This window comes from Clostridium ihumii AP5 (genome assembly GCF_000612845.1).
Classification (GTDB): domain Bacteria; phylum Bacillota; class Clostridia; order Clostridiales; family Clostridiaceae; genus Clostridium_J; species Clostridium_J ihumii.
The window spans coordinates 1-48,781 of record NZ_CCAT010000053.1; the positions used below are offsets into that span (position 1 = coordinate 1).

The window sequence follows — 48,781 nt, forward strand, 5'->3', positions numbered from 1 at the left end:
CAAACTCTTAAAAAGTAAATATATAAAGTTATTAGAATCTAGTAGTTCTAGGAAACGATGAAATACGAAGATTATAGTAAGTTTATAAATTTAGTAGAATCGAGTAGTACAAGGAAATGAGGAAGTGAGGAACGGAGCTTATAATGATATAAGTGAGTACCACAGTGACCGAAATTGACGAAGTAATACGAAGATTATAGTAAATTTAATCTGGTGATGATGGTTTTGAGGGTAACACTCCTTACCATACCGAACAGGCAAGTTAAGCCTCAAGACGCCGATAGTACTGCACGGGAAGCTGTGTGGGAGGGTAGGTTGTCGCCAGGTATAACCAAGGAAACTTGGAAATATTCCGCGATAGCTCAACGGTGGAGCACTCGGCTGTTAACCGATAGGTTGAAGGTTCGAATCCTTTTCGCGGAGCCATATTGAATATTAGAGAAGTAGATTATCTACTTCTTTTTTTATTTTGTAATAAAAAAAATAAATATATGAGTAAGCAAAACTATTATCAAGGCAAATTAGGATAAATAAAGAAAATTGAGAAGTTGTCAACAAATACTTTAATCAACATTGTATTTTTATTGAAGTTTATGTATTCTATAGATATAAGTAAAATGCAAAGGGGGGGAGAAGTGTGAAAAAATGGTATAACGAAGAATATGAATGGAAATTGGAAGTGAGGGGTTTTCTTCGCAGTGATCACACTGAAAGATATTTGAGAAATGGAGAGAAAGTGGGGGACAAATATAACTCTGTAAATACGACTGTCCTATAAATGAACATGGACATGAAATCTGTGTTCCAAGGCAATGATGATTTTGTTTCTAATTATGGAGGCAGTAGGAATTTGCTGAAATTCACAAAATATTAGAGATAGAAGCAAATATAGCAATGATATCGTATGTAGAGATGGTTGTGGTATGTTTATGGTCACAGCAAAGAACCTCAGAAATGAAAATTTCTTTAAAGAAAAATTTTTTGAGGAGTGATTTGTATGAAAATTGGGAGAGTTTTAAGAGTTGTTAAGGACAATAGTAGAGAGGAAATATTTAATTGTAGTAAGGAAAAAAGAACTATAATTATGAGTATATTCTATCCTGCAGAAGAACAATATTGTAGTGGAGATGGCATATTGTACAAGGATTTATTCCAACCCCATACAGAGCTTTTTATAGAAGATGTAGGCAATACAAAGGAAACTGAAGAATATATTAACAAGTTAAGGACAGATGTATTTTTAAATGTTCCTATCAAAAATGCTCTGGATAAGTATCCAGTAATTATTTATTCACCAGGTATATTTCAGGACAGGGATTTTGCGATATTTACTGCAGTAAACCTTGTAAAGGAAGGATATATTGTAATTACCCTTGGATCTTTATATGAAACTGATTATACTATTATGCCTGATGGTGATATTATTAGGGTTACAGGGAAGCTTCAAAAGGAAATGATGAGTTCAATAACAGATGAAACTTGGAGAGAGTTAAGAGATATTAGAAAAAGAGACATGCTATTTATGGTAGACCATGTTTTTAATATTAATGAAAAAGATGAATTACTTAAGGACAGGATTGATATAAACAGTATTGGAGCTATGGGATTTTCATTAGGTGCCCAGAGCACATTTGAAGCTACGGCTGATGACAAGAGAATTAAGGCAGCAGTGTTACTTGATGGAAGCTTTGATAAAAGTACTGTTTTGGAAAAAGTTGATAATGGAGAAAGATGTAGCACACCTGTTCTACTATTTAAAAGTCATGCATCTTCATATGATTTAAAGGTGAAGCAAGCTAAATGTTTTTATAAAAATATAGAAGACAAGGAAAAGGCTGAAGACTTAATTAATGAGGCTATAATTGAAAAGCGTGAGATGATAAAAGCTCAGAAAGCTCTTTATCAGTATCTTGATGGATATAAGTCTTTTGTTAAAATTCAGTACACTGACCATGCTGCTTTCTGTGATATTCCAGTAGTCTTGAATCTTAAGTATTCAGAGTGTTTTGGTGGAAAAATTTTAAGCAGAAAGGTCCATGAAATTGTAAGCATAACATCATTGAAATTCTTCAATGAATTTTTACGTCATAGAGATATGGAATATGAAAATTTTATTGAAAATAAAAATAACTATGCAGAGCTTAAAAAAATCAATGCTATAGGTGAAGTTATAAAGTAATGACTATACTGGGTGTATAATAAGAATTATAATGCCAGGAGATTAGGAATAATACTCTTGGTATTTTTTTGATTTATAGGAATTTGATATTATAAAAAAACAAATGATAAAGGTGAATTAAGTGGTTGAAAAGAAAGATTATAAAAAGTGGCTAAAATATGCAATAGAAGATTATGAAAAAGTAAAGTTTGGATTTTATTTTGAAGAAAAGTTTGAGCTATGTTGTAATGCACAACAAGCTATAGAAAAATTATTTAAAGGATATTTAATAATGAAAGGGAAAGAATATACTAGCACGCATGATATATATGCACTATGTAAATATTGTGCTAAATATGATGAAAAATTTAATAGCTTTAGACGGTATGCTTCAATTTTATCCAAATATTATGTTGATAAAAGATATCCATATACAAATTCATTAGAAAGTATAGATATAAATATAGATAATGTAATGAAATTTTTAGAAGAAGTGTTTGAGTATGTAGAACCAATACTATGGGAATAGATTTAAATATTCTGTAATAAATTGTATTTAATTTACTGAAATATATTAAATATGATAAACAATGGTGGTATAATATAGTATAAAAATTAATATCATAATAATAGTAATTAATATAAATTTTATAAAATATATATGTACAGTTAAATTAGGAAATATTATTTTTTTATAATTTAGGTTTTACACTAGTAAATATATGATTATGATAAAAATTTTATTCATTAGTTAAAAGGTGGTGTTATAATGGATAGTTATTCATTACTAAGACAAACAATTGAAAATAGTAACAACATAGTATTTTTAGGCGGAGCAGGTGTAAGTACTGAAAGTAACATTCCAGACTTCAGATCAAATGATGGATTATATACAGAAAAGAAAAAATATAAATATCCACCAGAAACTATGCTTAGTCATAGCTTTTTTAACAAATATCCAGAAGCATTTTTTGATTATTATAAAGACAATATGATATATAAGGATGCAAGACCTAATTTAGCACATAAAGCATTGGCTGAGTTAGAAAAAATGGGAAAACTTAAAGCAATAATAACTCAAAATATAGATGGATTGCATCAAGAAGCTGGTTCAGAAAATGTATTTGAACTTCATGGTTCAATTCATAGGAATTACTGCATGGAGTGTAATGAATCTTATGATTTGGACTACATAATAAATAGTGAAGATATAGTTCCAAGATGTAAAAAATGTGGTGGTATAGTAAAACCTGATGTAGTACTTTATGAAGAAGGATTAGATGAAAATACTTTAAGACAATCTGTTCAACATATAATAAACGCAGATACATTTATAGTTGGAGGAACATCACTAGTTGTATATCCAGCAGCTGGACTTTTAGAATATTTTAGAGGTCCAAATTTAATACTTATAAATAAAGATAAAACACCATATGATAACAGAGCCAATTTGGTTATAAATGATTCTATAGGAAAAGTATTAAGTGAAGCAATAAAAGGATTATAAATTAATACTTAAACTTAAAGGGCATACTATAAAAAGAGTATGTCCTTTAAGCTTAAAGTAAATCTTTCTATTATAAATTTAGATTACTATTAGAAGATATGTTGTTATATAAGGCTAAATTTAAACCTTCAAGCAAACTTCTAAATATTAGAAAGTGAATACTATCTGTTGGATGTAGTCCATCATTCATACAATTTTCTTCTAACATAATCTCATCAATTGTTTTATTAGTACAGAATAAATAATTTTGTATATAATTAAAAGAATTTATAAAATGAATATTTTCATTTTCAGCAACACAAGAAATTACATTAGTTACATGATCCATATGGTATAAACGGTTAGGATAACTTTCATTTTGAAAAGTTGATGGATTAGGTGACATTAAGATAATTTTTTTGTTTCTATCTTTTAAAAATTTAATTAGAAATGTTAAATTATCAAATAGCTGATTCATTCCATTTAATACTTTCCTATCATTACAACCAAGTAAAATGATAACTAACTCATCCTCATCAGAACACAATTTTGACAAATTTTCACGTACTTCAGTTGAAGTTATTCCGCCGCATCCATTATTAACTACTGTACATTTTGGAAATTTATCTAACATATATATTTGAAATAATGATGACCAGCTTTTTAAACTAGTTCTTCTAAAAAACGTCTTTGTACATGTATCTAAAATAACTTCTTTAGTTTTTACACTATCAGAGCTTCCAGCACCAGCAGCAATGCTATCACCTATAATTTTTATATTGCATCCATTTTGAAACATTTGTAAAAATCCAATTTCTTTATTATCCATATAAGATACTCCTCTAATTTAAATATTTCTATTGATATGAAGAACAAATTCTGGTTTAGCAATATATGAATAATATTTTACATTTCCATCAAATTCAAGATAAGCTTTGAATCGTTCTATAATTGCAGGACTTTTAATATAGTTTAGTACTTCATCTTTTTTTATCCATGCAGATTCAGAATTTTCATCAGAACCGCGCAAATTACCACTCTTGTATTTACAAATAAAATCAAACATTACTTTCGTAGGAACTACATCATAACCATTATATCCTTTGTGGCTACTGGTATTTGAAGAAACACAAAATAACTTATCAACTATAACGTCTATTCCACTTTCTTCTTTAATTTCTCTTGTAACAGCATCTATAAGATTTTCACTAATTTCGACTTGACCTCCAGGAAATACCCATCCACCATGAAATGCATTAACCATTAAAATTTCACCATTATCATTTTCCACAACTCCAGCTGCAGTTACAATATGTGTAGGAAAGTTTTTCATAGTATATATCCTCCTTATTAATAATTATTTAGAAAAATCATTAATTTCATTTTCTGAGTGCTTTAAAAACTTCTCTAAGTCTTCTTTATTCGTAAATAAATTTCCGTTATTATTTCCGCAGCAAATCCCTTTTTTTATTGGGGCAATTAGAAAACCACCTACAATTCCAGCAAGAAAGCAGGTAGTTCCTAATAGTATTTTTTCATTATTTTTCATAAAATCAACTCCCTTAAATATCTGATGTACAAATTTGCACACTGACTTAATTTATCTTTTTTATAGGAAAGAATACATATGGTTGTCCATTTTCACAAGGACACGTGTAATCTTGTATTGCACCAATTAAATTTAAATTATTTTTATTTATATAATCTAATACATAAGAAATAGTTTCCATCATATCTTTTTCAACTTTAGTATAAAGATATTCATAAGAGGGAACTGTCCATTTTACCCAGTTAGCAGGTGGAACTGCATCATCTAGAACTTCTACTCCAGCTAGATAAAGTCCTTTTGTAAAAGTTTCTTCCCATGGTTTAAAACTTCTTGAAAAATCGCTCATTAAGCCCCAAATTCCAACCAAATTTTTATTGCTATCTTTTTTTGCAAGATGTTCAACTTCTGAAAAATGACTGTTAGCATCATTCCATAATTTAGTAATAAAGTTTTCTCCATCATTAGTTGAACCTTCTTTACCAATAACCGAAAAAGACTCTTTTATACATTTTTTTATTTCCATAGATTAACCTCCATAAATATATAATTTCAAGTTCAAGGTTTAAATAACATCTTTATCAAATGATAATTCTAGAGTTATAAGTTATTCCTATATAGGGTTCCAAGTTTAAATTTAAAAAAATGTCTTTCTCAAATGATATTATTAATATTACAGTTTATTGCTGTTTTTATATTTGGAACTAAGTAAGAAGTAAAAGTGAACAGTGAACAGTTATGGTTGATATTACTCACTTTGTTCCTAATATCTAAAAATAGAAATACTTAAAAACTATGTTTTTATATTGTTTTCAATTAATTTGCTTTGCAAATTTAATAAAAAATCATTTTTAAAAATTGAAAATCCAATTTTTACATTCACTTTCAATTTTCAATTAAATTAATTAGAATTCTCAACTGAAATAAGGGTAATATTCCAATATTAGATTTCACGTATTTATTTTATGTTAAAGAAATGAAGAAACGTACAAGTGATGTTGAAGGTTTAATTTTAAAATTAGAAATAAGAAGTATCACTTGATAGATATATAATAGCATAAATAAATACAATATTAACCACAAAATTCATAATATTCAAACTTAAATTTACTTTGCAAGTGAATTAAGTTATATATAACTGTAAAAAATAGTAAAAAACAAAGATAAATTAAGCAAAGCCTTGAAAATATGCAGATGATGACCTAAGGTCATTTAAAATGAACCGTAATCCATTTATGATTTTTGATACAAAAATGTTAAAATTTAGTAGAAGGTAAAAGGGGGGAATTATTATGAAAAATTCATTTAAAAGGCTAGTATCTTGTATTATGTTAATTTTTGTGTCAGTAATTTTTATTCCAACTAATGTATTTGCAGCTACAAATTTAGAAGAAGATTGTATAACAAAGGAAGAAAAGTTACCAAATTTAAATAAGAATTATCCTATAGTAATGGTTCATGGACTTTTTGGATGGGGCAATGATGAGTTATTTGGACTAAATTATTGGGGAGGAAAATCAAATTTAAGAGAAATGTTAAATTCTGAGGGGTATACAGTATATACTCCAACAATAGGACCTATAGCTAGTAACTGGGATAGAGCATGTGAATTGTATGCATACTTAAAAGGTGGAACTGTAGACTATGGTGAAGCTCATGCTCAAAAATGTGGACATAATAGATATGGACGAACTTATCAAGGTGTATATCCTGAATTAGGAAATAATAATGAAAATAGTGAACTTCAAAAGGTTCATTTAATTGGACATAGTATGGGTGGACAAACAATTAGAGTTTTAGCACAATTGTTAGAGGATGGCAGCCAAGAAGAAATAGCTTGTACTGGTGAGAATACAAATAAATTATTTGTAGGCAATAACCACTTTATAGAAAGTATAACAACGCTTGCAACTCCACATGATGGAAGTCAACAAGATGATGTTAAAATGGATTTAGAACCTAGAATCCATCAGTTTTTTGCAGCTATGGCAACTAAAGCTGGAAGAGATGAATCAGAAAATCCTAAATTTGATTTGAAACTAGATCAATGGGGATTAAAGAGAAATCCAGGAGAATCTTATGAAAGTTATTATAAAAGAGTTTTTACAAGTAAAATTTGGGGAGAAACTAAAGATTTAAGTATATGGGACTTATCATTAGAAGGTGCAAAAGAATTAAATAGTTGGGTTAAAACTCATGATGATATATATTATTTTTCCATAGCTTGCGTAGACACACATAAAGATTTAAAAACTGATTATCAAGTACCAAATATAAATATGAATCCACTTCTTTTAAAAAGTTCAAAATTTATGGGTTCATATATTAATAATGAAGAAGGAAAAGTTATAGTTGATAACAGTTGGTGGAGAAATGATGGAATAGTAAGTGTAAGATCTGCAATAGCACCACATGAAGGATCTACTGATAATATTGTAGAATATAATGGACAAGAAATTCAAAAAGGTATTTGGAATTACTTAGGTGAAATTAATAACATTGATCATATTGAAGTTGTAGGACAACATGAACCAATATACAAAAAATATCTTCAAAACAAATTCAGAAATTGGGCAAAAATGTTATGTGGAGAAGTTAAGTAGTAAGTAAAAAGGTTGCATATTGAAAAATGCAATCTTTTTTATTTACTATTAATTTAATTTAAAGTAATATTATCATAATACATGAAGCTAATATAGGTTAAAGAAGGTGATTAGATGAAAAATTTATATTTATATAAAACAGGGATAGGTAAAATAACAATAGTAGAGGAAGACAATAAAATAATTAATGTATATTTTGATAGTGAAGATACACCAAAAGATATTAATATATGTGAAACCAATATTTTAAAAGAAGCAGGTAGACAGTTACAAGAATATTTTTCAGGAGTACGCACAAAGTTTGAGTTGCCATTAAATCCAAAGGGAACAGATTTTATGAAAGATGTTTGGAGTGCATTAGAAAAAATACCTTATGGAGAAACTAAAACATATGGTGAAATTGCAAAAATTATAGGAAGAGATAAAGCATATAGAGCAGTTGGACTTGCAAATAATAAAAATCCTATTCCAATTTTTATACCATGTCATAGAGTAATTGGAGCCAATGGCAAGTTAGTGGGATATGCAGGGGGATTAAATATAAAGAAACAACTTTTAGAATTGGAGAAGGTTACAATATAGTATGAGTGAATCTATACTTAAAAATTCAAATAGTAATAAAGATTAAGATGATGGTAATGAATAATTAATGGACTTTAAGATGTATGTGGATTAAGAAAAATATTAAAAATAAGGGGCAGGCAAGCTTATCATGTAATGCTGTAAGTCGCTATTTAATTGTTATTAGAAATTAAGCTTGGCACTGCCACTTGGAATGTTTTTAATATAATCTAGTTTTTAGGAACAACCCTAACCCATGTTTCTTCATAACACTTTCCATTAAAATCTGAATAGTACATTTCAAATTCGTAGCCCTCAACAAGTTCATAATTTGAAGTAGGCAACCAGTCCGTATAAACACGAGCTATTAAGTCTTGAATTGCTTTTGAAGTATCCTCAATATTATGAGGTTCATTTACAAATATAGCCCATGTAGATTTAGGTATATCAACTACAGTATAACCTGCTGTGTTACTTAAAGGTGTTTTCATGACACACAACATATATGGAAAAATTGTTCCATCCATTTTGCGGTATTGGCAAAGTGAATTTACAGTGCTTGGATATCCAGAAGATTTTACAAGATTTGCACATTCACCATTATTTAATTTTTCAAGCCAAAATTCAGGTATAGCCTTTAAGTTTCCACCATCTTTAGTATCAAAAATTCCCTCGATGCCATAAACTTGGAATGCTTCTTTTTCAACAATTTTATAATTCATTTCACTTACTCCTTTTATAGAAATTTGAAAGGATATGCGTGGAAATGCCTTTATACTAACTCCTTTGCTGCGCGCCGCTGTGGGAGTAATTCCGTGTAGATTTTGAAATGCTCTGGTGAATGCTTCAGGTGATTCATAACCATAGGTTAACGCTATATCTATAACCTTGATAGTGCTGTTTTGTAATTCAAATGCCGCTAGTGTCATTTTCCTTCGGCGTATATATTCAGATAAAGTAATGCCAGTAATAAATGTAAATATTCTTTGAAAGTGATACACAGAGCAACAAGCAATTTGTGCGATTTTTTCATAATCTGTTTTACCTTGCAAATTGTTTTCAATATAGTCCAATGCACGGTTCATGTCATTTAAGTATTGCATACTCACATCTCCTCTCTATAAATATTGTAACAAAATAGATATAAAAAACCCTTGCAACTATTGCAAAGAAAAATCAGTCTATTAAAAAGTATATTAGCATATAACCTTCATTATATGGATTTTAATTCCAAAAATATTTTATCATATTCTTATGAATTTTTAATTAATAAAAAATGTTATTGACAGGTGTGTATAGTGAGTATATACTGTGTATATAAGATATAAACAATAAAAAATTTAAGAAGGAAAAAATTATGAAGGGTATTGTGTTAATTGCTTTATTTTTTATAATCGTTTATTTAGAGTATAAGTGGTTTATGAAAGTAAAGAAAGAAATTGAGAAATAATTTTTTTTATCATAACTGTATATACTGAATATTAACGGTATACAAAACAAATTATAACTAAAAGGATTTGATAGTATGAATATTTTAATCAATAATTCTTGTGGCAAGCCTATATATACTCAGATAGAGGAACAGATTAGAGATTCAATATTAAAAAATGAATTATCTATAAATGAGGGGTTACCATCTATAAGAACATTAGCAAAGGAACTTAAGATAAGTGTAATAACAACCAAAAGAGCATATGAAGAGCTAGAGAGAAAGGGTTTTATATATACAGTTAAAGGTAAGGGGTCTTTTATATCAAATCAAGACACAGAAATTATAAAAAATATTATTATAAAAAATGTAAAATTATATTTAAAAGAGGGATTAAAAGAAGGTAAAAAAGTAGAGTTGGAATTATCTGAGATGAAGACAATATTAGAAGTTATTTACAATGATTAAAATTAAAATTTGAATTGTGGAGGAGTAAAATGAGTAATATTCTTGAAATAAAAGGTTTAACAAAGACATATAAAAACTTTAAGTTAGATAATGTATCTTTAAATTTGGAAAGAGGATATATTATGGGATTTATAGGTGAAAATGGAGCAGGAAAAACAACTACAATAAAACTTATTATGAATTTATTAAAAAGAGATAGTGGAGAAATAAAAGTTTTTGATAAAGATAATATTAGATTTTCTCAGGAAATAAAAGAAAAAATAGGGTTTGTATATGATGATTGTTTCTACTATGAAAAGTTATCAATAAAAGATAATGCAAAAGTAATTTCTAATTTTTATAAAGAGTGGAGTTTTGATACATTTAATTCTTATTTAAGAAAGTTTGGACTTAATGAAAAGCAGAAGGTTAAGGAACTTTCAAAAGGAATGAAAATGAAGTTTGCAATTTCTCTTGCACTTAGTCATAATGCAGAGTTTTTGATTATGGATGAGCCAACAGCAGGACTTGATCCAGTTGTTAGAGCAGAACTTTTAGATCTTTTTCAAGAAATAATTCAAGATGAAAAGATAGGGATATTAATATCTACTCATATAACTTCAGACCTTGAAAAAATAGCAGATTATATAACTTATATACGTAAAGGAAAGATAGAGTTCTCTAAACCAACTATTGAAGTATTAGAAGAATATAAAATAGTAAAGGGTGACACAAAACTTTTAAATGAAGAAAACAAAAAATTATTTATATCAATAAATGCTACAGAATTCGGATTTGAAGCTTTAACTAAGAATGAAGAAAAAATTAAAGAAGTATTTAAAGATAAAGTTATTCTAGAAAGACCAACACTAGAAGATATTATGGTTATGAAAAGTCAAGAAAATATTCAAGATTTAAGTACAAAATATGGAAGAGAAATAAGTAGTTTGTAATATGAAAGGATAGGTTTGTATGTTAAATGTAATTAAAAGAGAATTGGGACTTCAATTTTCATACTTAAAAGGTATGCAACTTGTTGGAATGTTACTAGTTGTAATGTTTGTAATGTTCGTAAATAAGGACAAAAATTTTATGTGCTATGTTATGTTAATGTTTTTAGTTGGTACATTTGGATACACAGAACTTGAAAACAGGAATAAAGTATATTTATCCATATTAAGTGGAAATTGTAGCAGAAAAAATTATATAATAGGAAAATATTTATTTATTATAATATGGTCAATAGTAGTTGGAGTAGTTCTAATTTTATTAAACAAAATGCTATTTTTAATTATGCCTAGTATGGTTGCCGATACAAATATATTTCAAATGAAAACAATGATATTATATGGAATTTTTATTTCATCAGTATATTATTTTGCATATTTTAGTTTAGGAATGAAGGCGGCAAAAATTAGTTATTATATAGTGCTAATGTTATATACATTTGGATTTATGATGTTGCTTAATGGATTTCAATATGGAATTGGGTGTGAGTATAGTAACATAATATTTAAATTGATATTTGCTACAGATATTGTAACTAACATAATAACTGTAGTGATAACTTTAGCAGTATCAGCAATTCTATGTGTATTATCTGTAATTTTTTATGAAAAGAAAGATTTATAGGAGGTAAAATCATGGTAGCATTATTAAAAAAAGATTTTATAACTAGTAGAAAATCAGTAATTATAATGAATCTAATAGCAGCATGTATATTAGGAGGAGTTTCACTATTTAAAGAATTTCCAATTGAGGTTATTTCAATGATGTATGTTATGGCAAGTATATTTATACCTCTTATGTCAAATAAAATGATGTCAACAGAAGAAGGAAAAAGAAATTATGATACCATAATAAATAGTTTTCCTGTAAGTAGAAAATCAGTTGTAATTAGTAAAAATTTATTTTATTTTTTAATGTATTTAATAACTTCAATAATATTATTATTAACAATAATAATTATAAAGAAACCTAGTACTCAAGATTTAACTTATATATTATTTATTCAATCATTAACATTTATATATTATTCATTAATAATAGGAATTCCAAATTATATGTATTATAAATTTGATTATGATGTAGCAATGAAATATGGTGTTATTGTATTTTTATCAATTATATATGTGCCAATGATAGTTATACAGATAGGTGAAAAATTACTTCCTAACTTTGGAAGTAAAATAATCTCAATTATTGAAGCGGGGAATATACAAACAATGCTTATAGCTGTATCAGCATTTTTAATTGGACTATTAATATATGTTGTATTTACTATTTTATCAATAAATGGATATTCAAAAAAAGATTTATCCTAAAACTTAGGAGGATATAGATATATATGAATTTAATAATAAACAATTCATCAGGAGAACCAATTTATGCTCAAATAGAAAAGCAAATAAAAGATAACATTCTTACAAATAAATTGGACTCAAATGAAGCACTTCCTTCAATAAGAGCATTAGCGAAGGAATTAAGAATTAGTGTAATAACAACAAAAAGAGCATATGAGGAACTGGAAAGGGAAGGATATATCTACACTATTCCAGGCAAAGGTTCTTTTGTTGCAAAGCAAGATAAAGAGTTGATGAAGGAAACTGTAATAAGGACAGTAGAAGAACATTTTACGAATGCTATAGAAGAAGGTCGTAAAATAAATCTTACATTAAATGAAATGAAAGAAATATTAGAAGTGTTATATGATGAGATTTAAAACAAATTAAGATGAGGTGTTTTATATGGAGAATATATTAGAAGTAAAAAATTTAAATAAAAAATATAAGAACTTTGAATTACAAGATATAAATTTTTCAATACCTAAAGGTTATATTATGGGTTTTATAGGGCAAAATGGAGCAGGAAAAACAACAACTATAAAACTTATAATGAATCTTGTAAAAAAAGATAGTGGAGAAATAAAGGTCTTTGGAAAAGATAACTTACAATGTGAAAAAGAAATAAAAGAGAAAATAGGATTTGTATATGATGATTGTTTCTTTTATGAACAATTATCATTAGATGATAATGCAAAGTTAATAGGAGCTGTTTATAAAAATTGGAGTTTTGACACTTTTTATAAATACTTAGATAAGTTTGGTCTTAATAAAAAACAAAAAATAAAAGAACTTTCAAAAGGAATGAAAATGAAATTTTCTCTTTCAGTAGCACTTAGTCATAATGCAGAATTTATTATAATGGATGAACCAACAGCAGGACTAGATCCAGTTGTAAGAGTTGAAGTTTTAAATATTTTAAGAAATGAAATACAAAATGAAAATGTAGGTGTGCTATTGTCTACTCATATAACTTCAGATCTTGAAAAAATAGCAGATTATATAACTTATATAAATGATGGAAAAGTGTTATTTTCTAAAAGTAAGGAAGAAATTTTTGATGAATATAAAATAGTTAAAGGTGATAAAGAACTGTTAAACAAAGATAACGAAAAATATTTTGAAGGTATAAGAAAAAATCCTTATGGATTTGAAGCATTAACTAGCAAAGTAGATGAAGTAAAAAAAATATTTGGCAATAAAGTTGTTATAGAAAAAGTAACTTTAGATCAAATAATGATATTAAAAAGGAAATAAACAAGGTGTTTTATGAAAAATGTATTAAAAAGAGAATTAATATTACAGGTGATTAATTATAAAGGGTATAATATGATTACGTTTTTAATACCACTATTATTATTACTTTTTTTAGGAAAAGGTGATTTTTTCAGTTATTTTATAGGTATGGTTGTAATGACCACAATAGCTACTATAATGTGGGAAGAAAAACAAAAATCTTATTTAATTAATTTAAGTTGCCCTATTAGTAGGAGAGAATATGTAAATGGAAAGTTTATTACACTTATAATTATGAGTTTTATAGGAATGATAGTTGGGGCTTTAGGGAATAAATTAATAACTTTAATATTACCATCAATAGTCAACAATGATATTCCTATTAGTTATGAAATGATAATAACATGCATATTAATTGTAGTAGCAGCTATATATTATACATGCTATTATTCAGGAGGAAAGAAATTATCATATATTGTATATGGAATAAATTTTTTAGCAGTAATGCAAATTATTGTACTTTCTCAAGCAGAGTTAAATACAATTAAAAAGTATATACCATGGTTATTTAAAAATGATATAGCTTTAATGATATTAGGAATAATGTTTATATTAGTATTTATATTAAATAGGATTACTGTACATTTTTATGAAAAGAAAAGCTTTTAAAATATTATAGGTATAGAAAATTAGAGAGAAGAAATTCTCTCTTTTTTTATTTTATAAGAATTCAAATTTTTTTACATCAGTGTTTTAATTTAATGTTTCAAAAATTTGTATCTAAATTTGTAGCTATATTAATAATTGATAAGACTAAAATCACAACTGCAAAGGAGCAATACGGTTTACTTTTTTATTTAAGGTTTATTTAAGATAAGGGTTATTTAAGATTAAGGTTGAGTCTTTAGAATAGTATTTGTCAGGAGGAGATGAAATGTTTAAATTAGAACTTAAAAAATTATTAAAAAATAAAAATGGAATGATAGCACTAATAACATTTGTATTTATATGTGTAGTGATGATATTTATAAAACCACCATTAGAAGGTGAATTATCATATTTAGAAGTACAAAATCCTAATTTTACTGATATTAGGTCAGAAGGAGTTAAGGCAGAACAAAATTTTCAATATAAAATAAAGTCACTTAAAGATACACTTAATGGTTCTGTAAGTGATGAAAGTACAAAAGAAATTCAAAAAATGGCAAGGGAAAAATTAAATGCTATTAAGGAAAATGAAGATTTAGAATATAAAAATGTGGATTTCTTTAAAGTATTTAACTATAGAGCAGGACATCCATTAATGATTTTAGGAATGATAATAATCATAGCAATGTTACTTTGTAATATTTATAGTGATGAAGTTATTTCATCTATGGACACTTTAATATTATCTTCAAAAAATAAGTATAAATGTCTTAATGCTAAAGGAATATTAGCATTTGTAGTACCTATAGTAAGTTATTTAAGTTATCTTGGGGCTATATTCATAACAACATTAATTCAATATGGAAAGCCTGTTAATGGAAGTTTACAATGTTTAAGAATATTAGATAATTTTATAATGATTAAAGGTGCTATGACAATAAATGAATGCATACTTTTAAAAATAGTATTTGTACTATTAGTACTTGTAAGTATAGCAATTATAGCAACATTCATATCATTTAAAACAGAAACTTCTATAAGTGCAATAAGTATATTAGGTGTTTACCTAGTATCAGGGAAAGTTTTATTAATGTTTATTAAACCAATATCAAAAGCAATTGCAAAATCTAATTTTTCATGGATACTTAGTGTTTTGCAATATGGAAACTATACTGATTTAACAATGGGAATGAATGAAATGGCAGGGATGTACCTAGGAAGTGCAAATATATTTGGACTAAGTTTAGATATAATCCAAATTATAACTATAATATTAGCATTAATAACTATATTAGTTAGTACATACATGTTCTTAAGTTTTAAAAAATTAAGTTGTAAAAAATAGATCAATTAGTTGGAGGAATTAAAATGAATACATTAGAAATAAAAAATTTAAATAAAAGTTTTGGACATAAAAAAGTAACAAATAACTTAAATGTAACATTAGAAAATGGAGTTTATGGGCTTTTGGGACCAAATGGTGCTGGAAAAACAACACTTATGAAACAGATAACAACACTATTAAAATCAGATAGTGGAGAGATTTTATACAATGGGAAAAATATATATGATTTAGATGAAAAATATAGAGATGTTATAGGATATTTACCACAGCACTTTGAAGGATATGGAAACTTTACTGCAAAACAATTCCTAAAATATATGGGAGCATTAAAAGGAATTACAGGAAAAGAATTAGATAGTAAAATTGATGAACTACTACATTTAGTAGGATTATATGATGTTAAAAATAAATCATTAAAAAAATTCTCAGGTGGTATGAAAAGAAGAGTTGGAATAGCACAGGCACTTTTAAATGATCCTAAAATATTAGTTTTGGACGAGCCTACTGCAGGACTTGATCCACAAGAAAGAACAAGATTTAGAAATCTATTAAGTGAAATATCTAGAGATAAGATAATAATTTTATCAACTCATATAATTTCAGATATAGAGTCAATTGCAAGAGAAACTATAATAATAAAAGATGGAACACTACTTATGAAAGGTAGTCATAAAGAAATTTTAGCAAATATGAATGATAAAGTATTTTTAATAAGAACAGATAATGAAGATATTGCTAGAGATATTCAAAATAAATATAAAGTAGTAAATATACAAAGAGGAATAGATGAAATAGAACTAAGAGTTATAGCTGAAAAAGAACCAGTTTATAAAAATGTAGAAAAAATAATTCCAAGATTTGAGGATGTATATATGTTCTATTTCGATTTAGAAGATACAAAGGAAGTTTAATTCACAGATGTGATATTAGAACTTAAAGTGGAGGTTAAAAATGTTTAGTTTAATAAATAGTGAATTAAGAAAAATATTATGTAAAAAAAGAGTTTTAATAATGTGGGGACTAGGATTATTACTTTCTTCAATACTTGTAGGATTTGATTCAAGTTATCCAAATTACATGTTAGAAAATTATGCGTCATTATTTGATAAAACTTATGGTATAGCACCATTTATAGGATTGATTATGATGGTGATGATATCTTCAGTATACACTACAGAATATAATTCAAATATGACAGGTCTTATAAATGCATCAAAAAATGGTAAGAAAAAAGTTGTTATAGCAAAGTCAATAGCAGGTAGCATTTCAACAAGTTTAGTAGTTTTATCCATGTACTTAGTAATGGTGTATTCAGCAATATCACACTCAGATTTTAAAGGGTTAGATATTCCACTTAAAAACCTTTGGTACTTTGGAAATAGTGGTTCAAACATAACAGTACTTCAAATGATAATAATACTTGGAATAACATTAATACTTGGATGTATATTATTTACACAAGTTACACTAGCACTTTCAGCAATAAGCAACAATGCAGTAATGCCATTTATTGTAGGCGGATTATTTATGGGATTACCTTGGATAGTTATAAACTTTTTACCACAATCAATACAAAAATTTGGAGGATTAACTCCAATATGGGGAATGTTCTCTTGTCAATTAGTTAGATACAAAAGTCCAATATTTGTAATACCAGTATTAATAGTACTATTTGTAATATCAATAACAGTATTACCTATGATAACTTATAAAAAATTTGCAAGTGAAAAAAGATAAAAAATAGCTAGCCTTAGGCTAGTTATTTTCATATTAAAAACTAAAAACGCTCAGCTACGAAGGCGGGAAAATTATTATTTGTTGTAGGCGAGGTTTTAACCTTGCAAAAACAAACAAATTTGAAAGCAGTAATATAAAATCAAACTACATTTTATGTAAAAATATAATAAAAGGTATAGTGCTTGCTACGTAGAGTGGAATTCATTCTACCTGTTCTTTGATTCACATCAAAATCTAAAACCGCAAAGATTGAAAATGTATCTATATGGGAAACATAAATTAAATAAAAAAATATTTGTTATTTTTAAGAATAACCTAAAATTGACGATATAATTATAAAATAGGAAAAACTAACTATGATATAAGAAAGGAATTATATAAATGGATGAATTATCAATTAATAATAAAAGAATACTTATAGTAGATGACGAAGTTGAAATACTAAAACTTTTATCTACAGTTTTAAGAAAAGAAGGCTTAAATCATGTTTATACAGCAGATACTGGAGCTAAGGCTCTAGAAGTTTTTAAAGAAGTAAATCCAGAACTAGTAGTTCTTGATATAATGCTTCCTGATATGGAAGGATATGAAGTATGCAAAAAAATGAGGGAAACATCAATGGTGCCAGTATTATTTTTATCAGCTAAAAACGAAGAACTTGATAGAATACTAGGATTTGCAATTGGTGCAGATGATTACATAACAAAACCATTTAGTCCTAAGGAAGTAGCATATAGAATAAAAGCACATTTAAGAAGAAGCAATTATGTAGCTAATGCACAAAATGAAAGTCATGAAATAAAATTTGGACCATTCACATTAAATGAAGATAATTTTGAATTAAGAAAAAATGGAGAATTAATAGAACTAAAAGCAAAGGAATTTAAACTTTTAAATTATTTAGCCATTAATAAAAATCAAATAGTTAGTAAAGAAAGTATATGTGATAAAGTTTGGGGAGAAGACTATATAGGATTTGATAATACTATAATGGTACATATAAGAAGACTTAGAGAAAAAATAGAAGAAAATCCATCTAAGCCAAAATTTCTTGTAACAGCTAAAGGTCTTGGCTACAAACTTGTTGTAAAGGACGAATAATATATGAATGTTAAAATTACTTCAAGATTTATAATTACTATAGTTGTAGTAAATATACTAATATTTTTTATAAATATCATTGTTGGATTTTCAACAATGATAAAAAATGAAGCATATGGTTTTAATTTTTTAAGACCAATATCTTATGAAAATAAAAAGATTGATCCAGAAAGTTTTACTAGAGAATTTGGAAAAAATATATATTTGGAAAATGGAAAACTAGAAATAAGTGAACAAGGGAAAAAAGTTCTTGATGAAAATGAACTTTGGATTCAAGTTTTAAATGAAAATGGAAATGAAGTATTAAACTATAGAAAACCGTCTGAAGTTCAAAATAAATATACACCAATAGAAATTATAAATACTTATAAATACATAGGCGGTGCAGAAGGTGTGAATTCTATTTTAGTAAGTAGTACTGAGATAAATGGGCAGCAATTGAGTTATATAATTAATTTTGATTATTATAAATTAAATAAAAGCATAATATTGTATGATGGAGATGTTTTAGTAAAAATTCTTAGAGCTATATTATCTGCTGTACTTATTATGGATAGTATTATTGCAATATTAGCTGGATATTTATTTAGCAGAAAACTTACAAAGCCAGTTAAAAATATAATTGGAGGCGTTACTACACTTTCAAAAAATGATTATAATCTTGAATTTAGAGAAAGAGGATTATATAAAGATGTATATGCAAACTTAAATAATCTTTCAAGGACTCTTAAAAATAATGAACGTGAAAGAAAAAAATTAGAAAAAATGCGTGAAGAATGGATTGCCAATATTTCGCATGATATAAAAACACCATTAGCATCCATAAGGGGTTATGCAGAACTTATGAATGGTGACTATGATTTCACTGTAGATGAAGCAAAAGAATATGGAGAAATAATTTACGATAAATCACTCTATATAACAGAACTTGTTAATGATTTAAATTTAAGCACAAGACTTAAAAATAATGCATTAAATTTAAATAAGAAAAAAGTTAACTTAGTATCATTAACTAAAGATGTAGTAATTGCAATATTAAATGATCAAAAATATAGCGATAGAGATATTGAATTTAATACTAAGGTAGAAGTCGATGAAAAAGAAGTAGATATAATCCTTATGAAACGCTGCCTAACTAATTTAATATTTAATGCTATAGCACATAATAACGAAGATGTAGAAATAAAGGTTAACTTTGAAAAGAAAAATGATAAAACTTATATAACTATTGAGGATAATGGAAGAGGTATAAATGAAGAAGATTTAAAACATATTTTCGATAGATACTATAGAGGAACCAACACTGGTGAAGCACATAAAGGCTCTGGACTTGGAACAGCCATTTCCAAGGAAATAGTTAAAAATCACGGTGGAGACATAGAAATTGAAAGTAAGCTAAATAAAGGTACAAAAATAACCATAATTTTATAAAAATAAAGCTTCTTAATATATATTGAGAAGCTTTTAGTATTTAAGGAGGATAAGTATGAACGTTCTAATTGCTGATGATGAAAAAAGCATGCTGAAAATACTTTCAACTTATTTTGAAAGAGAAGGATTTAATGTGATTATAGCTAACAATGGTGATGAAGCATTGAAAAAATTTCATTCAAATAAAATAGATTTAGCAATTTTAGATTGGATGATGCCAGAAATAAGTGGTATAGAAGTGTGTGAATATATAAAAGCTAATAGCAATATAAAAGTGTTAATTTTAACTGCAAAAAGTGAAAATGATGATGAAATTGAGGCATTAAATTGTGGAGCAGATGAATACATAAAGAAACCTTTTGATATTAGAGTGCTTTTAATAAGAGCTAAAAAACTTGTGAATTTTAATGAAGAAATAAGTTCAAATGATATAAAAATAAATTTAGAATTAGGAAAAGCTTATAAAAACAATGAAGTTTTAAAATTAACTAAAATAGAGTATGAATTGTTATTAACTTTTGTGAAAAACAGAGGTGTAATTTTATCAAGAGATAGGTTAATAGACTTAGTTTGGGGAATGGAATATGAAGGCGATTATAGAACTGTAGATACTCACATAAGAAGACTAAGAACTAAAATAGGTGAAAATCTTATAAAAACTTATAGAGGCATTGGTTACAGTATGGAGGAGGATAAAAATTAAGATTAGCAACAAATTTACAATTGGTGTATCTTCAATAGTTGTTATGGTATTTATTATTTCTATATTAACTAATATATTTTTAGTTGATAGATATTACATCTTTGAAAAAAGAAAAATATTAAATGAAGTTGCAAGTGAATTAAAAAGTAGTAATTTCAATAATATAGATAATAAATTAGAATCCATAGAGGAAAAAAACAATATAACTATTGTATATTCAAATTTTAATGAGAGCATAGAGAGTATTAATGAAAATGTAATACAATCTTTAGATAAAAAAAAGATTAAGCTAAATAAATTTTGGATAACAGAAGATACATTAGAAAGTTTAAATGAAAAAAGCATAAATAAAATTTATGATCAAGGAATAACAAAGTATAAAGTATTAGCTAAATTTATAAAAATAGACCAATATATATTTGCAATATGTATGCCATTACCACATATGAGTGAAACTATTAAAATCATAAATAAATTTAATATAATTTTAATGATGTTTTCTATAATATTTATAGTATTGCTTGTTGGAATCCTTTCAAGAAAAATTGTAAGTCCATTAGAAAATTTAAAAAAGTTATCTAGAGATATTGCATCATTAAATTTTAGAACAGAAGAAATAAAAACTAATGATGAAATAGAAGAACTTTCTATTAGTATAAATAAAATGAGTGAAAGTCTAGATGAAGCACATAAAAAAATAAAGTTTCAAAATAAAAGCTTAAAAGAATTAAACTCTGACATAGCACATGAGTTAAAAACACCATTAGCTTTAATCAAAGTATATGCAGAAGGAATTGAAGATGGATTAGATAATGGAACTTATATAAGTGAGATACAAGAACAAGTACACAACATGGACGAATTAATAGAAAAACTTTTATATTTATCAAGGATAGAAAATATAAAGTTAAATAAATCAACTTTTGATTTGAAAGAAAAAACTATAAATATATTGAAAAAATATAAGCTTCTAATTGAAGATGCAGATATAAACTTAATCTTAAACATAAATGAAAATGAAAAATATTTAATTCATGAAGATGAGGAATCTATTGATACTGTACTAAATAATTTAATTACTAATGCAATAAAATACACCAACAATAAAAAAATAGAAATATCAATTTTAAAGGATAAAAATAATATAAAATTTAAAATAAAAAATGGAATAGAAAAAAGTAGTGAAGATTTATTAGAGAACATATGGAATCCATTCTACGTTATTGAAAAATCAAGGAATAAAGAACTATCAGGCACAGGGCTAGGACTATCCATAGTGAGAAAGCTGTTAGAAAAGAACAATTTAAAATTTGGAATGGAGAATTATAATAATGAAATTTTGTTTTATATAGATTTTAACGTGTAACATTCATGTAACACTTCTAAGGTATTTTCTTTACGAGGTGATTGAAATGAAAAGAATAATTGCATTAGTATTATCTATAACCATGGTAGGTTCTATAGTTTCAGGATGTGCAAAAAAAGAAATATCAGAATATAAAATATCGGATACAAAGTTAAATTTAGATTTTGAATTTGATGTAGATCCAGAAACATTTAATCTGTCTGTTGAATCTAGTGGAGTTAAGGAGACTGTATCAGAACCATTAAATAATATGAAGTTTAGCAATTTAAAAAAGAGTAAAGATAATATATCTTGGAGTTATGATGAAAATAATATTGATGTTGATATTAAGAAAAAAGAGGAATATTTAGATGTATCTATAAAATCTAATAAAAATGATGATGAAAATAGTTTTCTTTGGCCAAGTATTAATGGGGAAAAATATATGTTACCATTAAATGAAGGAAAATATATTTCAAATGATGATGATGTTTGGAAAGAATATTTTAAAGAGCAAGAACTAAAAGTAATAGAAACTTTTTCAATGCAATTCTTTGCTGTAGATAAGAAAGAATATTCCTTATTATATGTAATAAAGAATCCATATAATAATACTATTAAATTTGATACAGAAAATAATATAAAATTTGGATTTGAACACCAATACCCATCTATAAATGGAAATAAAGAATATGGATTTAGAATATATTTAACTAAAAAGAATCCAGTAGATGTGGCAAAGACATATAGAAATTATATTGTTGAAAAAGGTGAATTTAAAACATTAGAAGAAAAATCTAGAGAAAATAAAAATATTGAAAAATTATATGGTGCACCACATGTATATTTTTGGGATAAATCTATTATATCTGAAGAAAACATAAAGTGGAGCTCATTGAAAAATAATATTCCAAACTCATTAAAAAATTGGATACAAGAGTTATTAAGAACTAAAGTTGAAGATGGTGAAGAACTTGCATTAGCATTTGATGATTTAGAAAACTTAGGATATGTAGATAAGTATACTAAAAATAGAGTTATTAAGGCATTTAGTGAAGTGTTAAAATTAAAAGAGTTTTATAATGATAAGGTATTTAATTCAATAGATAGTGAAAGTAAAAAAATCATATCTAAAGGGATAAAAAACTTAAATGAAGTTGAAATTATAGATTTAAACAAAAGATTATTAAAAAGTGAATTAGGAAGTAATGTAGATGATATAGATAAATGGGCTAATATGAACACGGTAGATGTGTTAAATGATATGAAAAATTCTGGAATAAATAATATGTGGATTGGGTTTGATGATTGGCAAAATGGATTCAATAAGCCTGAACTAGTTGAAACTGCTAATAAACTAGGATATTTAATTGGTACATATGATTCATATCATTCAATTCATAAACCTGGTGAAGAAAAATGGATAACAGCTAAATTTTCAGATACATCACTTTATGATAATGCAACTGTAACAAATAAAGATGGTAAGAAAATAGGTGGATTTCAGGGGACAGGAAGAAAATTAAATCCTACATTAGCAATGCCAAGTGTACGAGAAAGAGTATCACAAATTTTAGATACAGGATTAAAGTTCAATTCATGGTTTTTAGATACTGATGGAACTGGGGAAGTATTTGATGATTATTCTAGTGAACATATAACTACAGAAGAGCAAGATATAAAAGCAAGAATTGAAAGAATGGATTATCTTCAGAATGAAAAGAATATGGTAGTTGGAACTGAAGGCGGAAATGATTTTGCAAATAAGCATATAGCTTTTGCACATGGAATTGAAACACCATCTTTTTCATGGATGGATAGTGATATGAGTAAAAATAAAGAAAGTGAATATTATGTTGGAAGATATTATTCAAGTAATAATGGAGTTCCAGAGATGTTTTCAAAGGAAATTCCATTAAAAGATAAATATAAAAAACTATTTTTAGATACAAAGTATACAATTCCACTATATAAATTAGTTTATAATGATTCAGTTATAACAACTCATTGGTGGGGATGGGGAACACTGAAAATAAAAGATGAAGTGGAAAATAGAATGCTTTATGAAATTTTATATAATGTTCCACCACTATACCACATTGATAGATATGAGTACGAAAAAAATAAAGATATCATAATAAATCATACAAAAATGTGGTCTGAATTTAGTAAAAAAGCAATTAATAAAGAAATGACAAATTATAAAGTATTATCTGATGATGGATTAATTCAAATGACTGAATACGGAAATGACTTAAAAGTAATAGCAAACTTTTCAAATAATGAAGTTGAAGCAGAAGGACAGAAAATAAGTCCTAAATCATTAATAATAATATATAAAGATAAAACAGTAAGATATACACCATAAAAAACATTTAGATTTATATCTTAAACATTACGGCTGACTTTAAATAATTTTTAAACTATTTAAAGTCAGCTTTTTCTATTATATTGGTTAAAATTAAAATAATATTTAAAATTAAATTTACCAACAAATTCGTAGGCGAGGTTTTAACCTTGCTATTACACGTTATTAGTAACTTTAGAATGCGTAATAAAAAAACAAATTAATAATATTTTATAAATCAATTTATAAAGAAATACTTATTTAAATAATTCATGTTCATTTATGAAAGAAAAAAGTTTTTCAATTGAGAAATCTAGTATTTTAGCATTTAAAAGTAAATCTAAAAATGTATTACTTAAAACACAAAGTAGAATTGATTTTATAAATTAAATGTACCAATAAATTGGTATGCCAGGTTTCAACCTTGCTATTACACGTTATTAGTAACTTTAGAATATGTAATACAAAAAAACAAATTAATTTAGAATTTTATAAGGGACTGACTTCGGATATTTATATAATTAAATTATTTAAAATGGTATTAAATTTAGATAAGTCAATTAGCCCATGAGGGGTATGTCCATCTTGTTGATTAGTATATTTTAGATTAAAACCAATAAATTTTAGCAAGGATATAGTACTAAAAAATAAAAAAGCAATTTGAATTGTAACATTGTCGTAACAAGAAAAAGATATATTTTCATAGAACAACATATCTAATAAACTTACTAAAAGAAAAGGATGAATATATATGAAAGTATTTATAAAAATAATATCTTGGAATTTAGCATTTATATTTTTTGCTATTGCATATGTAACTTTTATAGAAAGAAATTTACTTATCACAAAAACTCATACTATAACTGTTAATGAAAAAGGTGAACATGAATTAAGAGTGGTCCAATTTACTGACACCCAATTAGGAGAATATTACAATTTAAATAATCTTGAAAAAGCAGTAAAAAAAATAAATAAATTAAATGCAGATATAGTAGTTTTTACTGGTGATCTAATAGACAATGCATCAATATATGATGATTTATACAATGTGTCAGAAGTACTTAAAAAAATAGAATGCAATATTGGAAAGTACGCTATATATGGAAATCATGATTATGGTGGAGGAGCATCACTACATTATGAAAACATAATGAATGAAGCTGGATTTGAAGTATTAACAAATGAAAATAGAACGATTGAATTTAATAATCAATTCATAAATATTTTTGGAGCTGATGATGGACTAATGGGAAATCAGAATTCATATGAAACTATGTATAATATTGATAACAATGGAGTAAATCTATTATTACTGCATGAACCAGACTTAATAGATCAGTACATTGAATACCCTATTGATTTAGTTCTAAGTGGACATAGTCATGGTGGACAAATATACATACCTTTTTATGGTCCATTAAAAACAACATTATTAGCAGAAAAATACACCAAAGGGGTCTACAACATAAATAATGAAAGAGGAACTATGTTATATGTCAGCAGTGGATTAGGAAATACAAAATTACCATTTAGATTTGGAAACATACCTGAAGTATCATTATTTAAATTGAAAGTTTAATCTTAGAAGTCAACTCAAAAATCTTGTTAAAATAACATAACAATGTCATACTACTGTAACTTTAAGGTAATATAATAAAAACGTTATGATGTGAAAAATTTATAAATAATTATATTCTATAAAATTAATAAATTTAAAAATAAAATTCATGATTTTTCAATGTAGGGTAAAATTCATTATTTAACGTAGGGTGGAATTCATTCCGCCTGGACTTTGATTAATATGAAAAACTAAGTTAGCAATATTAAAATTTATTTTATAAAAATATGTAAATTAATGTAAAAATTATTTATATATAAGGATATATATCATTCAACGTAGGGTGGAATTCATTCCACCTGGACTTTGATTAATATGAAAAATTAAGATAAACAATATTGAAATTTATCTTATGAAAATAAAGAAATTAATGTAAAAGTTATTTGTATGTAAGGATATATACCATTTAACGTAGGGTGGAATTTATTCTACCTGGTCTTTGGTTCATATCAAAATTAAAGAACTTACTGATAATATAAACTTTATCAATATACAGTTATTTATTTCTAATTTTAGGATATAATTAAAAAATGAGTAATTAAAAGAATATATAAATTTTATTGAATAATATACAATTTATTTTAGGAGGATTTTATAATGAGTACAGAAAAAAATGAAAATATAAAAGAAAATACAGAAGAAATAGTTGAAGATATAAAAGTTGAAGGAACTGAAGAAGTAGCAGAGGAAGTAGTTACAGCTGATGAATTATTAGTAGAAGATGCACCATCAAATGAAGAATTAGAAGCTTTAAATGAAACTAAAGAGCTATTAGTTGGAAATGACAAAATAACTGCTGTTGATGTATTAAAAGCACAACTTATAGATGTTATAGTTGTAGCTGGTGTTTCAGCTATAGGAACAGTTTTAATAGACTTCATACTAAGACTTTTCCAATTCGTAATCTCAGATAAATTTTTATTTGGAGTAATATTGTTTATACCAGTGCTTATAATATATAATGTAATAATGACACTAAAGAAAGACAATATGACTTTAGGACAAAAAGTAGCAAAATTGAAGCTTACTAAAAATAACAAATAGGAGAGATTTATTTGAGAAAAAGAAAAGAATACGAATTTTTAATAGAAACAACAGAATTCCCAGGAAAAGGTGTAGCTTTTTACGAAGGTGAAAAAGTTACAGTAAAAAATACATTACCAGGACAAAAAGTAAAAGCAAGAGTAACTAAAAAAAGCTCTCAAAGCGGAGTTCAAGCAAAACTTATAGAAGTACTTGAAGATGTAGACTACAAAATAGAGCCACATTGTAACATTTCACATCAATGTGGTGGTTGTAGTAATGCTTACCTAGACTATAAAACACAATTAGACTTCAAAGTAGACCAAGTAAAAAGACTTTTAGACGAAGGAAACATACAAGGCTATGAATTCTTAGGAATAGAAGAAAGCCCAGAAGTTTTTGAATACAGAAACAAAATGGAATTTACTTTTGGAGACATGGAAAAAGGCGGAGAACTAACACTAGGAATGCACGTTAAAAACAGAAGCTTTAGCATAATAACTGTAGATAACTGCAAAATAGTTGATGGAGACTTTAGAAAAATTCTAACTGCAACATTAGAACACTTTAGAAAAACAGACCTTCCATACTACAAAGTAATGAAACATGAAGGATACTTAAGAAACCTGGTTGTAAGAAAAGCTATAAACACAGGTGAAATACTTGTAAACTTAGTAACAACAACTCAAGTTAATTATGACCTAACTAAATTTATAGAAGAAATAACTGCACTAAACTTAAATGGAAAAATAGCAGGAATAATACATACTCTAAATGATTCACTATCAGACGTTGTTCAAGCTGACGAAGTAAAAACATTATATGGTAGAGAATACATAATAGAAGATTTATTAGGATTAAAATTTAAAATAAATCCATTTGCATTCTTCCAAACAAACACAAAAGGTGCAGAAAAACTTTACTCAATGGTAAGAGACTTCATGGGTAACTCAGACAACAAAGTAGTATTTGACCTATACTGTGGAACAGGAACAATCGGACAAATAGTTGCACCAAAAGCTAAAAAAGTAGTTGGAATAGAATTAATAGAAGAAGCAGTTGAAGCAGCAAAAGAAAATGCAAAACTAAACAACTTAGAAAATTGCCAATTCATAGCTGGTGACGTAGCAAAAGTAATACAAAACGTAAAAGACAAACCAGACATAATAATCCTAGACCCACCAAGAGCAGGAGTACATCCAGTAGCTCTAGACTACGTAATAAAATTCAATGCAAAAGAAATAATATACGTATCATGCAACCCAAAATCACTTGTAACAGACCTACAAGTCCTAACAAAAGCAGGATACAAAATAGAAAAAATAAAACTAAAAGACATGTTCCCACACACACCACACGTGGAAACAGTATGTAGATTATATAAATAAATCAAGGGATTAAGAGATTTGGTTATTTATAAATAGTGTAATTGCCACCTATTTGCCACCTTTTTAATTTATGAGGTGGCAAATTTTCATTTTGTTATTAAAGATTCAAAGATATTGACACTGTCTTCTTTCATTTTTTTAGTGACATGTGAATAAATATCCATAGTAGTTGATAATTTTGAATGACCTAATCTAACTTGAATATCTTTTATATTTGCACCAGCTTCTAATAGCATAGTAGCATGAGTATGCCTAAGAGAATGAAAGTTAAAATTAATGTTTAACTCATAATTGACAACTCTAGATAAATATTTTAGAGAATTTGTTGTCACAGTTTCACCATTTTCTTTTGTACATACAAAATTTGAGTTTATATAATATTCATCATACTTCAATTTGTTTTCTTTTTGCCAAGCATTATGATTTTTTAATATTAATATTAAAGTGTCTCCAATAGATATAAATCTATTAGAACTTTTGGTCTTAGGTGATCCGAATTCATATACTCCATTTTTTTTGCTTAAAAGTATTTTTTCAACATGTATAGTTTTATTTTCAAAATCTATGCAATCCCATGTAAGTCCACAGACTTCTGATGCTCTCATACCAGTATGAAATGCAATTTGTAAGGGTATGTAAAAACTACTTCCTTGAGGGAATCTGTTAATTATAGTATTAAAATCATTAATTGATATAATCTTTAAGTCTTCACTTTTAGGCTTATTATCTTTAGGAAGTTTAATGTATTTCATAGGATTTTCTTTTATAAATTGATAAGGATATACAGCTGATTTTAATGCACCAGAGAGGACACCATAAAAATTATTAATGCTACATTTAGAGAAACCATCTAAATATTTATTATTTATGAATTCTTGTAAAATAGCTGGAGTTAAAGATTTTAATTTATATGAACCTAAGGAAGGCTTAATATGATTTTTAATTATATTTTTATAATATTCTTGTGTATTATATTTACAATTTATCAATACATATTCTTTGTACCAATAATCGAAATAATCAGATATAGATATATTACTTTCATCAATAACACTGCCACAACTTTCAAATTCATTTAATGCAATTCTAAGAGCTTGTTGAGCTTCTTTTTTTGTTTTAAAGCCACCTTTTTCTTTTCGTTTCCTTACACCATCAACTACACCCAAATTGAAATAGTAGCTCCAAGTAGAACCACGTTTTCTAACACTACCTTGCATAAAAATACCACTACCTTTCAAAGTATTTATAATTTATCTAATTTATAGTTTTTGCTTCTTTGTTATAATTTAAGCTTATCTATTTCACACACTTTGCTTAATTTCATCTTTATGTACTATATTTATGGTAGGTTCAAAGAATATATAATAATCTTTAATTTCTAGATATGCACCATATTTATTTTTATAGTGTTGAAGGGTTCCTTCTAAAAAGTCTCCTGTGATATCTAAAAATTCCGATGTTTCAAACTTTTCTTTAAGACCATTTTTATATGCACTTATCAAGTGTGATAGTTTTATAGCTTGATCATACCCCCAACGACGAGCGAGTAGTTCTTTTTTTCTGTTTTCTATTTTCCTTTGATCAGATATATCACCATAGGTAGTAAAATGATGTCCTAATTCTTCATACATAATACAAACCTTTTCTTTATCAGTTAAATTTTTATTTATTAATATAACATTGTCAAAGTAAAAACCACTCTTACCTTTAAAGGAATCTAATTCATAAATAGAAATTCCAAGCTCTTGGGCTTTAGTGACTATCTCTTCATATTTTGTCATATATTCTCACCCCAACACCATAAATTATTTATTATCTTTGTTTTTTAATTTATTCATGAATTTTTTAGCAATTTCTTCATCATACTTAGCAAATTCAGGATTATCTTCATCAGTATGTGCTGCAAATGTAGTTATTTCATTGTCAGATTTAATACAATTATTTGTATATTTATATATCTCAGTCAATTCAGAAACACGTTTATTGGCTTCAGATTTTCCTAAGTCATTTAATTTATTATACTTATCTAACAATGCAATTTCATTCTTAGATAGAGTAGTATCTTTTTTTATATCCCACCCCATCAAGTAATAAGGTTCAATATTTAAAGCTTCTGCTAAGATCTCCAGTTTATCTAAAGGCATATTTTTTATAGAACCTGTTTCATAACGTTGCAATGTAGATTTGCTTAGGCCTGTCTTATTGGCTAAATCTTGATATGACAACATAAGTTCAATTCTTCTATTTTTTATACGATTTATTATTGTTTCCATTTTTTGTTCTTGATTCATAATAATTATCCTCCATAAGTACTATTATAAAAGATTTTTTCATAAATGCAACGAAATTTGTAATAAATGTAATAAAAAGTTGCATTCATGGGTTGACACCTATAAAGAGGAATGGTAATATTTAATTATCCCAAATACGCAACGGAAGGGACGATGATTATGGATGTAAATAAACTAAAAGGAAAAATGGTTGAGAAAAAATATACCCAAAAAAGTATGGCAAGGGAAATTGGGATAACACAGCAATCACTTAATGCTAAGTTAAATAATCGTTCTCAATTTACACTTGATGAAATTGTAAAAATAGTGAATATATTAGAAATAGAAGATCCGATAGAAATTTTTTTTACTAGCTGCGTCCCAAAAATGCAACGAAGAAAAAATAAACTTAATAATTAAAAATAGATACAATGAACACTTTTTGATGGGTTTGGTTAAATCATAATGTAGGAATTTATAGCTTAAATATAAGGGTAGCAACCTAAAATTGTTTTTAGATGGAGGATAATTTAATGGAAAAATTAGAAAGGATAGAGAAAGAACCATTGTTATATACAGTACCTGAGGTAGCATTACTTTTAAAAGTTGATGAACCTAAGGTAAGAGAATTAATAAGAAGAAAACTTTTGATAGGCTTAAAACTAGGTAGGCTTAAAGTTACAAGAAAAGAGTTACTAAAATTTTTAGATAATTATGCAGGAAAAGATTTAAGTGATTTAAGCAATATAAAAGAGCTTAGTTAGATATGAAATATATAAGTTATGCACTAGTATAAACCTAACTCCACTAGTGGCTAAGGAGAGGTGTAAGAATGATTTTAAAATTAGTTTTGAATGGAGAAAAATTAATATGAAAGTAAACATACCAAAAGAAGTAAAAGAAAATGTATATAAAGTAACTGATGAAGTTTTAGAAGAGTTTAAAATTGTAGATATAGAAAAAATACAAACTTTGTTAAAAGAAAATTATGGAGTATGGTTTTTTAATTCAATTGCATTAGAAAAATTAATTAAGGAGTTTCTTGATAAAAAGATATTTATTTATTGTTAGGAGTATAGATATGAGTTTAAAGGTTGTACCACCAAAAGATTTAGAAAAGTTAAATAAGACAATAGAAGCTTTAAGGCAATTAATTAAAACAGATGTAAGGGAAACAGATAGAATTATTCATAAACAAGCACTGGAGGATTTGATTGAGTATAGAAAAAGTTTAAATATAAAAAAATAGATTGCTTTGCAGAGCAATCTAAGTACTACGCTATAATTTTAAAAAAATATTCTAATTAATTATAGCATAGTGCTCCTATAATTTGCAAGAGGGGGAAGAAAAATGGGAATTATAAGAGTTAACAAAAGCAAAGATAATCCTTATATACTTTTAAATAAAACAGCTTTAGAAGATGCTAATTTATCTTTTAAGGCAAAAGGAATCTTAGCTTATTTAATGTCAAAACCAGATAATTGGAAGTGTTCAATTATAGATTTAAAAAAAAATTCTAAGGATGGACGAGATTCTCTTTATGCTGGATTAAAAGAACTAAGAAAACATGGTTATTTAATTAAAAGACCTATTAAAAATGATAAGAACATAATTGAATCATGGGAAGAAGTTATATATGAAACGCCACAAGATGAAGCAAAAAAAATATTTCAATTACAAGAAAAATCAAAGCCATATACGGAAAAGCCGAATATGGGAAAATCCATTTCCGGGTTTTCCGTATCCGGGTTTCCCACTTACGGAAAATCCGGAAATATAATAAATACTAATATACTAAATAATGAACTAATAAATAATGATACTAGTAATAGTACTACTAATTGTGATTTGAAAAGTATTTTTGAAAGCAATATTTGCTTACTAACTAGAAATACTTCACAACAGTTTAATAATTACTTAGAGCAATATGAATATGCCTTTGTAAAAGCTGTTGTAAATTATTGCATCCGTTGTAAAGCAAAGAGCTTTGCTTATTTTAAAAAGACGATAGATGATTCGCTATCTAAGGGAATTACAAAAGGAAGCGATTTTATAAATAATGTTGAAAGTTATATGAAAGAAAAGTATTCAAAATGTGATGATAAGAATACTTCCAAGGGTTTTAAATCTAAACAGGTAGATAGCTTTAATAACTTTGAACAAAGGAAATATAACTTCGAGGAACTTGAGAGAGACTTACTAGGCTGGAATGACAATGAGAGCATAAGCAATTGTGTAGGAAGTGACTTTAATTGAAAAGAATTGAGTTAGAAGGGCAATTAAGCTTATTCGATTTAGATACAAATATACCCAAAGTTGCTAACAATAATTTGAATAACCCAATATTAAACTTGAAAGTAGTGGAAATAAATAAAGAAGAAATAGAACTTAATGATACAGAAGTATTAAGTAGATATAGAAACATAGAAAACTTGAATAGGATTATATCTTATTGTGGCGGTGGATATGGCATTGAAATATATAAGGAAGGGAAATACATTACTTTATATATTAACAGAGTAGGAGAAAAGGAATTTGAAATAAATAATAGGTGTCCAGTATTGCCAATGGAGAAGATAATATTTACAGCAGAAGCATTAAATTACAACAAAAACCAAGAAGAAGTATTAAAAAAATATAAAAATGTTTCTAGAAAAATTATTAAGAGAAAAGGTGATGAAAACATTATTTTAATCTTAAAAGATGGACAAGTATTAAGCATAAATAACAAAGGATGGGTACTAGAATTCAAGAGCAAAGCTGTTTACGAAGAAAACGAAATAATCTTTGAAAATTTGGGAAAAGATAAGGTTAATAGAAAAGAATTAAAAAAAGATGATAAAGTTGTTGTATTTTATGACAATTGCAAGTGCAAGGGTATAGTAAGGTCAAAACATTCGATTTATGAAGCTTATAGCATTGACTTTGAAAAACAAGGGAAAATGTGTAATACAACATTTCATATTAGCCAAGTGGAGGTGTGCTAAATGGATTGGAGCGAAGTAGCAGAAAAAACTTATAAGGCAATACAGAATAAAAATATGAAAAAGAAAAAAGAAAAGGAAAAATTAATTAATGCATATTTTAATAAGAGCATAGAAAAAACCATGAATTCATCAAGAAAAAGGAATTTAAGAAGAAGGGGTCAAGTTTAAATATAAGGTGGGGAAAAAATGAAGAATGGTAAGAGTCTAACAAGAAAGCAAAAAACATTTTTATTAAGCAAAGGATATAACTTTAAAGATTACCTTTGCATCAAGAATACAAGCACTTTTCAAGAATTTTTTAACAGGAAAACAGGAGAGATTTTAACAATAGAAATTGAAGGAGTTGATATGGATGGAAGAATTAAGAGAAAAAATGCATAAAGCAATAAATCTTTATGGATTATTAGATCCGAGAACCATATGTATTAGCATAGAATTGGACAAGCTTATATCTAAGGAGCAAAAGAAATATGAAAGAAAATTTAATTAAGAAATTAGCAGAAGACGTAGTTAAAGGATATTTTGATAATGGAAATATTATAGAACTTTTAGAAGATGCCAACATTAAATTAAAAAAAGCAGGTAGTAAAAATGAAAATAGTAGAGAGTGAAATAAAGAGTTCACTGGGATGGAGATATAGAGAATTAAAAATTAAGTTAGAAGAAAAAGTAGATCAGCTTAATTTTATAAAGGAGTGTGGAACTAAGAAAAGTAGTAAGAGCCATACCATACAGCGTTTTGAAAGAACAACAGAAAATAATTAAAACATACACAAAATGATTATAATACGTAACCAAGAAAGTGAGGTGAAAAGATAATGAATAATGTAAATTGGCTAACTGTGATAATAAGTATAGTTTCTTCAGCTGTAATTGTTCAGGTAATAACTTTTTGTAATTTAAATAGGTTTGTAAAGGAATTATCAAAAATTGATGAACAATATAAAATTAAGCTATTGGATACAGTAATTGAAACTGTATCCAATAGAGTGGAAAATAATAAATAAAATTTAATTTACACAACATACCTTTGAAAAAGAAAATCCTAAAGGTGTAGATTCTAATAATCCATTTTGTAATACGATTTTATAGTCTGCATACTGAGGCATTACTTTCCAATACTCATCATAAAAAGCTTTAGCTTCATGTATGAACTTACTATTTTTTAATTTGTCATAAGCCGAAACATCAACTAATGCTCTTGAGTAGTCTGTAGAAATAAGACCTAGTCTTTCTAAATTCTGAATAGATATGCATATATCCTCTGAAAACTTAATATTTTCAAGTTCAATAAAATGCTTCATAACTGTCATTCCTGGTGAACCTAAATAAAGACCTAAATTAGGTGTATGATTTTCTTTAGCAAATCGTACCATGCCTATGGGAAATGTTTTGATAGGTTTCTCATGCAATGCCAAGTTATTGAGTATCGTGGCATCTAAAGGACTAAGTTGTTTTATTATTTCTGCATAGGCTGGATGAGCATTATCTTTTGTATCTATATTCATAGATTTTGCTAATAAATTAGCATATAAGTTACGGAGTTCATTGCAATCCATGCAATATGAAATAGCCTGTAAAACTGGAACTCCAACATAAGGCTCTGGTGTTACAATTTTTTGTGGATCAATGTTTTTAAGTTTCTCTTTCAGAATAAGCTCTGTTTCGTTATAACTGTATTCTTTGTAAAGTATCCATTTTTGAAGAGGAACTAATGCAGCATTAATAGCTCTAGGTATCAAGGATAAAGTTTTACCACTTTCTTTTACTGTAGGTTGCAAGCCATCTTTATATGTTTCTGGTATTGCTTTTATTGTTTGTCCAGCTGCATCGAGAAATGAGTTAACACCATTGAAATCCATATATCTCACCTTCTTTCAAGAACATTTTACCATATGAGGGGTATATAGAAAACAATGATTGGTAATTTAAAAAATAAATCAGAATATGATTATTATACGAATATGAAGGAAGTGTTTAAGTTGACTAAGAGAACTTTAAAAAACTGTAGTGTAATTAAAGAAGGTATATCTTTAGGAATTGGAATACCTAAACAATATGACAGTATGTGCGAAGGATATGCAAATGAAGATGGCGACGAGCCTATAGAAAGATGTAAAATGTGTAAACTTAATACAACATATGAGATTAATTAAGAGGTGAGAATAATGAAAATACATGAATTAAAAATATTACCACAATACTTTAATGCAATTAAAGAAGAAAAAAAGAACTTTGAATTAAGAAAAGATGATAGAGATTTTCAAATTGGAGATGTTCTAATGCTTAAAGAATTTAACTTGCAAGAAAAATATGAAACCATTGAAGGGGCTGAAACTTACTTTAGTGGGAATAAGATATTAAGGCAAATAACTTATATATTTAAAGATGAAACAGAAAGTATGGGATTAATTAAAGACTACGCTATATTAGGAATTAAACCTATAGATGAAGATGTAGAGTTAGAGTGGAAATCAAACATGAATGAGTGGGGAGAGATATATTGTCCATTCTTGAACAAAGAAGTTATGACATATTATCCAGTAGGAGCACCAGCATATGATACTATAACTAACCCTTTAATAAATGAGGATGGAGAAGTTTATTATTATAAATATGACCATGATGAAGGTGGTTGGCACGAAGATACGTTCAGTATGTGTGATGCAGAAGAATATATAAATTTGAAAGAAGTTTTATTCTATTAGTTCTGTCAAATTTTGATTATATTACGAACTAATTAATAGAAATAGATCTTTGAAAATTGAATAATACGGTATTTACAAAATATGTTATAATTAATTCATAATGGTAAATTAAGGCGAAATAATAAGATAAATCTTAGTTATTTTTCATATATAACAAACTAAACATTTTCTGTACAAGAATAGTTGCGACACTATCCTTTTTTTTAAGTATACTTTTAGTTGAAAGGAGGTTATACTATGGATTGGCTTAAAAGAATGAATTGTTCATTGGACTATGTTGAGAATAATCTATTAAATGAAATTGATATGAATGTGGTGGCTCAAATGGCATGTTGTTCATCGTATAATTTTCAAAAGATGTTCTCATTTATAACTGGAATATCTCTTGTTGAATATATAAGGCGAAGAAGATTAACTTTGGCTGCTTTTGAAATTCAGAATAGTGATGTGAAGATAATAGATATTGCCTTAAAGTATGGTTATGAGTCACCAGTTTCATTTACAAGAGCATTCCAAGCATTGCATGGTATAGTTCCATCATTAGTGCGTGATGGTGGTGTTATACTTAAAGCCTATCCACGAATATCCTTTCAAATTTCGATTAAAGGAGAGAGTGAGATGGAGTACAGAATTGAAACGAAGGAGGCATTTGATATTTTTGGAATTGAGACTATTGGGTCTTCAATTGGTGATGAAAATTATCAAAGTCCAGCACAACTTTGGCAAAAATGCCACAAAGAAGGATTGTATGAAAAATTATTTAAGGATTCAGGAGAGTTGCCATCGTTTATGCCACAAGACTTATGTAAAATTCACGGTGCAGTAAACTATAGAAAAACAGAAAAAAATACATTTCCTTATATGCTTTGTTGTTTCGTAGGTAATAATAGTAAAACAACAGATTATAGCATGGAGCATATCCCATCACAAACTTATGCAGTTTTTCCATCTAAAAGGTTTAAGTGGGGTGAAGAGTTCGGAACAATTCTAACCACACTACAAAAAAGATTTTATACTGAATGGCTACCAACTTCAAATTATGAAAAGATTGATGGTGCAGAGTTTGAAATTTATGGTGGAACTAAAGAATATGGTTATATTGAACTATGGTATCCTGTAATGAAAAAGTAGATTAATGACCAAGTTTCATAAATTTGTTTTATACACATTTTTCTTATATTACGAAGATAAAATTAAATATTAAATTGCTTAAAATACCGTATTATTCAAATGAATATGCGGTATTTTTTAGTACGCAATTCAAATATAATGTGAGGTTAAAAAATGAAATTATATACATTAAAAACTATTCTTAATACTGATATGGTCAATATTTATTTAAATGGTAAAAATGAGTATTTCATTAGAACTAAAACTAATAAGACATATGAAACTCTTGATGAAAAGTCATTGGATATGTGGTATCAGTATGGTGAATATGAAATCAAAGAAATATATGTAGAAGATGATATGTTGATTATAGATATAAATCAAATATAAAGTTAATATAAAGTTAAGGAGTAAAAATATGGTTGAAGCTAAAATTTATATGAAAAGTGGAAATGTTATAGAGTTTAAATGTGAGGATATAATTATTACTCAAAATGGGTTTGGAAATATAACGGGTTATAAGATAACACATGGAGATAGCAAAGAGAGATTGCTTGATGTAAGCATAGAAAATATTGAAGGAATAACAACTAAAGAATTAGTTGTATAGTATAACAAATATAAAGTGAAGAAGGTGAGTAAATGGGAAACATACCTTGTAGATTAGAATGTGCTTATTGTGTAAGAAACTATAAACAAGGTGGAGAATGTAGTGGAAAGAAAAACAATGAAACAGGATGTTTGATATTTAAACAAAATCCTTTAGGATGCATAAGAAATAAAGACTTTATGATACCAATTCCATTATATCAAGAATTACAACCACTAGACACATGGTGCGATGATTGGACACTTAATGGAGTAGATACAAGGATAAAGATAAAAAGAATTCAAGGTGTCAAATGGAATTCTAAAAAAGGATATTTACTTTTATATTGTAACTGTGATTATTATGTAAATGAGTTTGATGAAGGTTATAAAGAGTCTAACAATAAACCAAAATTAAGAATAATTAAATAGATAGTTAAAATATATTATAAATTAAATAGAGAGGTGTAACATGGAAGATTTTGAAGAGTATATATCAAATAAAAAAGAAACTTTAGATTTAACAGAAGAAGAAAAGGAAAAATTAAAGAGAAGTGCTGAATATAATAGTTATTTATTAAATAAGAAACTTAAAAATTTTAAAGATGAAGTTATAAGTAGTATAAATAAAATTAAACAATTACTTGAAAAATAGGCTATCTTACAAATATAAAGTAAAGAAGGTTATTAAATAAATAATTAAAATTGGAGATAAAGAGGGTGAAATTATGAAATTTTTAAAGGGGATATATGGTAGTTTAAATAGATGTACTAAAGTATTAGTAGTTTTTTTAATAGCTTTAAGTTTAGTGCGTTTATTGAATGAAAGATTAACAGAAGCATGTTTAATGATAGTTATATTAGTATTAAATATAAGTATTTGCTATTATGACAATAAAATAAAATCAATCCAAGGAGAAATGTTTCAACTAAAAGCATTAACGAAAGATATAAAAAGATTAGAGGAATATAGAATATTTACAAAGGATGATTACAAAAGATATAGATTATCTGGAATGAAAGCACGGGAAATTAGCAAGGGTGCTATAGAATGTATAAATGATAGTTTTGAAAAAATAGGTAAAGGGGAAAATTTTGTTATAGGTGTTGGAAGGGATAGTCTTATGTTTTATAGTATAGAATATTTTAATAAAAATATATTAGGTTAAGAAAAACATAATGATGTAAAGTGAGAAAAGGTGTAAAAGAGGAGGCAAAGTAATATGGAGAATAAAGTAGATGTAGATGTAGAGGAGTTAATAACTAGAGCAGCAAAGGAAACAGCTATAGCAACTATAGAAGAATTTAAAAATAGTAGAATGATAAAACATGAGATTAGTTATTTTAGAAAAGTAGAATTATTACTTATGAATTATAAAAATTTATTAGCAGCAGTAAAACAAAAAGAGGAAGATATAGAGTATATAGAATGTAATGGATTGCCAAGTAAGAGTGGGTCTATAGTTGTATATCAAACTTGTGGTGGGAACATAAGTGGACAAGAAAGATATATGCAATTAATAGAAAAATATAAACTAGAAAAAATGGAAACAGAAAGAGAAATAAAAAGAATAGAGAATGCATTAGAGAAGATTAAAGATGATAAATATTTTCCTATTATTAAATATAAGTATATAAATAAAACAAAATTAACAGATGAAAGTATAGCAATAAAGCTAAATAAGGACCAAAGCACTATAACAAGAAATAGAAAGAGGTTAATCAACACAGTTAAAACAATTCTTTTCCCAGAAAGCATAAAAGATTTTGCATAATTCGTGCATAATTCGTGCCATTGTATGTAATAAAAATAAGTAGTAATATAATAGCATAGAATTATTAGAAAGCATTCAGCACTGGGGGCTGGGTGCTTTTTCTTTTATATATTTATATAAGTGAGGTGAATGAAATGTTGGGTAATGTTAATTTAAAATTCTATGTTAACCTAGGAAGTTGCAAGGAACATAATTGTTTTTGTAATTATTATAATCCACAATGTCCTAAGTATAGTACAGGAGAATGTATAGCAAAGGTAAAGACACATAATCCTTATGAAGACATTGAAGAATGCTATAAAAATGAATCTAAAACTTATATAAAAAAACATGGCAGAATAAGAAGTAAGAGAGTGTGATTTATTATATGAATGAAATGGAAGTATATAGATGGGTTATGAAGTTTATAAAGGATAATAATATTCATGGCTTTTATGTATCAACTTTATGAAAGCATAAGAGAATAGAAATTTTAATAAGAGATAGGCATGAATGTCAAGTATGCAAGGAAAGAGGAATGTATAACAAAGCAGATACAGTTCATCATATAAAGCATTTAAGGAAATATCCAACATTGGCATTAAAAGATGATAATTTAGTATCATTATGTAGCAATTGTCACTACGAGATACATCATACTATTATATATAAAGAACAGTTAAATGAAGAACGTTGGTAGCATACCCCCCAGTCAAAAAAATCAAAAAACAACGGGGTATAAGAGACCGAGGGAACATTTAAGACAAAACAACTCTCTCGCACATGTGAGAAAAAATATTATAAAAACTGATTTTGAAAGGAGGGTGAAAATATGGCAAGTGCTAGTAAAATAAAGGATTCGTTAAAAAAACAATTAGAATTAAAAGGAGCTAATGTAGAGCATTTTTTAGGGCTAATTGATGACTATATTTTCTATTTTAATCAAGAAAAAGCGATGCAAAATGATGTAAAAAGAGATGGAAGAATGGTTAAAGGACTATCAGCATCGGGGCATGAAATGAAAAAAGAAAACCCTGCTGTTAAAAATGCAGTAATTTATAATAAACAGAAATTAGCAATATTAAAGCAACTTGAATTAACAACAGATAATGTAGGTTGTGGTGATGATGAAGAAGACGAATTGTAGTGATATTCCAGAAATACAAAACTATATTGATTTAGTTCATAGTGGGTATATAGAGGTATGTAAAGAACAAATTCTATTATGTGACTATGTAGAGAAGTGCTTTGAAAAGGAAGAGTTGTATGTAGATATAGAAGCATTGAATAAATATTTAAATTATCAGAAATACTTTCCATTTAATTTATTAGAGTGGGAAGTATTTTGTTTTACATTGCATAATTGCACATACACTAAAAATGGTATGTTGAGATTTCCAGACTTATTAATTTTAGTTGGTCGTGGAGCAGGTAAAAATGGATATTTGGCATATGAAGATTTTTGTTTATTAACACCAGTTAATAAAGTTAAAAAATATCATATTGATATTTGTGCAAACAGTGAAGAACAAGCTAAGACGAGTTTTGAGGATGTATATGATGTACTGGATGATGAAAAAAATAAAAAAAAGTTTAAAAAACACTTTGATTGGAATAAGGAAGTTATAAAAAATTTAAAAACAGGTTCAGAATTAAAATTTAGGACATCAAATGCAAAAACAAAAGATGGTGGAAGACAGGGTAAAGTTGATTTTGATGAATATCATCAATATGAAGATTATAAAACTATAAATGTATTTTTAACTGGACTTGGAAAAAAAGAACATCCAAGAACAACAATAACAACTACTAATGGAGATGTTAGGGATGGTCCACTAGATAAAATAATTTCAAGGTCAGAGCAAATATTAATAGGTGCTATAGATGATAATGGACTATTGCCTTTTATTTGTAAATTAGATGATGAAAAAGAAGTAGATAACCCTAAAATGTGGGATAAAGCAAACCCCTCATTACACAAGTTGCCACATTTACAAGCAGAACTAAAGAAAGAATATATAAATTATAAGGAAGACCCTATAAGTAATTCTGCATTTATGACAAAGAGGATGAACATACCAAAAGGAGATGCAGATAAAGAAGTTACAAGTTGGGAAAATATATTAGCAACTAATCAAGAGATACCAGATTTAGAAGGAGCAACTTGTACAGTAGGTATTGATTATGCAAAAACAACTGACTTTGTATGTGCTGGTTTATTATTTAAGTTTAAAGGTAAATATTATTGGTTATCTCATACATGGGTTTGTGAAAATTGCAATGATTTAGGAAGGATAAAAGCACCTTTGAGAGAGTGGGAAAAAGCTGGATATTTAACTTTTATAAAAGGTCCAGAAGTTCCACCAAATACACCTGTAACTTGGTTACAAGAACAAGCCTTAAAATATAACTTAACTATATTAGGAATGGACCAGTATAGATATACATTATTAGCTAAGTCACTAAAAGAAGCAGGATTCGATACTGATAAAGGTGGAGCAAATAATATTAAGTTAATAAGACCTAGTAATCAGATGCTTAATTACCCATTAATCAACAGTGCATTTACTAATCATAATATTGTATGGGGAGATAATCCTCTGATGAGATGGTATACAAATAATGCATGTATAAAGCAAGAAAAACATGATAATTTTAGCTTTGGGAAAATAGAACCCAAAAGTCGTAAAACTGATGGATTTATGGCTTTTGTAGCAGCTATGTGTGTAAGTGGAGATTTAGAAGATAGTGGAGAAACATTTGATATAGATGATTTGGAATTGGGGGTATATACCTATTAAATATTTGATGAAAGGGGTGATAGATTGAAGGTTATAGATTTTTTCAGGGATATGTTTGGTTCTAAAAATGAAATAAGTTTGAATGAAAAATTTCAAGATACATTAAATAGTATTGCAGTAGAGGAATTTGCTATAAACACAGCAATAAATCTAATTGCTAGTTGTATTGCAAAATGTGAATTTAAAACATTTTATAAAAATAAAGAAATAAAAAAGGATGAATATTATACATGGAATATAGAACCAAATAAAAATCAAAATTCTACAGAATTTATTCAAGAATTGATTTCAAAATTGTTATATAACAATGAAGCTTTAGTAGTTGATATTAATGGAGAATTTATAATTGCAGATAGCTTTTACAAAAAAGAATATGCGATTATTGAAGATTATTTTGAGAATGTAACAATAAAAGATTATGAATTTAATAAAAGATTTTATATGAGTGATGTGCTTTATTTTAAGCTTAACAATAAAGATATAAGTCTGTTATTAAATAAATTAATGGATGGATATAATAAGCTTCTTAATATGGCAATAGGTAAATATAAAAGAGCTGGAGGAAGAAAAGGGATAGTTAATTTGGATGCAATTGCAAAGGGGGATGAAGAAAAGAAAAAGCTAATTGATGAAATGTTTAGCAAGAGCTTTAAAGCTTATTTTGAAAATGAAAATGCAGTAATTAATCTTCCTAAAGGTGTGAAGTATGAAGAAAAGAGTGGAGAAAATGGTAGAAAAGCTACTAGTGAAATAACTGATATACAAATTTTAGTTAAGGAGGCTTTTGAAAGGTCAGCACAAGCATTTAAGATACCACCAGCATTGTTAAGAGGGGATATAGCAGATATTGAAAAGTTAACAGATAATTTTTTAACATTTTGTATAGACCCTTTAGTAGATTTATTAAGTAGTGAAATAAATAGAAAAAGAATTGGTAAAAAGGAATATTTAAGTGGGACAAAAATAAAAATTGATACTACATGTATTAAACATATAGATATATTTGCTATTGCAGAAAAAATAGACAAGCTTATATCTACTGGAATGTATAGTGTTGATGAAATTAGGAAAAAACTTAAAGATACTATTCTAAACACAGATTGGAGTGAAAAACATTGGATTACAAAGAATTATTCGGATATTTCAGATATAGAAAATACGAAAGGAGGTGAGAAGAATGAATAGACAATTATGGACAATAAAACAACAGGCAGATACATTAGAAATTTATTTATATGATGATATAGAGGATGATAGAGAGGATTGGTGGACTGGAGAAAAAATAGAAAGTGAAACATCATCTAAACATATAAAGGATGTATTGCAAAATAATGAGAATGTTAATTTTATTAATGTATTTATAAATAGTTATGGTGGAAATGTCAAAGAAGGATTAGGTATATATAATCTTTTGAAAAGGCATAAGGCATATAAAACAGCATATATAGATGGATTTGCATGTAGCATAGCAAGTGTAATACCTATGAGTTGTGACAAAATAATAATGGGAACAAATGCGTTGATGATGATACATCATGCATCCATGGGATGTTATGGGAATGCTGAACAATTAAGAAAAAATGCAAACGATCTTGATGTTATAGACGAAGCAAGTTGTTCAAGTTACTTAACAAGAGCAGGAGAAAAATTAAATGAAGATACATTAAAAGAATTATTAGATAATCAAACATGGTTAAATGCAAAACAATGTGTTGAATATGGATTAGCAGATGAAATAGCGGGGCTACAAGAAGATGAAACAATAAAAGTAGCAAAACAAAAATATAATAAATATATTCAGAGGTTACAAGATGAACCAGCACCAATAGTGCCAAAAGAATTTATAGAGCAAAAAACTAATGCAAATAAATTGATGCAAATATTTAAAAAGAAAGAGGGTAAATAATATTATGGCAATGAAAAGTAAAGATTTATTAAAACAAGAGTTATTAAACGGATTAAAGGAAGCTATGCAAAGTGAGGATGAAGGAGCAATAGCACAAGCATTTACTGAATTTGGATTGTCAGTACAACAAAATATACTTGAAGATGTAAAGGCATATCAAGAAACAGCAGATAAAGAAATTTTAGCTAAAAGAGGAGTGCATCAATTAACACAAAAAGAAAATGTATTTTATCAAAGTGTTATAGAAGCTATGAAGAGCAATGATGTTAGACAAGCATTTACTGGGTTAGAAGTAGCTTTCCCAGAGACTATAATTGACAACATTATAGCTGATATAAAATCAGAGCATCCATTATTAGATGAAATAAATTTTCAAAATACAACAATTTTAACTAAGGTGCTTGTAAATAAAAAAGGAGTACAATTGGCACAATGGGGACCTTTAGGGTCAAAAATAACTAAGGAATTAGAGGGTGCTATAGGAAAGATTGATTTAACACTTTGCAAGTTGAGTGCATATATACCAATATCAAAGGATATGTTAGAAGTTGGTCCACAATGGATAGATGCATATGTAAGAGGCACTTTATCAGAAGCTATAGCATGTGCACTGGAAACAGCTATAGTAACAGGAACAGGAAAAGATGAACCAATAGGTATGGATAGAGATGTATCAGAAAATGTAACAGTTACAGGAGGGGTTTATCCTAAAAAGTCAGTTGTTAAAATTATGGATTTATCACCTAAAACATATGGCAAATTACTAAGTACATTAGTAAAAGGACCTAATGATAAAAAGAGACCAGTAAATAGTGTTGTTTTAATAGTTAATCCTGTAGATTACTTTACAAAAGTAATGCCGGCAACAACTATTAGAGGAACAGATGGAACATATAAGAATAATGTATTTCCATTTCCAACTACAGTAATACAAAGCTGTGGAGTTAATGAGGGTGAAGCTATTATCGGATTAAGTGAAAAATATTTCATGGGAATAGGTGCAGGTTCTAATGGTGGTAAAATTGAGTATTCAGACGAATTTAAGTTTTTAGATGATGAAAGAGTATATCTTACTAAATTATATGGAAATGGAAGAGCATTAGATAATAATGCTTTTATTTTATTAGATATAAGTAAACTAGAGGATGCAACTTTAGAAGTAACAGTAAAAACAAAAGGAGAAACACAGAAATAATTATAAAGGAAGAAGTGAATTAGATGAATAATGAGTTGCTTCAAGACATTAAAGATTATTTGAATATTTCATGGCAAGATGAAAAGATAGATAAGAATATAGCAGGAATGATAAAAAGAGGAATGGCATATTTAAAGGATGTAGCAGGAGTAAAGGAATTAGATTTTGAAGAGGAAAATAATTCGAGAGCATTACTATTTGATTATGTAAGATATGCAAATAGCCAAGCATTAGAAATGTTTAGTATTAATTTTCAAAGTGAATTATTGTCATTACATTTAGAATATCAAGCAAAGGCTTTGCAGGAGAAGAAAAATGAAAATAAAAGTTCCTAACATAGAATTTCAAGTATTTAATGATGGAGTTTGTGATATTTACTATGAAGAAGATGAACACAAGGATTTTAAGTATAAAAGGTTAGGTTTTAATGAAAGGGTATTAGGGTTTAAACGATATTTTGCTGCTGCTTCTGCAAAAGTTGAAATAAAAAAAATTATAAGAATACCATACGTAGAAAACATTGATGATTATGACACTATAGAGATAGAAAAACAAAAATATGAAATAAAATTGATACAAGCTAAGTATGATACAAACCCTAAATGTTTAGAATTAACACTTAACATAAAATAAAAGAGGGAGTTGATTAATTATATATGGCTGATTTAGAAATAGGCGGTATGGATGAAATAATAAAAAGAGTAAAGAGTATGGGAAAAGCGGGAGAAAAAATAGAAAATATAGCACTAAAGAAGGCAGGAAACATAATTTTAGAAGAAGCTAAGAAAAATGTACCCAAACGAACAGAAAATTTAAAAAAAGGATTAAAAGTTTCTAATATTCATAGGAAAGCTGGAAATAAATATGTAGTAGTAGGAATACAAAGAGGAGATAATTCTAAAATATTCTATGGGAAATTTTTAGAGTTTGGTACTAGTAAAATGAAAGCTAAACCATTTTTAGGACCTGCATATGAATTAAAAAAAGAAGAAGTAAAAGAAACAATAAAACAAGAGTTTAAAAATGCTCTAAAAATATAAAAAAGGTGAGAACATGAATGTAAATGAATTAATTGAGAATACTTTAAAACCTTTAAACATTCCAATAAAACATCATATATATGTTGGGAAAGAAACAACATATATAACCTTTTTTGAGTATCTTGAAAAGGGTGAAGATTATTATGATGATACAGAAAAAAGTACAGGACATTATATACAAATTGATTTATGGTCAAAAGAGGAATTGGATTCTATAAAAAAGGACACAGTAAATCTGTTAATAAAAAATGGCTTTGTAAAAAAGAATATATATGATTTTTATGAACCCGACACTAAAATTTTTCATAAGTGTTTGAGGTTCTTTTATTATACAGAAAATTAGGAGGAATAATTATGGCAATTAAAGGATTAAGAAATTTTAGATATGTAAAGTTAACAAAAGATAGTAAAGATGAATTAGAATATGCTACAGAGGTAAAACAACTTGTAGGAGCCAAAAGTATAAAAATTGCACCAAAAGTAGATTCTGCTGAATTATATGGTGACGACCAATTATTAGAAACAGCAAGTTCACTTGGAGCAATTGAAGTTGAAATAGATGTTGCTGAATTAACACTAGAGGAAAGAGCAGATTGGCTAGGTTATAAAATAGAAAATGGAGTTCTTATAGAAAATAAGGATGCTACTCCAGCAGAAATAGCATTTGGATTTGAAGCACCAAAATCAAAAAGTGCTAATGAAGGTGAAGCATTTAGAATGGTTTGGTTAACAAAAGGTAAAGCAGAGCCATTAGAGGAAGAAGGAAAAACTAAAGAGGATAAATTAGAATTCCAAACACAGAAAGTAAAATTAAAATTTATGCCTAGAATTAATGACGGTGTTTATAAAATTACAGCTGATACAGATTTAAAAGGAGCACCTAAACAAGAGCAATTCTTTAAAGTAGATTTTTTAAAAGCAGGTAAGATAGCACAAGGAGGTATATAAAGTGAGCAATTTAAATACTAAGGGTGCAGTAATTAATTTAGATAAAGAAAGACATATATTATTTGATTTAAATGCATTGTGTGAAATAGAAGATAAATATGGTGATATTTATAAAGCAATAGCTTCACTTTCATCACAACCTAAGATGAATGACATAAGATATATGTTGTATGTTGGATTATGCCATGAAGATGATAATTTAACAGATAAAAAAGTAGGAAAATTAATAACACTACAAAATGTAACTGACGTTATAGAAGCGGTAGGAAAAGCTATGGATATGTCTTTACCAGATAAAAAAGAAGAGAGTGAAGATGATGGAAAAAACGTATAAGCCACTCTAAGGAATTACCTTGGAGTTGGCTTTTTTATATTGGCAAAGTTCAATTAAATTTTACAGACCATGAATTTTGGAGATTAACATTAAAAAAATTATTAGTTCTATGGGATGAACATTGTAAGTTTAATGGTTGGGGTAAAAATAACAAAGAAGATAATGAAGAAGATGTTTATATAGATGAAATAAGTTGGTTATAAGAGCTTAGAAATTTTTCTAGGCTCTTTTAATTTGAAAAGAAAGGAGGAATAGGATGTCAGAAGATATAGGAAGTTTAGTTGTTCGTGTTGCTATGGATAATACTTCATTTCAAGAGGGAGTAAACAGTTTAAACAGATCATTAAGTGTTGTAAAAAGTGAGTTTAAAAATGCAACTAGTGGATTAAAGGAACATGGCAAGGGATTGGATGGATTAAAGGCAAAACAAGAAATGCTTTCAAAATCTATAAGTACTCAATCAGAAATAGTAAAAACATATAAAGATAAATTAGAATCATCAAAACAGGCATTAGAAGATTCAATTGATGCACAAATTTTACTTAAAATAAATGTTGATAAAGCTAAAAAGTCATATGAGGAAAGCAAAGTAGAATTAGGGAAGAATAGTGAAAAGACAAAAGAACTAAAAGAAAGCTATGAAAA

The 48,781-nt window shown here is 27.1% G+C and carries 66 protein-coding genes, 1 tRNA gene, 1 rRNA gene and 2 pseudogenes; 61 read left to right on the forward strand and 9 right to left on the reverse strand.

The window, feature by feature from the left end; genetic code table 11:
• Positions 1-209: 209 nt before the first annotated feature.
• The 6 genes and pseudogenes from rrf to BN346_RS10695 all read left to right on the forward strand — a co-directional run bounded on the left by rrf (position 210) and on the right by BN346_RS10695 (position 3,665).
• Positions 210-327, forward strand: a 5S ribosomal RNA gene (gene rrf, locus BN346_RS10670).
• Positions 328-351: 24 nt separating this feature from the next.
• Positions 352-426: transfer RNA gene (locus tag BN346_RS10675), tRNA-Asn, on the forward strand.
• 211 nt (positions 427-637) lie between these two features.
• Positions 638-992 (forward strand): annotated as a pseudogene (locus BN346_RS10680) (TIGR04076 family protein).
• A 5-nt stretch (positions 993-997) separates the two neighbouring features.
• Positions 998-2,179: an alpha/beta hydrolase gene (locus BN346_RS10685; protein ID WP_040328523.1), complete on the forward strand. Its 1,182-nt coding sequence runs from the start codon at positions 998-1,000 to the stop codon at positions 2,177-2,179.
• Between the two features lie 121 nt (positions 2,180-2,300).
• Positions 2,301-2,687, forward strand: coding sequence for a HEPN domain-containing protein (locus tag BN346_RS20565; protein WP_051540297.1), 387 nt, complete (start codon positions 2,301-2,303; stop codon positions 2,685-2,687).
• A gap of 240 nt (positions 2,688-2,927) precedes the next feature.
• Positions 2,928-3,665: an NAD-dependent protein deacylase gene (locus BN346_RS10695; RefSeq protein ID WP_040328524.1), complete on the forward strand. Its 738-nt coding sequence runs from the start codon at positions 2,928-2,930 to the stop codon at positions 3,663-3,665.
• A gap of 70 nt (positions 3,666-3,735) precedes the next feature.
• Here BN346_RS10695 and BN346_RS10700 read toward each other — a convergent pair whose 3' ends face one another.
• Genes BN346_RS10700 through BN346_RS10715 form a run of 4 tightly spaced genes read right to left on the reverse strand, consistent with a single transcriptional unit; the run spans position 3,736 to position 5,716 of the window.
• Positions 3,736-4,473 (reverse strand): SGNH/GDSL hydrolase family protein, encoded by a 738-nt coding sequence (locus BN346_RS10700; RefSeq protein WP_040328525.1) that lies wholly within the window; start codon positions 4,471-4,473, stop codon positions 3,736-3,738.
• Positions 4,474-4,491: 18 nt separating this feature from the next.
• Positions 4,492-4,977 (reverse strand): NUDIX hydrolase, encoded by a 486-nt coding sequence (locus BN346_RS10705; RefSeq protein WP_040328526.1) that lies wholly within the window; start codon positions 4,975-4,977, stop codon positions 4,492-4,494.
• Between the two features lie 24 nt (positions 4,978-5,001).
• Positions 5,002-5,193, reverse strand: a complete 192-nt coding sequence (locus BN346_RS10710; protein WP_040328528.1) for a hypothetical protein — start codon at positions 5,191-5,193, stop codon at positions 5,002-5,004.
• Between the two features lie 46 nt (positions 5,194-5,239).
• The gene (locus tag BN346_RS10715) at positions 5,240-5,716 is read right to left on the reverse strand and encodes a GyrI-like domain-containing protein (protein ID WP_040328529.1); all 477 of its coding nucleotides are present in this window, start codon (positions 5,714-5,716) and stop codon (positions 5,240-5,242) included.
• A 766-nt stretch (positions 5,717-6,482) separates the two neighbouring features.
• On the opposite strand from BN346_RS10715, the gene BN346_RS10720 reads away from it, so the two are divergent.
• Complete coding sequence (locus tag BN346_RS10720) at positions 6,483-7,793, forward strand: esterase/lipase family protein (protein ID WP_040328531.1); 1,311 nt, start codon at positions 6,483-6,485, stop codon at positions 7,791-7,793.
• 114 nt (positions 7,794-7,907) lie between these two features.
• Positions 7,908-8,375, forward strand: a complete 468-nt coding sequence (locus tag BN346_RS10725; protein ID WP_040328533.1) for a methylated-DNA--[protein]-cysteine S-methyltransferase — start codon at positions 7,908-7,910, stop codon at positions 8,373-8,375.
• Between the two features lie 209 nt (positions 8,376-8,584).
• Here the strand turns inward: BN346_RS10725 and BN346_RS10730 are convergent, their stop codons facing one another.
• Positions 8,585-9,457 (reverse strand): AraC family transcriptional regulator, encoded by an 873-nt coding sequence (locus BN346_RS10730; RefSeq protein ID WP_040328535.1) that lies wholly within the window; start codon positions 9,455-9,457, stop codon positions 8,585-8,587.
• A 422-nt stretch (positions 9,458-9,879) separates the two neighbouring features.
• Between BN346_RS10730 and BN346_RS10735 the strand changes: the two genes are divergently transcribed.
• The 18 genes from BN346_RS10735 (at position 9,880) to rlmD (ending at position 28,494) form a co-directional block, all read left to right on the forward strand.
• Positions 9,880-10,251 carry a GntR family transcriptional regulator gene (locus BN346_RS10735; protein ID WP_040328537.1) on the forward strand — a complete coding sequence of 124 codons (372 nt, stop codon included), beginning with the start codon at positions 9,880-9,882 and terminating at the stop codon, positions 10,249-10,251.
• 29 nt (positions 10,252-10,280) lie between these two features.
• Positions 10,281-11,183, forward strand: coding sequence for an ABC transporter ATP-binding protein (locus BN346_RS10740; RefSeq protein ID WP_051540299.1), 903 nt, complete (start codon positions 10,281-10,283; stop codon positions 11,181-11,183).
• 19 nt (positions 11,184-11,202) lie between these two features.
• Positions 11,203-11,862, forward strand: a complete 660-nt coding sequence (locus tag BN346_RS10745; protein WP_040328539.1) for an ABC-2 transporter permease — start codon at positions 11,203-11,205, stop codon at positions 11,860-11,862.
• A gap of 11 nt (positions 11,863-11,873) precedes the next feature.
• Positions 11,874-12,554: an ABC-2 transporter permease gene (locus BN346_RS10750; RefSeq protein ID WP_040328541.1), complete on the forward strand. Its 681-nt coding sequence runs from the start codon at positions 11,874-11,876 to the stop codon at positions 12,552-12,554.
• A gap of 23 nt (positions 12,555-12,577) precedes the next feature.
• Entirely contained in the window at positions 12,578-12,952 is a 375-nt protein-coding gene (locus tag BN346_RS10755) for a GntR family transcriptional regulator (RefSeq protein ID WP_040328543.1), read from the forward strand.
• A 25-nt stretch (positions 12,953-12,977) separates the two neighbouring features.
• Positions 12,978-13,829, forward strand: a complete 852-nt coding sequence (locus BN346_RS10760) for an ABC transporter ATP-binding protein (protein WP_040328544.1) — start codon at positions 12,978-12,980, stop codon at positions 13,827-13,829.
• 12 nt (positions 13,830-13,841) lie between these two features.
• Positions 13,842-14,477, forward strand: coding sequence for an ABC-2 transporter permease (locus BN346_RS10765; protein ID WP_040328545.1), 636 nt, complete (start codon positions 13,842-13,844; stop codon positions 14,475-14,477).
• 265 nt (positions 14,478-14,742) lie between these two features.
• The gene (locus BN346_RS10770; RefSeq protein WP_051540301.1) at positions 14,743-15,801 is read left to right on the forward strand and encodes a hypothetical protein; all 1,059 of its coding nucleotides are present in this window, start codon (positions 14,743-14,745) and stop codon (positions 15,799-15,801) included.
• Between the two features lie 23 nt (positions 15,802-15,824).
• The gene (locus tag BN346_RS10775) at positions 15,825-16,712 is read left to right on the forward strand and encodes an ABC transporter ATP-binding protein (RefSeq protein ID WP_040328547.1); all 888 of its coding nucleotides are present in this window, start codon (positions 15,825-15,827) and stop codon (positions 16,710-16,712) included.
• A gap of 40 nt (positions 16,713-16,752) precedes the next feature.
• A complete protein-coding gene (locus BN346_RS10780; protein ID WP_040328549.1) occupies positions 16,753-17,538 on the forward strand; it encodes an ABC transporter permease in 786 nt (261 codons plus the stop codon).
• A 381-nt stretch (positions 17,539-17,919) separates the two neighbouring features.
• The gene (locus BN346_RS10785) at positions 17,920-18,639 is read left to right on the forward strand and encodes a response regulator transcription factor (RefSeq protein ID WP_040328550.1); all 720 of its coding nucleotides are present in this window, start codon (positions 17,920-17,922) and stop codon (positions 18,637-18,639) included.
• Between the two features lie 3 nt (positions 18,640-18,642).
• Complete coding sequence (locus tag BN346_RS10790) at positions 18,643-20,070, forward strand: HAMP domain-containing sensor histidine kinase (protein WP_040328551.1); 1,428 nt, start codon at positions 18,643-18,645, stop codon at positions 20,068-20,070.
• Between the two features lie 55 nt (positions 20,071-20,125).
• The gene (locus BN346_RS10795) at positions 20,126-20,773 is read left to right on the forward strand and encodes a response regulator transcription factor (RefSeq protein ID WP_040328552.1); all 648 of its coding nucleotides are present in this window, start codon (positions 20,126-20,128) and stop codon (positions 20,771-20,773) included.
• Positions 20,742-22,139 carry a sensor histidine kinase gene (locus tag BN346_RS10800; protein WP_242838425.1) on the forward strand — a complete coding sequence of 466 codons (1,398 nt, stop codon included), beginning with the start codon at positions 20,742-20,744 and terminating at the stop codon, positions 22,137-22,139. The genes BN346_RS10795 and BN346_RS10800 overlap by 32 nt, the downstream gene beginning before the upstream one ends.
• A gap of 46 nt (positions 22,140-22,185) precedes the next feature.
• Entirely contained in the window at positions 22,186-24,486 is a 2,301-nt protein-coding gene (locus BN346_RS10805; protein ID WP_040328553.1) for a glycoside hydrolase, read from the forward strand.
• Positions 24,487-25,216: 730 nt separating this feature from the next.
• Positions 25,217-26,044 (forward strand): metallophosphoesterase, encoded by an 828-nt coding sequence (locus BN346_RS10810; protein ID WP_040328555.1) that lies wholly within the window; start codon positions 25,217-25,219, stop codon positions 26,042-26,044.
• Positions 26,045-26,680: 636 nt separating this feature from the next.
• Positions 26,681-27,127 (forward strand): RDD family protein, encoded by a 447-nt coding sequence (locus BN346_RS20570; protein ID WP_051540302.1) that lies wholly within the window; start codon positions 26,681-26,683, stop codon positions 27,125-27,127.
• Between the two features lie 11 nt (positions 27,128-27,138).
• Positions 27,139-28,494: a 23S rRNA (uracil(1939)-C(5))-methyltransferase RlmD gene (gene rlmD / locus BN346_RS10820; protein WP_040328557.1), complete on the forward strand. Its 1,356-nt coding sequence runs from the start codon at positions 27,139-27,141 to the stop codon at positions 28,492-28,494.
• An 86-nt stretch (positions 28,495-28,580) separates the two neighbouring features.
• Here the strand turns inward: rlmD and BN346_RS10825 are convergent, their stop codons facing one another.
• The 3 genes from BN346_RS10825 to BN346_RS10835 all read right to left on the reverse strand — a co-directional run bounded on the left by BN346_RS10825 (position 28,581) and on the right by BN346_RS10835 (position 30,785).
• Positions 28,581-29,711: a site-specific integrase gene (locus tag BN346_RS10825; RefSeq protein WP_040328558.1), complete on the reverse strand. Its 1,131-nt coding sequence runs from the start codon at positions 29,709-29,711 to the stop codon at positions 28,581-28,583.
• Positions 29,712-29,795: 84 nt separating this feature from the next.
• Positions 29,796-30,275, reverse strand: a complete 480-nt coding sequence (locus tag BN346_RS10830) for an ImmA/IrrE family metallo-endopeptidase (RefSeq protein ID WP_040328560.1) — start codon at positions 30,273-30,275, stop codon at positions 29,796-29,798.
• A 24-nt stretch (positions 30,276-30,299) separates the two neighbouring features.
• Positions 30,300-30,785 carry a helix-turn-helix domain-containing protein gene (locus BN346_RS10835; protein WP_040328562.1) on the reverse strand — a complete coding sequence of 162 codons (486 nt, stop codon included), beginning with the start codon at positions 30,783-30,785 and terminating at the stop codon, positions 30,300-30,302.
• A 159-nt stretch (positions 30,786-30,944) separates the two neighbouring features.
• On the opposite strand from BN346_RS10835, the gene BN346_RS10840 reads away from it, so the two are divergent.
• The 12 genes from BN346_RS10840 (at position 30,945) to BN346_RS10875 (ending at position 34,759) form a co-directional block, all read left to right on the forward strand.
• Positions 30,945-31,184 carry a DUF739 family protein gene (locus BN346_RS10840; protein WP_040328564.1) on the forward strand — a complete coding sequence of 80 codons (240 nt, stop codon included), beginning with the start codon at positions 30,945-30,947 and terminating at the stop codon, positions 31,182-31,184.
• Positions 31,185-31,297: 113 nt separating this feature from the next.
• A complete protein-coding gene (locus BN346_RS10845; RefSeq protein ID WP_051540304.1) occupies positions 31,298-31,528 on the forward strand; it encodes a helix-turn-helix domain-containing protein in 231 nt (76 codons plus the stop codon).
• Positions 31,529-31,634: 106 nt separating this feature from the next.
• A complete protein-coding gene (locus BN346_RS10850) occupies positions 31,635-31,835 on the forward strand; it encodes a hypothetical protein (protein ID WP_040328566.1) in 201 nt (66 codons plus the stop codon).
• Between the two features lie 10 nt (positions 31,836-31,845).
• A complete protein-coding gene (locus BN346_RS10855) occupies positions 31,846-32,013 on the forward strand; it encodes a transcriptional regulator (RefSeq protein ID WP_148361097.1) in 168 nt (55 codons plus the stop codon).
• A 102-nt stretch (positions 32,014-32,115) separates the two neighbouring features.
• On the forward strand, positions 32,116-33,021 hold the full coding sequence (locus tag BN346_RS20575; RefSeq protein ID WP_051540306.1) for a DnaD domain protein: 906 nt from the start codon (positions 32,116-32,118) through the stop codon (positions 33,019-33,021).
• Positions 33,018-33,752, forward strand: a complete 735-nt coding sequence (locus BN346_RS10865) for a hypothetical protein (RefSeq protein ID WP_040328568.1) — start codon at positions 33,018-33,020, stop codon at positions 33,750-33,752. Before BN346_RS20575 ends, BN346_RS10865 begins: the two co-directional genes overlap by 4 nt.
• Positions 33,753-33,920 carry a hypothetical protein gene (locus tag BN346_RS21670; RefSeq protein WP_158644482.1) on the forward strand — a complete coding sequence of 56 codons (168 nt, stop codon included), beginning with the start codon at positions 33,753-33,755 and terminating at the stop codon, positions 33,918-33,920. It abuts the gene before it with no gap.
• An 18-nt stretch (positions 33,921-33,938) separates the two neighbouring features.
• Positions 33,939-34,133 (forward strand): DUF6906 family protein, encoded by a 195-nt coding sequence (locus BN346_RS10870; RefSeq protein WP_034438575.1) that lies wholly within the window; start codon positions 33,939-33,941, stop codon positions 34,131-34,133.
• Complete coding sequence (locus tag BN346_RS20955; protein WP_081770988.1) at positions 34,105-34,242, forward strand: aspartyl-phosphate phosphatase Spo0E family protein; 138 nt, start codon at positions 34,105-34,107, stop codon at positions 34,240-34,242. The genes BN346_RS10870 and BN346_RS20955 overlap by 29 nt, the downstream gene beginning before the upstream one ends.
• Positions 34,223-34,363: a hypothetical protein gene (locus BN346_RS21675; protein WP_158644483.1), complete on the forward strand. Its 141-nt coding sequence runs from the start codon at positions 34,223-34,225 to the stop codon at positions 34,361-34,363. The genes BN346_RS20955 and BN346_RS21675 overlap by 20 nt, the downstream gene beginning before the upstream one ends.
• Positions 34,344-34,517: a hypothetical protein gene (locus tag BN346_RS21680; protein ID WP_158644484.1), complete on the forward strand. Its 174-nt coding sequence runs from the start codon at positions 34,344-34,346 to the stop codon at positions 34,515-34,517. The genes BN346_RS21675 and BN346_RS21680 overlap by 20 nt, the downstream gene beginning before the upstream one ends.
• 53 nt (positions 34,518-34,570) lie before the next feature.
• Positions 34,571-34,759, forward strand: a complete 189-nt coding sequence (locus BN346_RS10875) for a hypothetical protein (RefSeq protein WP_040328569.1) — start codon at positions 34,571-34,573, stop codon at positions 34,757-34,759.
• Positions 34,760-34,762: 3 nt separating this feature from the next.
• On the opposite strand, the gene BN346_RS20580 is transcribed toward BN346_RS10875, so the two are convergent.
• Positions 34,763-35,614 carry a DUF4393 domain-containing protein gene (locus BN346_RS20580; RefSeq protein WP_051540308.1) on the reverse strand — a complete coding sequence of 284 codons (852 nt, stop codon included), beginning with the start codon at positions 35,612-35,614 and terminating at the stop codon, positions 34,763-34,765.
• A gap of 54 nt (positions 35,615-35,668) precedes the next feature.
• Here BN346_RS20580 and BN346_RS10885 point away from each other — a divergent pair, with 54 nt between their 5' ends.
• From BN346_RS10885 to BN346_RS11000, 23 genes and pseudogenes are all read left to right on the forward strand, one after another.
• On the forward strand, positions 35,669-35,908 hold the full coding sequence (locus BN346_RS10885) for a DnaJ-like cysteine-rich domain-containing protein (protein WP_040328570.1): 240 nt from the start codon (positions 35,669-35,671) through the stop codon (positions 35,906-35,908).
• 12 nt (positions 35,909-35,920) lie between these two features.
• Entirely contained in the window at positions 35,921-36,460 is a 540-nt protein-coding gene (locus BN346_RS22085; RefSeq protein ID WP_074432703.1) for a DUF3850 domain-containing protein, read from the forward strand.
• Between the two features lie 237 nt (positions 36,461-36,697).
• The gene (locus BN346_RS10900) at positions 36,698-37,591 is read left to right on the forward strand and encodes an AraC family transcriptional regulator (protein WP_040328571.1); all 894 of its coding nucleotides are present in this window, start codon (positions 36,698-36,700) and stop codon (positions 37,589-37,591) included.
• 153 nt (positions 37,592-37,744) lie between these two features.
• A complete protein-coding gene (locus tag BN346_RS10905; protein WP_040328572.1) occupies positions 37,745-37,960 on the forward strand; it encodes a hypothetical protein in 216 nt (71 codons plus the stop codon).
• A 28-nt stretch (positions 37,961-37,988) separates the two neighbouring features.
• Positions 37,989-38,180 (forward strand): hypothetical protein, encoded by a 192-nt coding sequence (locus tag BN346_RS10910; protein WP_040328574.1) that lies wholly within the window; start codon positions 37,989-37,991, stop codon positions 38,178-38,180.
• Between the two features lie 32 nt (positions 38,181-38,212).
• Positions 38,213-38,590 carry a hypothetical protein gene (locus BN346_RS10915; protein ID WP_040328575.1) on the forward strand — a complete coding sequence of 126 codons (378 nt, stop codon included), beginning with the start codon at positions 38,213-38,215 and terminating at the stop codon, positions 38,588-38,590.
• A 40-nt stretch (positions 38,591-38,630) separates the two neighbouring features.
• Positions 38,631-38,813: a hypothetical protein gene (locus BN346_RS10920; RefSeq protein ID WP_040328577.1), complete on the forward strand. Its 183-nt coding sequence runs from the start codon at positions 38,631-38,633 to the stop codon at positions 38,811-38,813.
• 73 nt (positions 38,814-38,886) lie between these two features.
• On the forward strand, positions 38,887-39,327 hold the full coding sequence (locus tag BN346_RS20585) for a hypothetical protein (RefSeq protein WP_051540311.1): 441 nt from the start codon (positions 38,887-38,889) through the stop codon (positions 39,325-39,327).
• Positions 39,328-39,381: 54 nt separating this feature from the next.
• Entirely contained in the window at positions 39,382-39,933 is a 552-nt protein-coding gene (locus BN346_RS10930) for a hypothetical protein (protein ID WP_040328578.1), read from the forward strand.
• Positions 39,934-40,067: 134 nt separating this feature from the next.
• The gene (locus BN346_RS10935; protein ID WP_148361098.1) at positions 40,068-40,292 is read left to right on the forward strand and encodes a hypothetical protein; all 225 of its coding nucleotides are present in this window, start codon (positions 40,068-40,070) and stop codon (positions 40,290-40,292) included.
• A gap of 116 nt (positions 40,293-40,408) precedes the next feature.
• Positions 40,409-40,612, forward strand: a complete 204-nt coding sequence (locus tag BN346_RS22090; RefSeq protein ID WP_278245514.1) for an HNH endonuclease — start codon at positions 40,409-40,411, stop codon at positions 40,610-40,612.
• Between the two features lie 132 nt (positions 40,613-40,744).
• Positions 40,745-41,059, forward strand: a complete 315-nt coding sequence (locus BN346_RS10945) for a P27 family phage terminase small subunit (protein ID WP_040328581.1) — start codon at positions 40,745-40,747, stop codon at positions 41,057-41,059.
• Entirely contained in the window at positions 41,040-42,713 is a 1,674-nt protein-coding gene (locus BN346_RS10950; RefSeq protein ID WP_051540314.1) for a terminase TerL endonuclease subunit, read from the forward strand. The genes BN346_RS10945 and BN346_RS10950 overlap by 20 nt, the downstream gene beginning before the upstream one ends.
• Positions 42,714-42,737: 24 nt before the next feature.
• Positions 42,738-43,898: a phage portal protein gene (locus tag BN346_RS10955; protein ID WP_040328582.1), complete on the forward strand. Its 1,161-nt coding sequence runs from the start codon at positions 42,738-42,740 to the stop codon at positions 43,896-43,898.
• Positions 43,891-44,619, forward strand: a complete 729-nt coding sequence (locus BN346_RS10960; protein ID WP_040328584.1) for a head maturation protease, ClpP-related — start codon at positions 43,891-43,893, stop codon at positions 44,617-44,619. The genes BN346_RS10955 and BN346_RS10960 overlap by 8 nt, the downstream gene beginning before the upstream one ends.
• 4 nt (positions 44,620-44,623) lie before the next feature.
• Positions 44,624-45,814: a phage major capsid protein gene (locus BN346_RS10965; protein ID WP_242838427.1), complete on the forward strand. Its 1,191-nt coding sequence runs from the start codon at positions 44,624-44,626 to the stop codon at positions 45,812-45,814.
• A gap of 23 nt (positions 45,815-45,837) precedes the next feature.
• On the forward strand, positions 45,838-46,149 hold the full coding sequence (locus BN346_RS10970; protein WP_040328586.1) for a phage head-tail connector protein: 312 nt from the start codon (positions 45,838-45,840) through the stop codon (positions 46,147-46,149).
• On the forward strand, positions 46,130-46,447 hold the full coding sequence (locus BN346_RS10975) for a phage head closure protein (RefSeq protein WP_040328588.1): 318 nt from the start codon (positions 46,130-46,132) through the stop codon (positions 46,445-46,447). Before BN346_RS10970 ends, BN346_RS10975 begins: the two co-directional genes overlap by 20 nt.
• Positions 46,448-46,470: 23 nt before the next feature.
• Entirely contained in the window at positions 46,471-46,854 is a 384-nt protein-coding gene (locus BN346_RS10980) for an HK97-gp10 family putative phage morphogenesis protein (RefSeq protein ID WP_040328589.1), read from the forward strand.
• A 13-nt stretch (positions 46,855-46,867) separates the two neighbouring features.
• The gene (locus tag BN346_RS10985; protein WP_040328591.1) at positions 46,868-47,197 is read left to right on the forward strand and encodes a hypothetical protein; all 330 of its coding nucleotides are present in this window, start codon (positions 46,868-46,870) and stop codon (positions 47,195-47,197) included.
• An 11-nt stretch (positions 47,198-47,208) separates the two neighbouring features.
• Positions 47,209-47,802 (forward strand): major tail protein, encoded by a 594-nt coding sequence (locus BN346_RS10990; RefSeq protein ID WP_040328593.1) that lies wholly within the window; start codon positions 47,209-47,211, stop codon positions 47,800-47,802.
• Between the two features lies 1 nt (position 47,803).
• On the forward strand, positions 47,804-48,136 hold the full coding sequence (locus BN346_RS10995) for a hypothetical protein (protein ID WP_040328594.1): 333 nt from the start codon (positions 47,804-47,806) through the stop codon (positions 48,134-48,136).
• Between the two features lie 256 nt (positions 48,137-48,392).
• Positions 48,393-48,781 (forward strand): annotated as a pseudogene (locus BN346_RS11000) (hypothetical protein); the annotation flags it as partial.

Bases quoted from the DNA above. Each gene is read 5' to 3' on its own strand.
- BN346_RS10685 (WP_040328523.1), top strand. From the start codon at position 998: ATGAAAATTGGGAGAGTTTTAAGAGTTGTTAAGGACAATAGTAGAGAG.
- BN346_RS10695 (WP_040328524.1), top strand. From the start codon at position 2,928: ATGGATAGTTATTCATTACTAAGACAAACAATTGAAAATAGTAACAAC.
- BN346_RS10700 (WP_040328525.1), bottom strand. From the start codon at position 4,473: ATGGATAATAAAGAAATTGGATTTTTACAAATGTTTCAAAATGGATGC.
- BN346_RS10705 (WP_040328526.1), bottom strand. From the start codon at position 4,977: ATGAAAAACTTTCCTACACATATTGTAACTGCAGCTGGAGTTGTGGAA.
- BN346_RS10710 (WP_040328528.1), bottom strand. From the start codon at position 5,193: ATGAAAAATAATGAAAAAATACTATTAGGAACTACCTGCTTTCTTGCT.
- BN346_RS10715 (WP_040328529.1), bottom strand. From the start codon at position 5,716: ATGGAAATAAAAAAATGTATAAAAGAGTCTTTTTCGGTTATTGGTAAA.
- BN346_RS10720 (WP_040328531.1), top strand. From the start codon at position 6,483: ATGAAAAATTCATTTAAAAGGCTAGTATCTTGTATTATGTTAATTTTT.
- BN346_RS10725 (WP_040328533.1), top strand. From the start codon at position 7,908: ATGAAAAATTTATATTTATATAAAACAGGGATAGGTAAAATAACAATA.
- BN346_RS10730 (WP_040328535.1), bottom strand. From the start codon at position 9,457: ATGCAATACTTAAATGACATGAACCGTGCATTGGACTATATTGAAAAC.
- BN346_RS10735 (WP_040328537.1), top strand. From the start codon at position 9,880: ATGAATATTTTAATCAATAATTCTTGTGGCAAGCCTATATATACTCAG.
- BN346_RS10740 (WP_051540299.1), top strand. From the start codon at position 10,281: ATGAGTAATATTCTTGAAATAAAAGGTTTAACAAAGACATATAAAAAC.
- BN346_RS10745 (WP_040328539.1), top strand. From the start codon at position 11,203: ATGTTAAATGTAATTAAAAGAGAATTGGGACTTCAATTTTCATACTTA.
- BN346_RS10750 (WP_040328541.1), top strand. From the start codon at position 11,874: ATGGTAGCATTATTAAAAAAAGATTTTATAACTAGTAGAAAATCAGTA.
- BN346_RS10755 (WP_040328543.1), top strand. From the start codon at position 12,578: ATGAATTTAATAATAAACAATTCATCAGGAGAACCAATTTATGCTCAA.
- BN346_RS10760 (WP_040328544.1), top strand. From the start codon at position 12,978: ATGGAGAATATATTAGAAGTAAAAAATTTAAATAAAAAATATAAGAAC.
- BN346_RS10765 (WP_040328545.1), top strand. From the start codon at position 13,842: ATGAAAAATGTATTAAAAAGAGAATTAATATTACAGGTGATTAATTAT.
- BN346_RS10770 (WP_051540301.1), top strand. From the start codon at position 14,743: ATGTTTAAATTAGAACTTAAAAAATTATTAAAAAATAAAAATGGAATG.
- BN346_RS10775 (WP_040328547.1), top strand. From the start codon at position 15,825: ATGAATACATTAGAAATAAAAAATTTAAATAAAAGTTTTGGACATAAA.
- BN346_RS10780 (WP_040328549.1), top strand. From the start codon at position 16,753: ATGTTTAGTTTAATAAATAGTGAATTAAGAAAAATATTATGTAAAAAA.
- BN346_RS10785 (WP_040328550.1), top strand. From the start codon at position 17,920: ATGGATGAATTATCAATTAATAATAAAAGAATACTTATAGTAGATGAC.
- BN346_RS10790 (WP_040328551.1), top strand. From the start codon at position 18,643: ATGAATGTTAAAATTACTTCAAGATTTATAATTACTATAGTTGTAGTA.
- BN346_RS10795 (WP_040328552.1), top strand. From the start codon at position 20,126: ATGAACGTTCTAATTGCTGATGATGAAAAAAGCATGCTGAAAATACTT.
- BN346_RS10805 (WP_040328553.1), top strand. From the start codon at position 22,186: ATGAAAAGAATAATTGCATTAGTATTATCTATAACCATGGTAGGTTCT.
- BN346_RS10810 (WP_040328555.1), top strand. From the start codon at position 25,217: ATGAAAGTATTTATAAAAATAATATCTTGGAATTTAGCATTTATATTT.
- BN346_RS20570 (WP_051540302.1), top strand. From the start codon at position 26,681: ATGAGTACAGAAAAAAATGAAAATATAAAAGAAAATACAGAAGAAATA.
- BN346_RS10825 (WP_040328558.1), bottom strand. From the start codon at position 29,711: ATGCAAGGTAGTGTTAGAAAACGTGGTTCTACTTGGAGCTACTATTTC.
- BN346_RS10830 (WP_040328560.1), bottom strand. From the start codon at position 30,275: ATGACAAAATATGAAGAGATAGTCACTAAAGCCCAAGAGCTTGGAATT.
- BN346_RS10835 (WP_040328562.1), bottom strand. From the start codon at position 30,785: ATGAATCAAGAACAAAAAATGGAAACAATAATAAATCGTATAAAAAAT.
- BN346_RS10840 (WP_040328564.1), top strand. From the start codon at position 30,945: ATGGATGTAAATAAACTAAAAGGAAAAATGGTTGAGAAAAAATATACC.
- BN346_RS10845 (WP_051540304.1), top strand. From the start codon at position 31,298: ATGGAAAAATTAGAAAGGATAGAGAAAGAACCATTGTTATATACAGTA.
- BN346_RS10850 (WP_040328566.1), top strand. From the start codon at position 31,635: ATGAAAGTAAACATACCAAAAGAAGTAAAAGAAAATGTATATAAAGTA.
- BN346_RS10855 (WP_148361097.1), top strand. From the start codon at position 31,846: ATGAGTTTAAAGGTTGTACCACCAAAAGATTTAGAAAAGTTAAATAAG.
- BN346_RS20575 (WP_051540306.1), top strand. From the start codon at position 32,116: ATGGGAATTATAAGAGTTAACAAAAGCAAAGATAATCCTTATATACTT.
- BN346_RS21670 (WP_158644482.1), top strand. From the start codon at position 33,753: ATGGATTGGAGCGAAGTAGCAGAAAAAACTTATAAGGCAATACAGAAT.
- BN346_RS10870 (WP_034438575.1), top strand. From the start codon at position 33,939: ATGAAGAATGGTAAGAGTCTAACAAGAAAGCAAAAAACATTTTTATTA.
- BN346_RS20955 (WP_081770988.1), top strand. From the start codon at position 34,105: ATGGAAGAATTAAGAGAAAAAATGCATAAAGCAATAAATCTTTATGGA.
- BN346_RS21675 (WP_158644483.1), top strand. From the start codon at position 34,223: ATGAAAGAAAATTTAATTAAGAAATTAGCAGAAGACGTAGTTAAAGGA.
- BN346_RS21680 (WP_158644484.1), top strand. From the start codon at position 34,344: ATGAAAATAGTAGAGAGTGAAATAAAGAGTTCACTGGGATGGAGATAT.
- BN346_RS10875 (WP_040328569.1), top strand. From the start codon at position 34,571: ATGAATAATGTAAATTGGCTAACTGTGATAATAAGTATAGTTTCTTCA.
- BN346_RS20580 (WP_051540308.1), bottom strand. From the start codon at position 35,614: ATGGATTTCAATGGTGTTAACTCATTTCTCGATGCAGCTGGACAAACA.
- BN346_RS10885 (WP_040328570.1), top strand. From the start codon at position 35,669: ATGATTGGTAATTTAAAAAATAAATCAGAATATGATTATTATACGAAT.
- BN346_RS22085 (WP_074432703.1), top strand. From the start codon at position 35,921: ATGAAAATACATGAATTAAAAATATTACCACAATACTTTAATGCAATT.
- BN346_RS10900 (WP_040328571.1), top strand. From the start codon at position 36,698: ATGGATTGGCTTAAAAGAATGAATTGTTCATTGGACTATGTTGAGAAT.
- BN346_RS10905 (WP_040328572.1), top strand. From the start codon at position 37,745: ATGAAATTATATACATTAAAAACTATTCTTAATACTGATATGGTCAAT.
- BN346_RS10910 (WP_040328574.1), top strand. From the start codon at position 37,989: ATGGTTGAAGCTAAAATTTATATGAAAAGTGGAAATGTTATAGAGTTT.
- BN346_RS10915 (WP_040328575.1), top strand. From the start codon at position 38,213: ATGGGAAACATACCTTGTAGATTAGAATGTGCTTATTGTGTAAGAAAC.
- BN346_RS10920 (WP_040328577.1), top strand. From the start codon at position 38,631: ATGGAAGATTTTGAAGAGTATATATCAAATAAAAAAGAAACTTTAGAT.
- BN346_RS20585 (WP_051540311.1), top strand. From the start codon at position 38,887: ATGAAATTTTTAAAGGGGATATATGGTAGTTTAAATAGATGTACTAAA.
- BN346_RS10930 (WP_040328578.1), top strand. From the start codon at position 39,382: ATGGAGAATAAAGTAGATGTAGATGTAGAGGAGTTAATAACTAGAGCA.
- BN346_RS10935 (WP_148361098.1), top strand. From the start codon at position 40,068: ATGTTGGGTAATGTTAATTTAAAATTCTATGTTAACCTAGGAAGTTGC.
- BN346_RS10945 (WP_040328581.1), top strand. From the start codon at position 40,745: ATGGCAAGTGCTAGTAAAATAAAGGATTCGTTAAAAAAACAATTAGAA.
- BN346_RS10950 (WP_051540314.1), top strand. From the start codon at position 41,040: ATGAAGAAGACGAATTGTAGTGATATTCCAGAAATACAAAACTATATT.
- BN346_RS10960 (WP_040328584.1), top strand. From the start codon at position 43,891: ATGAATAGACAATTATGGACAATAAAACAACAGGCAGATACATTAGAA.
- BN346_RS10965 (WP_242838427.1), top strand. From the start codon at position 44,624: ATGGCAATGAAAAGTAAAGATTTATTAAAACAAGAGTTATTAAACGGA.
- BN346_RS10970 (WP_040328586.1), top strand. From the start codon at position 45,838: ATGAATAATGAGTTGCTTCAAGACATTAAAGATTATTTGAATATTTCA.
- BN346_RS10975 (WP_040328588.1), top strand. From the start codon at position 46,130: ATGAAAATAAAAGTTCCTAACATAGAATTTCAAGTATTTAATGATGGA.
- BN346_RS10980 (WP_040328589.1), top strand. From the start codon at position 46,471: ATGGCTGATTTAGAAATAGGCGGTATGGATGAAATAATAAAAAGAGTA.
- BN346_RS10985 (WP_040328591.1), top strand. From the start codon at position 46,868: ATGAATGTAAATGAATTAATTGAGAATACTTTAAAACCTTTAAACATT.
- BN346_RS10990 (WP_040328593.1), top strand. From the start codon at position 47,209: ATGGCAATTAAAGGATTAAGAAATTTTAGATATGTAAAGTTAACAAAA.